Source organism: Streptomyces sp. PKU-EA00015, assembly GCF_013387495.1.
Taxonomy (GTDB): domain Bacteria; phylum Actinomycetota; class Actinomycetes; order Streptomycetales; family Streptomycetaceae; genus Streptomyces.
Window position 1 is genome coordinate 1 of record NZ_JABZEE010000054.1, and the last position, 57,671, is coordinate 57,671.

General features: G+C 72.4%; 51 protein-coding genes and 1 riboswitch (1 of these 52 running past the window's edge). Of the genes, 21 read left to right on the forward strand and 30 right to left on the reverse strand.

The features are described 5' to 3' along the window. Positions 1–197: 197 nt before the first annotated feature. The 7 genes from murD to rsmH form a co-directional block, all read right to left on the reverse strand. Positions 198–1,649 (reverse strand): UDP-N-acetylmuramoyl-L-alanine--D-glutamate ligase, encoded by a 1,452-nt coding sequence (murD, locus tag HW130_RS29300; RefSeq protein WP_177152769.1) that lies wholly within the window; start codon positions 1,647–1,649, stop codon positions 198–200. Further along, positions 1,631–2,701: a phospho-N-acetylmuramoyl-pentapeptide-transferase gene (gene mraY, locus HW130_RS29305; RefSeq protein WP_177152770.1), complete on the reverse strand. Its 1,071-nt coding sequence runs from the start codon at positions 2,699–2,701 to the stop codon at positions 1,631–1,633. The genes murD and mraY overlap by 19 nt, the downstream gene beginning before the upstream one ends. Further along, positions 2,698–4,125: a UDP-N-acetylmuramoyl-tripeptide--D-alanyl-D-alanine ligase gene (murF, locus tag HW130_RS29310; protein WP_177152771.1), complete on the reverse strand. Its 1,428-nt coding sequence runs from the start codon at positions 4,123–4,125 to the stop codon at positions 2,698–2,700. Before murF ends, mraY begins: the two co-directional genes overlap by 4 nt. A 4-nt stretch (positions 4,126–4,129) precedes the next feature. Next, the gene (locus HW130_RS29315) at positions 4,130–5,788 is read right to left on the reverse strand and encodes a UDP-N-acetylmuramoyl-L-alanyl-D-glutamate--2,6-diaminopimelate ligase (RefSeq protein ID WP_177152772.1); all 1,659 of its coding nucleotides are present in this window, start codon (positions 5,786–5,788) and stop codon (positions 4,130–4,132) included. Positions 5,789–5,803: 15 nt separating this feature from the next. Then, complete coding sequence (locus HW130_RS29320) at positions 5,804–7,759, reverse strand: penicillin-binding protein 2 (RefSeq protein ID WP_177152773.1); 1,956 nt, start codon at positions 7,757–7,759, stop codon at positions 5,804–5,806. Between the two features lie 4 nt (positions 7,760–7,763). Then, on the reverse strand, positions 7,764–8,375 hold the full coding sequence (locus tag HW130_RS29325; protein WP_256356427.1) for a septum formation initiator family protein: 612 nt from the start codon (positions 8,373–8,375) through the stop codon (positions 7,764–7,766). A gap of 71 nt (positions 8,376–8,446) precedes the next feature. Further along, positions 8,447–9,403, reverse strand: coding sequence for a 16S rRNA (cytosine(1402)-N(4))-methyltransferase RsmH (rsmH, locus tag HW130_RS29330; RefSeq protein ID WP_177152774.1), 957 nt, complete (start codon positions 9,401–9,403; stop codon positions 8,447–8,449). 282 nt (positions 9,404–9,685) lie between these two features. Between rsmH and HW130_RS29335 the strand changes: the two genes are divergently transcribed. The 4 genes from HW130_RS29335 (at position 9,686) to HW130_RS29350 (ending at position 15,356) form a co-directional block, all read left to right on the forward strand. Further along, positions 9,686–10,231: a carbonic anhydrase gene (locus HW130_RS29335; RefSeq protein ID WP_177152775.1), complete on the forward strand. Its 546-nt coding sequence runs from the start codon at positions 9,686–9,688 to the stop codon at positions 10,229–10,231. 198 nt (positions 10,232–10,429) lie between these two features. Next, entirely contained in the window at positions 10,430–11,476 is a 1,047-nt protein-coding gene (locus HW130_RS29340) for a MoxR family ATPase (RefSeq protein ID WP_177152776.1), read from the forward strand. Further along, positions 11,476–12,852, forward strand: a complete 1,377-nt coding sequence (locus HW130_RS29345) for a DUF58 domain-containing protein (RefSeq protein WP_177152777.1) — start codon at positions 11,476–11,478, stop codon at positions 12,850–12,852. Before HW130_RS29340 ends, HW130_RS29345 begins: the two co-directional genes overlap by 1 nt. Then, positions 12,849–15,356 (forward strand): transglutaminaseTgpA domain-containing protein, encoded by a 2,508-nt coding sequence (locus tag HW130_RS29350; protein ID WP_177152778.1) that lies wholly within the window; start codon positions 12,849–12,851, stop codon positions 15,354–15,356. Before HW130_RS29345 ends, HW130_RS29350 begins: the two co-directional genes overlap by 4 nt. Before the next feature lie 402 nt (positions 15,357–15,758). Here the strand turns inward: HW130_RS29350 and HW130_RS29355 are convergent, their stop codons facing one another. The 3 genes from HW130_RS29355 to HW130_RS29365 all read right to left on the reverse strand — a co-directional run bounded on the left by HW130_RS29355 (position 15,759) and on the right by HW130_RS29365 (position 17,902). Then, the gene (locus tag HW130_RS29355; RefSeq protein WP_177152779.1) at positions 15,759–16,154 is read right to left on the reverse strand and encodes a DUF3040 domain-containing protein; all 396 of its coding nucleotides are present in this window, start codon (positions 16,152–16,154) and stop codon (positions 15,759–15,761) included. A gap of 247 nt (positions 16,155–16,401) precedes the next feature. Further along, positions 16,402–17,190 carry a methyltransferase domain-containing protein gene (locus HW130_RS29360; RefSeq protein ID WP_177152780.1) on the reverse strand — a complete coding sequence of 263 codons (789 nt, stop codon included), beginning with the start codon at positions 17,188–17,190 and terminating at the stop codon, positions 16,402–16,404. Between the two features lie 100 nt (positions 17,191–17,290). Beyond that, entirely contained in the window at positions 17,291–17,902 is a 612-nt protein-coding gene (locus tag HW130_RS29365) for an SAV_6107 family HEPN domain-containing protein (RefSeq protein WP_177152781.1), read from the reverse strand. A 176-nt stretch (positions 17,903–18,078) separates the two neighbouring features. Here HW130_RS29365 and HW130_RS29370 point away from each other — a divergent pair, with 176 nt between their 5' ends. The 4 genes from HW130_RS29370 (at position 18,079) to HW130_RS29385 (ending at position 23,841) form a co-directional block, all read left to right on the forward strand. Further along, a complete protein-coding gene (locus HW130_RS29370; RefSeq protein ID WP_177152782.1) occupies positions 18,079–19,113 on the forward strand; it encodes an ATP-binding cassette domain-containing protein in 1,035 nt (344 codons plus the stop codon). After that, on the forward strand, positions 19,085–21,172 hold the full coding sequence (locus HW130_RS29375; RefSeq protein ID WP_177152783.1) for a YhgE/Pip family protein: 2,088 nt from the start codon (positions 19,085–19,087) through the stop codon (positions 21,170–21,172). Before HW130_RS29370 ends, HW130_RS29375 begins: the two co-directional genes overlap by 29 nt. A gap of 47 nt (positions 21,173–21,219) precedes the next feature. Continuing rightward, positions 21,220–21,834, forward strand: a complete 615-nt coding sequence (locus HW130_RS29380) for a TetR/AcrR family transcriptional regulator (protein WP_177152784.1) — start codon at positions 21,220–21,222, stop codon at positions 21,832–21,834. Between the two features lie 510 nt (positions 21,835–22,344). Next, positions 22,345–23,841: an NAD(P)/FAD-dependent oxidoreductase gene (locus HW130_RS29385; protein ID WP_177152785.1), complete on the forward strand. Its 1,497-nt coding sequence runs from the start codon at positions 22,345–22,347 to the stop codon at positions 23,839–23,841. Positions 23,842–23,897: 56 nt separating this feature from the next. On the opposite strand, the gene HW130_RS29390 is transcribed toward HW130_RS29385, so the two are convergent. The 6 genes from HW130_RS29390 to HW130_RS29415 form a co-directional block, all read right to left on the reverse strand. Next, entirely contained in the window at positions 23,898–24,746 is an 849-nt protein-coding gene (locus tag HW130_RS29390; protein ID WP_177152786.1) for a hypothetical protein, read from the reverse strand. Between the two features lie 51 nt (positions 24,747–24,797). Next, positions 24,798–25,715 (reverse strand): methylenetetrahydrofolate reductase [NAD(P)H], encoded by a 918-nt coding sequence (metF, locus tag HW130_RS29395; protein WP_177152787.1) that lies wholly within the window; start codon positions 25,713–25,715, stop codon positions 24,798–24,800. Positions 25,716–25,857: 142 nt separating this feature from the next. Beyond that, entirely contained in the window at positions 25,858–26,508 is a 651-nt protein-coding gene (gene thiE / locus HW130_RS29400) for a thiamine phosphate synthase (protein ID WP_177152788.1), read from the reverse strand. A gap of 134 nt (positions 26,509–26,642) precedes the next feature. Continuing rightward, the gene (locus HW130_RS29405) at positions 26,643–27,008 is read right to left on the reverse strand and encodes an Rv2175c family DNA-binding protein (RefSeq protein ID WP_177152789.1); all 366 of its coding nucleotides are present in this window, start codon (positions 27,006–27,008) and stop codon (positions 26,643–26,645) included. 44 nt (positions 27,009–27,052) lie between these two features. Further along, positions 27,053–28,291, reverse strand: a complete 1,239-nt coding sequence (locus tag HW130_RS29410) for an NAD(P)/FAD-dependent oxidoreductase (protein WP_177152790.1) — start codon at positions 28,289–28,291, stop codon at positions 27,053–27,055. A gap of 9 nt (positions 28,292–28,300) precedes the next feature. Then, positions 28,301–28,660, reverse strand: coding sequence for a hypothetical protein (locus HW130_RS29415; RefSeq protein ID WP_177152791.1), 360 nt, complete (start codon positions 28,658–28,660; stop codon positions 28,301–28,303). Positions 28,661–28,742: 82 nt separating this feature from the next. Continuing rightward, positions 28,743–28,855: riboswitch (TPP riboswitch) on the forward strand. On the opposite strand from HW130_RS29415, the gene thiO reads away from it, so the two are divergent. The 6 genes from thiO (at position 28,853) to HW130_RS29445 (ending at position 35,538) form a co-directional block, all read left to right on the forward strand. Further along, a complete protein-coding gene (gene thiO, locus HW130_RS29420; RefSeq protein ID WP_177152792.1) occupies positions 28,853–30,031 on the forward strand; it encodes a glycine oxidase ThiO in 1,179 nt (392 codons plus the stop codon). It overlaps the preceding riboswitch by 3 nt. Further along, complete coding sequence (thiS, locus tag HW130_RS29425; protein ID WP_177152793.1) at positions 30,028–30,228, forward strand: sulfur carrier protein ThiS; 201 nt, start codon at positions 30,028–30,030, stop codon at positions 30,226–30,228. Before thiO ends, thiS begins: the two co-directional genes overlap by 4 nt. A 5-nt stretch (positions 30,229–30,233) precedes the next feature. Next, positions 30,234–31,028, forward strand: coding sequence for a thiazole synthase (locus HW130_RS29430; RefSeq protein ID WP_177152794.1), 795 nt, complete (start codon positions 30,234–30,236; stop codon positions 31,026–31,028). 1,050 nt (positions 31,029–32,078) lie between these two features. Continuing rightward, the gene (gene pknB / locus HW130_RS29435) at positions 32,079–34,010 is read left to right on the forward strand and encodes a Stk1 family PASTA domain-containing Ser/Thr kinase (protein ID WP_177152795.1); all 1,932 of its coding nucleotides are present in this window, start codon (positions 32,079–32,081) and stop codon (positions 34,008–34,010) included. Between the two features lie 6 nt (positions 34,011–34,016). Then, a complete protein-coding gene (locus tag HW130_RS29440; RefSeq protein ID WP_177152796.1) occupies positions 34,017–34,865 on the forward strand; it encodes a deoxyribonuclease IV in 849 nt (282 codons plus the stop codon). A gap of 91 nt (positions 34,866–34,956) precedes the next feature. Further along, the gene (locus HW130_RS29445; RefSeq protein ID WP_177152797.1) at positions 34,957–35,538 is read left to right on the forward strand and encodes a DUF4396 domain-containing protein; all 582 of its coding nucleotides are present in this window, start codon (positions 34,957–34,959) and stop codon (positions 35,536–35,538) included. 38 nt (positions 35,539–35,576) lie between these two features. Here HW130_RS29445 and HW130_RS29450 read toward each other — a convergent pair whose 3' ends face one another. Further along, positions 35,577–36,209, reverse strand: a complete 633-nt coding sequence (locus HW130_RS29450; protein ID WP_177152798.1) for a sulfite oxidase-like oxidoreductase — start codon at positions 36,207–36,209, stop codon at positions 35,577–35,579. A 154-nt stretch (positions 36,210–36,363) separates the two neighbouring features. Here HW130_RS29450 and bfr point away from each other — a divergent pair, with 154 nt between their 5' ends. Beyond that, on the forward strand, positions 36,364–36,843 hold the full coding sequence (gene bfr / locus HW130_RS29455) for a bacterioferritin (RefSeq protein ID WP_177152799.1): 480 nt from the start codon (positions 36,364–36,366) through the stop codon (positions 36,841–36,843). Positions 36,844–36,883: 40 nt separating this feature from the next. On the opposite strand, the gene HW130_RS29460 is transcribed toward bfr, so the two are convergent. Further along, positions 36,884–37,141, reverse strand: a complete 258-nt coding sequence (locus tag HW130_RS29460) for a bacterioferritin-associated ferredoxin (protein WP_177152800.1) — start codon at positions 37,139–37,141, stop codon at positions 36,884–36,886. A gap of 165 nt (positions 37,142–37,306) precedes the next feature. After that, positions 37,307–38,653, reverse strand: coding sequence for a class II 3-deoxy-7-phosphoheptulonate synthase (locus HW130_RS29465; RefSeq protein WP_177152833.1), 1,347 nt, complete (start codon positions 38,651–38,653; stop codon positions 37,307–37,309). A gap of 234 nt (positions 38,654–38,887) precedes the next feature. Here HW130_RS29465 and HW130_RS29470 point away from each other — a divergent pair, with 234 nt between their 5' ends. From HW130_RS29470 to HW130_RS29480, 3 genes are all read left to right on the forward strand, one after another. Further along, complete coding sequence (locus tag HW130_RS29470) at positions 38,888–41,626, forward strand: N-acetylmuramoyl-L-alanine amidase (RefSeq protein WP_309140622.1); 2,739 nt, start codon at positions 38,888–38,890, stop codon at positions 41,624–41,626. A gap of 99 nt (positions 41,627–41,725) precedes the next feature. Then, positions 41,726–41,785: a trp operon leader peptide gene (locus HW130_RS37125; RefSeq protein ID WP_177152834.1), complete on the forward strand. Its 60-nt coding sequence runs from the start codon at positions 41,726–41,728 to the stop codon at positions 41,783–41,785. A gap of 97 nt (positions 41,786–41,882) precedes the next feature. Then, entirely contained in the window at positions 41,883–43,823 is a 1,941-nt protein-coding gene (locus tag HW130_RS29480; RefSeq protein WP_177152802.1) for an anthranilate synthase family protein, read from the forward strand. Between the two features lie 57 nt (positions 43,824–43,880). Here HW130_RS29480 and HW130_RS29485 read toward each other — a convergent pair whose 3' ends face one another. The 4 genes from HW130_RS29485 to HW130_RS29500 all read right to left on the reverse strand — a co-directional run bounded on the left by HW130_RS29485 (position 43,881) and on the right by HW130_RS29500 (position 47,775). Beyond that, on the reverse strand, positions 43,881–44,909 hold the full coding sequence (locus HW130_RS29485) for a 6-phosphofructokinase (protein ID WP_177152803.1): 1,029 nt from the start codon (positions 44,907–44,909) through the stop codon (positions 43,881–43,883). Between the two features lie 156 nt (positions 44,910–45,065). Next, positions 45,066–45,740, reverse strand: coding sequence for a response regulator transcription factor (locus HW130_RS29490; protein ID WP_177152804.1), 675 nt, complete (start codon positions 45,738–45,740; stop codon positions 45,066–45,068). Then, entirely contained in the window at positions 45,737–46,990 is a 1,254-nt protein-coding gene (macS, locus tag HW130_RS29495) for a MacS family sensor histidine kinase (protein WP_177152805.1), read from the reverse strand. The genes HW130_RS29490 and macS overlap by 4 nt, the downstream gene beginning before the upstream one ends. A gap of 32 nt (positions 46,991–47,022) precedes the next feature. Next, entirely contained in the window at positions 47,023–47,775 is a 753-nt protein-coding gene (locus HW130_RS29500; RefSeq protein ID WP_256356428.1) for a 1-acyl-sn-glycerol-3-phosphate acyltransferase, read from the reverse strand. Positions 47,776–47,966: 191 nt separating this feature from the next. On the opposite strand from HW130_RS29500, the gene HW130_RS29505 reads away from it, so the two are divergent. Together HW130_RS29505 and HW130_RS29510 are read left to right on the forward strand one after the other, a co-directional pair. Beyond that, entirely contained in the window at positions 47,967–48,773 is an 807-nt protein-coding gene (locus HW130_RS29505; protein WP_177152806.1) for a carboxylesterase, read from the forward strand. Next, positions 48,766–49,329, forward strand: a complete 564-nt coding sequence (locus HW130_RS29510) for a hypothetical protein (protein ID WP_177152807.1) — start codon at positions 48,766–48,768, stop codon at positions 49,327–49,329. The genes HW130_RS29505 and HW130_RS29510 overlap by 8 nt, the downstream gene beginning before the upstream one ends. 265 nt (positions 49,330–49,594) lie before the next feature. Here the strand turns inward: HW130_RS29510 and HW130_RS29515 are convergent, their stop codons facing one another. The 6 genes from HW130_RS29515 to HW130_RS29540 form a co-directional block, all read right to left on the reverse strand. After that, complete coding sequence (locus tag HW130_RS29515; RefSeq protein ID WP_177152808.1) at positions 49,595–50,356, reverse strand: endonuclease/exonuclease/phosphatase family protein; 762 nt, start codon at positions 50,354–50,356, stop codon at positions 49,595–49,597. Positions 50,357–50,424: 68 nt separating this feature from the next. Continuing rightward, positions 50,425–51,366: an ROK family glucokinase gene (locus HW130_RS29520; RefSeq protein WP_177152809.1), complete on the reverse strand. Its 942-nt coding sequence runs from the start codon at positions 51,364–51,366 to the stop codon at positions 50,425–50,427. Between the two features lie 65 nt (positions 51,367–51,431). Next, positions 51,432–51,878, reverse strand: a complete 447-nt coding sequence (locus HW130_RS29525) for a DUF5304 domain-containing protein (protein WP_177152810.1) — start codon at positions 51,876–51,878, stop codon at positions 51,432–51,434. Between the two features lie 66 nt (positions 51,879–51,944). Next, positions 51,945–53,276, reverse strand: a complete 1,332-nt coding sequence (locus tag HW130_RS29530) for an ArsA family ATPase (RefSeq protein WP_177152811.1) — start codon at positions 53,274–53,276, stop codon at positions 51,945–51,947. Beyond that, a complete protein-coding gene (locus HW130_RS29535) occupies positions 53,276–53,725 on the reverse strand; it encodes an SRPBCC family protein (protein WP_177152812.1) in 450 nt (149 codons plus the stop codon). Before HW130_RS29535 ends, HW130_RS29530 begins: the two co-directional genes overlap by 1 nt. 144 nt (positions 53,726–53,869) lie before the next feature. Beyond that, positions 53,870–54,625 carry a metallophosphoesterase gene (locus HW130_RS29540; protein WP_177152836.1) on the reverse strand — a complete coding sequence of 252 codons (756 nt, stop codon included), beginning with the start codon at positions 54,623–54,625 and terminating at the stop codon, positions 53,870–53,872. A 302-nt stretch (positions 54,626–54,927) separates the two neighbouring features. Here HW130_RS29540 and HW130_RS29545 point away from each other — a divergent pair, with 302 nt between their 5' ends. Continuing rightward, positions 54,928–56,724 carry a long-chain fatty acid--CoA ligase gene (locus HW130_RS29545; RefSeq protein WP_177152813.1) on the forward strand — a complete coding sequence of 599 codons (1,797 nt, stop codon included), beginning with the start codon at positions 54,928–54,930 and terminating at the stop codon, positions 56,722–56,724. Between the two features lie 495 nt (positions 56,725–57,219). On the opposite strand, the gene HW130_RS29550 is transcribed toward HW130_RS29545, so the two are convergent. Beyond that, positions 57,220–57,671, reverse strand: partial view of a glycosyltransferase family 4 protein gene (locus HW130_RS29550; RefSeq protein ID WP_177152814.1) — the 3' end only. It continues 691 nt past the right edge of the window; the window shows 452 of its 1,143 coding nt (coding positions 692–1,143); the start codon falls outside the window, past its right edge — the gene reads right to left on this strand; the stop codon is at positions 57,220–57,222.

The window sequence follows — 57,671 nt, forward strand, 5'->3', positions numbered from 1 at the left end:
CCGCTCCAGCGGCGCGCCCGTGGGGTGGGCGCCGGCTCCCCGACGGCCGGTCGCCGCCGAGACGCGGCCGACGGCCGCGGGGCGGGCGCCGGGAGGGCGCGGGGCGCTCCCCCGCGGGGGTACGGACCCGGTCGTGCTGGGCGGCATCGTCGCTGTCCCCTCCAGTCGTGTCCGGCGGCAGCCGGACCTGGCGGCTGTCAGCCGTGCTCGGCGGCGAGTGCGCGGACCGCTTCCGCGAAGGCCTCGCCTCGCTCGTTGTAGTTGGTGAACATGTCCATCGAGGCGCAGGCGGGGGCCAGCAGGACCGTGTCGCCGGGCCGGGCGAGCGAGGCCGCCTCCGCCACCGCCGCGGACATCGCCCCAGTGTCGGTCCGGTCGAGGTCGACGACCGGGACCTGCGGGGCGTGTCGCGCGAGGGCGTCACGGATCAGGGCACGGTCGGCGCCGATCAGTACGACACCGCGGAGGCGAGCCGCGGACCTGGCGACCAGCTCGTCGAACGTGGCGCCCTTCGCAAGTCCCCCCGCGATCCACACGATCGGCTCGTAGGCGGCCAGAGACGCTTCCGTGGCATGGGTGTTGGTGGCCTTGGAGTCGTCGACGTACGCGACGCCGGCGACGTCGGCCACGTGCTCGATGCGGTGCGCGTCGGGGCGGAAGGCCCGCAGCCCGTCGCGTACGGCCGCCGGGGCCACGCCGAAGGCGCGGGCGAGTGCCGCGGCCGCCAGCGCGTTGGCGATGTTGTGCGGCGCGGGCGGGTTGACGTCGGAGACCTCGGCGAGCTCCTGAGCCTGCTTCTGCCGGTTCTCGACGAACGCCCGGTCCACCAGAATGCCGTCGACGACGCCGAGTTGGGACGGCCCCGGCGTGCCCAGCGTGAAGCCGATGGCGCGGCAGCCCTCCTCCACGTCCGCCTCGCGCACCAGGTCCTCGGTCGCCGGGTCGGCCACGTTGTAGACGCAGGCGACCGTGTTGCCCTCGTAGATCCGGCCCTTGTCGGCGGCGTACGCCTTCATGGAGCCGTGCCAGTCGAGGTGGTCCGGCGCGAGGTTGAGGACCACGGCGGAGTGGGCGCGCAGCGAGGGCGCCCAGTGGAGCTGGTAGCTGGAGAGTTCGACGGCGAGCACGTCGTACTGCTCGTCGCCGGTCACGACGTCGATGATCGGGGTGCCGATGTTCCCGATGGCGGCGGTCCGCAGACCGGCGGCCGACAGGATGGAGGCGAGCATCCGCGTCGTGGTCGTCTTGCCGTTGGTGCCGGTGACGGCGAGCCACGGCGGCGCGTCGGGGCCGCGCAGCCGCCAGGCGATCTCGACGTCGCCGACGACGTCGACGCCCGCCTCGGCCGCCGCCTCGAAGAGCGGGCTGGAGGGTTTCCAGCCGGGCGAGGTGACCACCAGATCGGTGCCCTCGGGCAGCGGCGACCCCGCAGCGGAGCCGCTGATCGCCGCTGTGCCGAGGCGCACCATGATTCCCAGCTCGGCCAGTTCCGCGGCGCGCGCCCGGTGCGCGTCGCTGTCGCCGCCGTCCACGACGGTGACGGCCGCGCCGAGGCGGGCCAGGGCGCGGGCGGCGCTGATGCCGCTCACCCCGAGGCCGGCGACGGTGATGTTCCTGCCCTGCCACTCGCTCACTTGTCGGCTGCCCATCCGGCGTAGAAGAGGCCCAGACCCACGATGACGCACATGCCCTGGATGATCCAGAAGCGGACCACCACAAGGACTTCGGACCACCCCTTGAGTTCGAAGTGGTGCTGCAGCGGCGCCATCCGGAAGACCCGCTTGCCGGTCATCCGGAACGAGCCGACCTGGATCACCACGGACATGGTGATGAGGACGAACAGTCCGCCGAGGAGGGCGAGCAGGAACTCGGTGCGCGAGCAGATCGCGAGACCCGCGAGCGCGCCGCCGAGCGCGAGCGACCCGGTGTCGCCCATGAAGATCTTGGCGGGCGAGGTGTTCCACCACAGGAAGCCGAAGCAGGCTCCCATGAGGGCGGAGGCCACGACCGCGAGGTCGAGCGGATCTCGTACCTCGAAACAGGCGTTGGGATTGGTCAGAGTCTCCGCGTTGGCGCAGGACTCCTGGAACTGCCACAGGCCGATGAAGGTGTACGCGCCGAAGACCATCACCGACGCGCCCGTGGCGAGGCCGTCGAGGCCGTCGGTCAGGTTCACGCCGTTCGACATCGCGAGGATCATGAACAGCGCCCAGACCACGAACAGCACGGGTCCGATGGACCACCCGAAGTCGGTGATGAACGACAGCTTGGTGGAGGCCGGCGTGTTGCCGCGCTTGTCGGCGAACTGGAGGGACAGCACCGCGAAGGCGATGCCGACGATCAGCTGTCCCGCCATCTTCGCCTTGGCCCGCAGACCGAGCGACCGCTGCTTGACGATCTTGATGTAGTCGTCGAGGAAGCCGACGAGGCCCATGCCGGCCATCAGGAAGAGGACCAGGACACCCGAGAAGGTCGGGTCCTCACCGGTGATGACCTTGGCGAGCGCGTACGCGATGAGCGTCGCCATGATGAAGGAGATGCCGCCCATGGTGGGCGTGCCCTTCTTGCTGCCGTGCGTACGGGGGCCGTCGTCGCGGATGAACTGCCCGTATCCCTTGCGGGCCAGCAGCTTGATCAGCAGCGGGGTACCGATCAGGGTCAGGAAGAGACCGATGGCTCCCGCGAACAGGATCTGCCTCATCGGACGGCACCCTCACCCTCGGAGCTGCCGAAGCCCTCGAGCAGAGCCTGTGCGATCCGCTCCAGACCGACCGACCTGGAAGCCTTCACCAGCACGACGTCTCCCGGGCGCAACTCTTTGCGCAACAGGTCGACCGCCGCCTGCGCGTCGGACACGTGCACCGACTCCTCACCCCACGAACCCTCGTTGTATGCGCCCAGTTGCAACCAGGACGCTTCCCTGCCCCCGACCGCGACGAGCCTGCCGACATTGAGCCGGACGGCGAGCCGTCCGACCGCGTCGTGCTCGGCGAGCGCCTCGTCCCCGAGCTCGGCCATCTGCCCGAGCACCGCCCACGTGCGACCTCCCTTTGCCCGTGCGGCCTCGCCCATGGCGGCCAGTGCCCGAAGCGCGGCACGCATGGACTCGGGGTTCGCGTTGTAGGCGTCGTTGACGACCGTCACGCCGTCCGGACGCTCGGTGACCTCCATCCGCCAGCGGGAGAGGGTGCCCGCCTCGGAGAGCGCAAGGGCGATCTCGTCCACAGGCATGCCCAGCTCATGGGCGACGGCGGCCGCGGCGAGCGCGTTCGACACGTGGTGCTCACCGTACAGCCGCATGGTCACGTCACTGCACCCGGTGGGTGTGTGGAGCGTGAAGGAGGGCTGCCCGTGCTCCGTGAGCCGGACATTCTCGGCACGTACGGCGGCGTCGGCGGCCTCTCCGAAGAGCAGCACACGGGCCTCGGTGCGCGACGCCATGGCGCGGACCAGCGGGTCGTCGGCGTTGAGGACGGCGACGCCGTCCTTCGGCAGGGACTCGACGAGTTCGCCCTTGGCCTGGGCGATCTGCTCGCGGCCGCCGAACTCGCCGATGTGCGCGGTCCCCACGTTGAGGACGAGACCGATCCGGGGCGGGGTGAGCCCGGCGAGGTACCGGATGTGGCCGATTCCGCGCGCCCCCATCTCCAGCACGAGGTGCTGGGTCTCCTCGGTGGCGGTCAGGGCGGTGAGGGGCAGGCCGATCTCGTTGTTGAGGGAGCCCGGGGTCCAGACCGTGGGCCCCTTGCGCTGGAGCACCTGGGCGATCAGGTCCTTGGTGCTCGTCTTGCCGGCGGAGCCGGTCAGCGCGACGACGTGGGCGCCGAGCCGTTCGACGACGGCGCGGGCGAGCGCGCCGAGGGCCCTTTGGACGTCGTCCACGACGATGGCGGGCGCCTGGACCGGGCGGGTGGCGAGGACGGCCACCGCGCCCGCGTCGACGACCTGGCGCGCGTAGTCGTGTCCGTCGACGCGTTCGCCCACGAAGGCGACGAAGAGGCTGCCTGGTTCGATCTCACGGGAGTCCCGGACGACGGGGCCGGTGACCTGGACGGCCGGATCCGGTATGTCGTACGTCTGCCCGCCGACGATTTCGGCGATCTCGGCGAGGGAGAGGGCGATCACTACTTCATCCCTGACTGTTCTGGATTGCTTCGCGCAGTACCTGGCGGTCGTCGAACGGGCGGACCACTCCGGCGATGTCCTGGCCCTGCTCGTGGCCCTTGCCGGCGACGAGGACGGTGTCGCCCGGCCGGGCACGGGCGACGGCGGCCGCGATGGCCGCGGCGCGGTCGGCCTCGACCAGGACGTCGCCGCGCTCGTGGATCGGCACCTCGGCGGCGCCGGCGAGCATGGCGGCGAGGATCGCGAGGGGGTCCTCGGAGCGCGGGTTGTCGGAGGTCAGTACGGCGGTGTCGGCCAGGCGCGCGGCAGCGGCGCCCATCGGTCCGCGCTTGGTCACGTCCCGGTCGCCGCCGCAGCCGAGGACGACGTGCAGCCGGCCCTCGGTGACCTTGCGCAGGGAGCGCAGGACGGATTCGACGGCGTCCGTCTTGTGGGCGTAGTCGACGACGGCGAGGTACGGCTGGCCCGCGTCGACGCGCTCGAGCCGGCCGGGCACACCGGGGACGGCGGCGATGCCGTCGGCGGCGGTCTGGGGTTCGATTCCGGCCACGGCCAGCGTGACGATCGCGGCAAGCGTGTTGGCGACGTTGAACGGGCCGGGCAGCGGCGCCTCGGCGCGCACCCGCTCGCCCTTGGGGCCGACGGCGGTGAACGTCGAGCCGACGGCGCTGACTTCGACGTCCTCGGCGCGCCAGTCGGCGTCCGGGTGCCCCTCGGCGGAGAAGGTGGTGACCGGCACGGTCGCCTCCCCGGCCAGCCTGCGGCCGTACTCGTCGTCGAGGTTGACGACGCCTTCCCGGCTGCGGCGCGGCGTGAACAGCTGCGCCTTGGCCTGGAAGTAGTCCTCCATGCCGGAGTGGAACTCCATGTGCTCGGGGCTGAGGTTGTTGAAGACGGCGACGTCGAAGACGCAGCCGTCGACCCGGCCGAGCACGAGGGCGTGGCTGGAGACCTCCATGGCGACCGAGTCCACGCCGCGTTCCCGCATGACGGCGAACAGGGCCTGGAGGTCGGTGGCCTCCGGGGTGGTGCGCTCGGACTTGATGCGCTCGTCGCCGATGCGCATCTCGACCGTGCCGATCAGCCCGGTGGCGCGGCCGGCCGCGCGCAGGCCGCCTTCGACTAGGTAGGCCGTGGTGGTCTTGCCGGAGGTGCCGGTGATGCCGATCTGGAGCAGGCTCTCGCCGGGCCGGCCGTAGATCTCGGCGGCGAGTTCGCCCATCCGGCCGCGCGGGTTGTCGGTGACCAGGACCGGCAGTCCGGTGGCCGCGGCGCCTTCGGCGCCCGCCTCGTCGGTGAGGATCGCGGCGGCCCCGAGGTCTGCGGCCTGCGCCGCGAAGTCGGCTCCGTGGAACCGGGCGCCGGGCAGAGCCGCGTACACGTCACCGGGGCGTACCGCCCGCGAGTCGTGGGTGATGCCGGTGATCTCTCCCCGGGCCTGCGTATGCACCCCGAGCCGGGCGGCCAGGTCCCCGAGGTCTGTCGGGTGGGGCCGCGTCGGGCGGGGCGCCCCCGGCTGGTGTTTCGCGGGGTCGTCCTGCTGCGTGGTTCGGTACTGATCAGCGTGTGGCACGGCGGTGAGCGTACCGGGCCCGGGCGGCCCGGGGGAAAAAGAGGGGGCGTCCCCGGCTCGGTTCCCGGGTCGCGGGGTGATCGTTGTCACTGGTGGTTCCTCCGGTCACTCGCCGGGGTCGAAGGTCACGGGCAGTCGCGCGGGTGCCTTGCCGGTCGGTGCGACCTGCAGGGTCTTCAGCGCGAACTCCATGACCTCTTGGTAGACGGGGCCGCAGATCTGGCCTCCGAAGTAGCTGCCCCTGGTGGGGTTCTGGATGGCGCAGTAGACGGTGATCTCCGGGTCGTCGGCGGGCGCGAAACCGGCGAAGGAGGCGGTGTAGCCCTTGTAACGGCCGAGTTCGGGGTCGACGCGGTTGGCCGTTCCGGTCTTTCCGGCGACGCGGTATCCGGGGATGCGTGCCTTGGTGCCGGTGCCCTCCCGGTCGTCGACGACGGATTCGAGCATGGTGGCGAGCGTCTTCGCGGTCTTCTCGCCGACCACGCGGGTCTTCCCCGGCTCGGGCGCCGCGGTGAAGTGCCCGTCGGGACCCCTGGTGCCGCGGACGAGCGTGGGCTCGATGCGTACGCCGCCGTTGGCGATGGTCGAGTAGACAGAGGCGGCCTGCATCGCGTTGATGGACAGGCCCTGGCCGAAGGGGATCGTGTACTGCTGCGAGGTGGACCAGTCGGCGGGCTCGGCGAGGATGCCGGCGGTCTCTCCGGGGTAGCCGAGGCCGCTGGTGCTGCCGATGCCGAACTTGCGCAGGTAGGAGTGGAGCACCTGGTTGGCCTCGCGCTGGGTCTTCCCCAGCTGTCCGGTCGCGAGGATGGTGCCGATGTTGCTGGACTTCGCGAGGACGCCGTTGAGCGTGAGGTACCAGGTGGGGTGGTCGATGTCGTCCTTGAAGAGCCGGTCGCCGCGGTGCAGGCGGTTGGGGACGACGACATGGGTGCCCGGGGTGGCCTTCTTCTCCTCCAGCACGGCGGCCATGGACATGACCTTGGCGGTGGAGCCCGGCTCGTACGCGTCCTGGAGGGCGGCGTTGCCCATGGCGGCGGCGTTGGCCTGACCGAGGTCGTTCGGGTCGAAGCCGGGGGCGTTGGCCATGGCGAGGATCTCGCCGGTGCGGGTGTTCTGCACGATCACATAGCCGCGGTCCGCCCGGGACTTGCCGACCTGGTCCTCGATGGCCTTCTGGGCGGCCCACTGGATGTCCCGGTCGATCGTGAGCTCGATGTCGGAGCCGGGGACGGCGGGCACCTCGCGGGAGCCGGCGGTCGGCACGCGCCGGCCGCCTGACTGGGCGTAGGTGACCGTGCCGTTCTTGCCCGCGAGCGTCTTGTCGAGCATGGACTCGATGCCACCGCCGCCGCGTCCCTCTGCGTTGACGTAACCCAGTATCCCGGCGGCGAGATCGCCGTTCGGGTACACGCGCTTGCTGCTGGGCTCCTGGAAGACGCCCGCCAGGACATTGGCGCCGCGGCCGCCCCTGCGCTTGTCGGCGGCGGCCTTCTGTGCGTAGACGCTCTTGAGGTCCTTGATCTGGTTCCACACCTGAGGGGTCTGGCGGCGGGCCAGGACGGCGTAGCGGGACCCCGGCTTCCTGAGCTTCTCGGCCAGCGTGGCGGCGTCGGTCTGGAGGATGGGGGCGAGCAGCGCGGCCGCCTGTTCGGGCGCGTCGGGGGCCTTGCTCTCCTTCGGCGTGAACATCTTGGGGTCCGCGGTGATGTCGTGCGCGTCGACGGAGGTGGCGAGCGCGATCCCGGCCCGGTCGGTGATCTCGCCGCGCTCGGCGGCGAGTGTGTGGCTGAAATAGCGGTTCTTCTCGGCCTTGGCCGCGTAGGCGCTGGCGTCGACGGCCTGCACCTGGAGCAGCCGTACGACGAAGGCGAGCATCACGAGCGTGAGGCCCAGGCTGACCAGTCGCAGGCGGGGGCGGGGGTTGCCCAGCGTGATGGTGCGCGGGGCGGGGCGTACGCCGCGGGGCGCGGGGCGCCGGGCGGGCCGGCCGGGGGGCGGAGCGGAGGGACGCCGGGCGGGGCCCGGCACGCGCCGCCGCGGGGGCTGCTTGGAGGGCACTGCGTCACCTGCCGGTGGTCGTCGGAGTCGGCTGCGGGGACGTGCGGGACGGGCCGGTGGCGGGGTCGGTCCCCTGGGGGACGCCCTGTGGCGAGGGCGGCGCGGGGGACGACGCGGCCGGGGCCGGCACGGTCGGGGCGGAGGGGGCCGGGGACGCCGGAGGCGCGGCCGTGGGGGACGACGAGGGCGTGACGGAGGGGCCCGCCGTCCCGGGGACCTGCTGCGGTTTGGGGTCGGGCGAGGGCAGGGCGGTGGCCTTGCCGGGAACGCCGCGGACCTTGCCGTCCGGGCCGAGGAAGGCGGGGCTGCCGCCGGGGACCATGCCCAGCTCGCGGGCGCGGCGCTCGAGGGCGTCGGGGGCGGAGTAGCTGTCGACGTCGCGCTGGAGCGCCTGCTGCTGGTCGGTGAGCTCGGTGGTCTTCTTCTTCAGCTCGCTCAGCTCGAAGGAGCCCTGGCTGAGGGAGGAGTTGAGCATCAGCAGGGTGATCAGCCCGCCGGACAGGAGCAGTACGACCAGCAGGACGAAGGGGGTGCGGGCGGCGGTGCTCGGCCCCGACGGCATCAGCCGCGCGAGCCGTGCGGCCCTCCCTTTCAACTGCTTGGCCGCTGTGCTCAAGGTGTCCTCCGCATCGCTTCCGTGCCGCCGTTCACCCGCGTGTGCCGCTCAACCGCGCCTGTGGGCCCCGCTCACGCGACGTCCTCGCGGATGCGCTCCGCCGCTCTCAGACGCGCCGGCGCCGCGCGACGGTTCTGGGCGACCTCTTCGTCGGTGGGCAGCTCGGCGCCGCGGGTCAGCAGCTTCAGCCGTGGCTGGTACTCCTCCGGGACGACGGGCAGCCCGGGGGGCGCGGTGTTCGCGGCACCGGCCGCCAACACCTGCTTGACCAGCCGGTCCTCGAGCGAGTGGTACGACAGGACCGCGATGCGCCCGCCGACGCCGAGCGCGGCGACGGCTGCGGGAACGGCGCGCTCCAGCACGCTGAGCTCCCCGTTGACCTCGATGCGCAGCGCCTGGAAGGTGCGCTTGGCCGGATTGCCGCCGGTCCGCTTGGCGGCCTGCGGCAGCGCGTCGCGGATGAGCTCCACGAGCCGGGCGCTGTTGCTGAACGGCTCCTTCTCCCGCTCGCGCACGATCGCGGACACGATCCGCTTGGCCTGCTTCTCCTCGCCGTACGCGCGCAGGATCCGCACCAGCTCGCCGGCCGGGTAGGTGTTGAGCACCTCCGCGGCGCTCATCCCGGTCGTCTGGTCCATGCGCATGTCGAGCGGGGCGTCCTGGGCGTACGCGAAGCCGCGGTCGGCCTCGTCCAGCTGCATGGAGGAGACGCCGAGGTCGAAGAGGACGCCGTCGACGCGTGGGACGCCGAGACGGTCGAGGACGCCGGGCAGCTCGTCGTAGACGGCGTGGACGAGGGTGGCGCGGTCACCGAATCGGGCGAGCCGCTCGCCGGACAGCCGCAGCGCCTCCGTGTCCCGGTCCAGGGCGATCAGCCGTACCTCGGGAAACTGCGTCAGCAGGGCCTCGCTGTGTCCGCCGAGGCCGAGGGTGCAGTCGACGACGACCGCACCGGGCCTCTGCAGGGCCGGGGCCAACAGGTCCAGGCACCGCTGGAGCATCACCGGGACGTGTCGGGTCTGGCTCATGCGCCCTCTCAGGTCCGGCGCGGGCGGGTCAGGGCCGGGCCGTGCGTACGCCGCGCACGCGGGGAAGTGTGGGGAAATGTGCGGGAAGCCACCGAATGTGCTGGTGACGTCCGTGAACTGCGCGTCACTTTAGTCCACTGGTACGGCCGGTCAATCAACCGGCCAGCGCGTCGCACCTGCCCCGATGCCACGCTTGTGGGTTACCTCACAACAAGGCTCGTTGACGTTCTTTGTCCGGCCTCACAGCGGGCCCGCACCCCATGTGACCGTTACCTTCGAGCCATGTCGACTTCTGCACAGCAGTCCCCCGCCGAGGCCGTCCGCACCGGCGAAACCGTCACCGACCGCCTCGTCGAGGCGAACCAGCGCTACGCCGCCGACTTCCGCGACCCCGGAATGGACGCCCGTCCGGTCCTCCAGGTCGCGGTGGTGGCCTGCATGGACGCCCGGCTCGACCTGCACGCCGCACTCGGCCTGGAACTCGGCGACTGTCACACCATCCGCAACGCGGGCGGCGTGGTCACCGACGACGTCATCCGCTCGCTCACCATCAGCCAGCGCGCCCTCGGCACCCGCAGCGTGATACTCGTCCACCACACCGGCTGCGGTCTGGAGAGCCTCACCGAGGACTTCCGGATCGAGCTGGAGGAGGAGGTCGGCCAGCGGCCGGCATGGGCGGTCGAGTCGTTCCGCGACGTCGACCAGGACGTGCGGCAGTCGATGCAGCGGGTGCGCACGTCCCCGTTCCTGCTGCACACGGACGACGTCCGCGGCTTCGTCTTCGACGTCACGACGGGTCTGCTCAGGGAGATCGACCCTGCTGCGTGACCGGTCGGCCACCCGATAAATGGGTCAACCCCGGCATATCCCTCTCAGTTGTCCACAGGCGAGTGACACGACACGGTGACGCCAACAAGAATGCGGGTGTGACACCGTCCGGAACTTTCCGGAGACGGTGTCCGTGTTTCGGGGTGGGCCGTGCCGTGTCGTGCGCACAGGCCCTATGAACGGGCCGAGGAGGGCCGGGTGACGACCTATGACGATCGAGCGAGCCTCACGGATCTGACCACGACGGCGGAGCGTGTCCGCAGGTCGGTGGAGAGCGTGATCGAGGGCAAGCCTGAGGTCGTACGGCTTTCTCTGACAGTGCTGCTCGCCGAGGGACATCTGCTCATCGAGGATGTCCCCGGCGTGGGCAAGACGATGCTGGCCAAGGCGCTGGCGCGGTCCATCGACTGCTCGGTGCGACGCATCCAGTTCACGCCCGACCTGCTGCCCTCGGACATCACCGGTGTGTCGATCTTCGACCAGCAGCGGCGCGAGTTCGAGTTCAAGCCGGGCGCGATCTTCGCGCAGATCGTGATCGGCGACGAGATCAACCGCGCCTCGCCCAAGACCCAGTCCGCGCTGCTGGAGTCCATGGAGGAGCGCCAGGTCACCATCGACGGGCACAGCTACGAGCTGCCCGACCCGTTCATGGTGGTCGCCACGCAGAACCCGGTGGAGATGGAGGGCACGTATCCGCTGCCGGAGGCCCAGCGCGACCGCTTCATGGCGCGCGTGTCCATCGGGTACCCGAGCGCGGCCGCCGAGCTGCAGATGCTCGACGTGCACGGCGGCGTGTCGCCGCTGGACGACCTCCAGCCGGTGGCGCACGCCCACGACATCGTGAAGCTGATCGAGGCCGTGCGCGCGGTGCATGTCGCCGAGTCCGTCCGCAGGTACGCGGTGGACCTCGTCGCGGCGACCCGCAGCCACCCCGACCTGAGACTGGGCGCGTCCCCGCGCGCCACGCTGCACCTGCTGCGCGCCGCCAAGGCGTCCGCCGCTCTCAGCGGCCGGGAGTACGCCCTGCCGGACGACGTCCAGGCGCTGGCCGTGCAGGTGCTGGCCCACCGACTGCTGCCCACCGCCCAGGCCCAGCTCAACCGGCGCACCGCCGAGCAGGTGGTCCTGGACATCGTGCAGCGCACCCCCGTGCCCACGACCGGCAGCGCCGACGGCGCCTACGTGACGGGCCCGGCGGGTCAGCCGCCGCTGTACGGGCAGCAGCCCGGCGCCCGGCGGCTGTGATGTCCGCCGCACGGCCCGCCGCTCCCCCGGGCCCGGAGGGCGAGGACAAGGACAAGGGCGGAGTACGGGCCGCGCTCGGCGGGCTCACCACGCGCGGCCGCTCCTTCCTCGCCGCCGGAGTGGCCGCCGCGGCCTGCGCGTACGTGCTGGGCCAGAGCGATCTGCTGCGGGTCGGGCTGCTCCTGGCCTCCCTCCCGCTGATCTGCGTCGCCGTGCTCTACCGCACCCGCTACCGGGTCGCGGCGAGCCGCCGGCTGTCCCCCTCACGGGTGCCGGCCGGCGCGGAGGCGCGCGTGCATCTGCGCATGGACAACGTCTCGCGGATGCCGACGGGTCTGCTGATGCTCCAGGACCACGTGCCGTACGTGCTCGGCCCCCGGCCCCGGTTCGTGCTGGACCGGGTCGAGGCGGGCGGCCGCCGCGAGGTGTCCTACCGCGTGCGGTCCGACCTGCGGGGCCGCTATCCACTCGGCCCGCTCCAGCTGCGCCTGAGCGACCCCTTCGGCATGTGCGAACTGACGCGTTCCTTCAGCGCGTTCGACACGCTCACCGTCATCCCGCGCACCGAGGTGCTGCCCGCCGTGCGGCTGGCCGGCGAGGCGTCCGGCTACGGCGACGGCCGCCAGCGCACCCTGGCGCTGGCCGGTGACGACGACATCATCCCGCGCGCCTACCGCTACGGGGACGACCTGCGCCGGGTCCACTGGCGCTCGACCGCGCGCTACGGCGAGCTGATGGTCCGGCGCGAGGAGCAGCCGCAGCGCGCCAGGTGCACGGTCCTGCTGGACACCCGCCGGATCGCCTACCAGGGCGCGGGCCCGGATTCTGCCTTCGAGTGGGCTGTCTCGTCAGCCGCGTCCGCGCTGGTGCACCTCATGGAGCGCGGCTTCGCGGTCCGGCTGCTGACGGACACGGGCAGCTCGGTGCCGGGCGCAGGAGCCGACGGCTTCGCCGGCTCCCACGAGTCCGTGGACTCCGCCGGTCTGATGCTCGACACGCTCGCGGTCGTCGACCACTCCGACGGGGCGGGCCTGTCCCGCGCGATCGACGCCCTGCGCGGCGGCGACGGCGGAGGCGACGAAGGACTGCTCGTCGCCTTCTTCGGCGACCTCGACGAGGAACAGGCGGCGCTCGCCGCCCGGATGCGGCAGCGCAGCGGCGCCGCGGTCGCCTTCGTCCTGGACGCAGGGACGTGGGTGACCGGCGGCGCGGTGACGGGTGCGGTCGACGAGCGGCTGCGGCAGCTGCGCGAGGCGGGCTGGACGGCGCTGCCCGTGCGACCGGGCACAGCGCTGACCGATCTGTGGCAGCAGGCGGGACGGGAGCGCACCCAGGCTCCCGGTGGTACGAACGGGTTCTCGGGGGGTTGGTCATGAGCGGTCGGGCGCGGCTCGCCCTGTGCTCCTACGCCGCCACGCTGATGGCGGCGGGAGCGCTGCTGCCGCTGGTCGATCCGGCCGGCTGGATGCTGCAGGCGGCGTTCCTGCTGGCGCTGCAGAGCGGCGTCGGCGCGCTGGCCCGGCGGGTGCCGCTGGCCGGAGCGCTGACGATCGGCGTGCAGGCGCTGGTCACCCTGCTGGCGCTCACCGTGGTGTTCGTCCGCGAGGCGGCGATCCTCTGGCTGCTTCCGGGCCCGGAGGCGTTCGCCCGGTTCGGCGACCTGTTCGCCGCGGGCTACGACGACGTGAGCCGGTATGCGATCCCCGCGCCGGCCACCGACGGCATCCGGCTGATGCTCGTCGGCGGGGTGCTGGTGATCGGTCTCGCGGTCGACGCGCTGGCCGTCACGTACCGCAGCGCGGCCCCGGCCGGTCTGCCGCTGCTCGCGCTCTACACGGTCGCGGCGGGTCTGTCCGACGGCGGTGCGGGCTGGCTCTGGTTCCTGCTGGGGGCCTCCGGCTATCTGCTGCTCCTGCTGGCCGAGGGCCGCGACAGGCTCTCCCAGTGGGGACGTGTGTTCGGCGGACCCCCGCCGAACCGGGCGCGGCCGGGCGGCCCGTTCGAGTCCGGCGGGGCGGCCCACGCCCCGGTCCGCACCGGCCGGCGCATCGGCGTGGTCGCCCTGGGCGTGGCCCTCGTCGTACCGGCCGCGCTGCCCGCTCTGGACGGCGGCCTGTTCGACGGGACGGGCAGCGGACCGGGCCGGGGCGGGAGCGGGGGTGGCACGATCTCCGCGGTCAACCCGCTGGTCTCGCTTCAGAACAGCCTCAACCAGCCGCAGGACCGCGAGGTCCTGCGCTACCGCACCAACGCGCCCGACACCCAGGGCATGTACCTGCGCATCGTCGCCCTCGACCGCTTCGACGGCACCGCGTGGCGCTCCTCCGAGCGCAAGGTGCAGGGCGTGCCGGATCGGCTGCCGGAGCCGGACGGGCTGAGTCCGGCGGTCGGTGTCACCGAGATCAAGACGAACCTGTCGGCCGCGGGTTCGTACAAGCAGAGCTGGCTGCCGATGCCCTACCCGGCGACGAAGGTGGCCATCGGCGGGCGCTGGCGTTACGAGCCGGCCGGGCGGACCCTGGTCGGCGACCGCGGCCAGACGACGGGCGGCGTGCAGTACTCGGTGAACAGCCTGGTCATACGTCCCACCCGGGAGCAGCTCGCGCAGGCGATGGCGCCGCCGTCGGAGCTGAAGCGCGAGTACACCCAGGTGCCCGACGTCCTTCCGGAGTCGGTCGAGGAGACCGCGCTGCGAGTGACCAGGGGCTCCGCCAACGACTTCGAGCGGGCGACGAAGCTTCAGGAGTGGTTCGCCGAGGACGGCGGCTTCACGTACAACACGCAGGTCCGCTCGGGCACCGGCGTCGCCGCGATCAGCCGCTTCCTGAAGCAGAAGAAGGGTTTCTGCGTCCACTTCTCGTTCTCGATGGCCGCGATGGCCCGGACGCTGGGCATCCCGGCGCGGGTCGCGGTGGGCTTCACGCCGGGCAGCCCGCAGTCCGACGGCACGATGTCGGTCGGTCTGCGCGACGCGCACGCCTGGCCCGAGCTGTACTTCGAGGGCGTGGGCTGGACCAGGTTCGAGCCGACCCCGACCCGCGGCTCGGTGCCGGAGTACGCGCAGGAGCAGGCGCCGTCGGGCGGTGCCTCCGACCCGGCGCGGCCGGAGGCCGGCGACACGGCCGAGCCGTCGGCGCAGCCGGTCGCCCCGGACGCCTGCCCGGAGCACGAGCGCCGCCTCGGCGAGTGCGGGGCGGCCGCGCCGCGCGACATCGAGCAGGAGACGGACGCGGGCTTCCCGTGGCAGGCCGTGCTCTTCACCGGCCTGGGCGTGGTCGCGGTGCTGGTCCTGCTTCTGCTGCCGCTGCTGTGGCGGATCACCACGCGGACGCGGCGGCTGAGCGCGGTGGGCCAGGTGCCGCCGAAGTCGGGCGCGAAGTCGGGGCGGAAGGGCTCCGGGGCCGTCGATCCCGTCGGTGACGGTGCTCCGGCTCCCGCAGGCGCCGGTTCCGTGGCGCCGGTGGACGATCCGGCCGGGACGCTGGCGGTCTGGCAGGAGATCACGGACACGGCCTGGGACCTCGGCATCCTGCCCGACGAGTCGCAGACGCCGCGGAAGGCCGCGGCCCGCATCGTCCGGCTGGGCAAGCTGACGGATGAGCCGGCGGCGGCGATGCACCGCACGGCCCGGGCGCTCGAACAGGTCCTGTACGCCCCGGTTCCGCGCCCTGCCACGGGGCTGGCGGACGACGCCCACCTCATCCGGGCCGGCCTGCGGGAGGGCGTGAACCGGCGGACCCGGCTGCGGGCGCTGCTGCTGCCCCGGTCGTCGGTACGCGTGATCTGGGCGCTGTCGTCCCGCTGGGAGTCCCTGCGTCCCCGCTTCACCCTCCCCGACTGGCTGACGCGCTTCCCCCGCCCGACGCGCCAACGGGGCTGAGCCGTCGCCTCCCGGACGAGACGGAGGCCTGGGCCCTGGATTCGTTGGCGCCCACGCCCTCCCGCAGGCCTCGGCTCAGGCCGGGGGCCGGCGCGGGCTTCGGCCCCGCAAGGGCCAGGCCGGGCGGGGCGTCGACTCAGTCCGGGCCTCTGGCCCCCGCCGGCCTGCCGGCCACGCAGGGATGCTGCCGTACAGAAGCCCGCTGAATCCGGGGTGGAACGGCCCAACGCGGCCGGGGCCCGTGCGCACCACGCCGCAGCGGCGTTCGGGCGGCAGGTCCCCGAAGGCGGCGCACATGCCAGGGGCGGCCGGCCCGGCGCGGAACACGATGCACGCACGGTTGAGGGGCGACGCTCTACGCGTCGCCCCTCAACCCTGCGTGTCGGTCCGGCAGCCGCCGGATCACTGGCCCTGTTGCTCGTCCCGGCGGCGCTGCCACCGCTGTTCGATCCTGTCCATCATCGACCTTCGCGGGTGGGACTGCCGGCGCCCGGCCGAACCTCCGGGAGCCTGCTGCTCGCCCGGCTTCGGCGCCTTGCGCCACCCGGTGACCGCGAGAACCGCGCAGCCGAGCATCACGAGGAAGCCCACGACGCTGACCCAGATCTGCTGCGCGACCATTCCGGCCATGAGGAGCGCGATACCCACCAGGAAGCCTGCGACTGCCTGGTAGACCCGTCGCCGGGTGTACGTACGCAGCCCGCTTCCCTCGAGCGCTGTAGCGAACTTGGGATCTTCGGCGTACAGCGCTCGCTCCATCTGCTCGAGCATTCGCTGCTCGTGCTCCGAGAGCGGCACGGAGTCCTCCTCGTCGTCGGTCGCGGGGGCGACCGGTATGCGGCCCTTTCAGGATAGGCAGGGATTCGCCCCCGTGAAACCCGCCCTCTCACCAAACCAGTCCGGGCCGCCATGCCCGATCGAAGTTACTGAGGCGTTGATTCCCCAACCTCCGATCCGTCATGCCGGACGGTGTCCCCCGATCATACGGGGCGAAGCCCACGATCGGGGGGTCTAAGCCGTAGTCCATCTGCGGCTGCGCCGCTGATCAGCCGTGCTTCTCTCCCAGGACGTGCAGCTGGGTGGCCACGGAATGGAAGGCGGCGAGTTCGGCGGCCGCCTCCTCCAGCTTCAGGAGCGCTTCCAGGGCCCCGGGCTCCGTGTCGACCAGGACGCCCGGGACCAGGTCGGCGAAGATCCGCACGCCGTGGACGGCGGAGACCTCCGCTCCGGCACCGGCGACCAGCTCGGTGAGCTGGTCGGCGGTGAACCGGCGCGGCACCGGGTCGCCCGCACCCCAGCGCCCGTCGGGGTCGCTCAGCGCCTGGCGCGCCTCGGTGAAGTGACCGGCCAGCGCCCGGGCCAGGACCGCCCCGCCGAGCCCGGCGGCGAGCAGGCTGATCGCACCACCCGGACGCAGGGCGTCCACGGCGTTGCGCACGCCCTCGGCCGGGTCGTCCACGTACTCCAGGACGCCGTGGCACAGCACGGCGTCGAAGCTGCCGCGCTCGACCACGTCGAACACGCCGTGGACGTCTCCCTGGACGCCGCGTACCCGGTCCGCAACCCCGGCCTCGGCCGCCCTGCGCTCCAGGGCGAACAGCGCGTTCGGGCTGGGATCGACGACGGTGACGCGGTGGCCGAGGCGGGCGAGGGGCACCGCGAACTTACCGGTGCCGCCACCGGTGTCGAGGACGTCCAGGGAGTCCGTACCGACCGCCTTGACCCGGCGGTCGATGGCGTCCCTGAGGACTTCCCACACCACGGCGGTGCGGAGCGAGGCGCGGGAGGGTCGCGGTGGGGTCTCCCCACCGGAGGCAGGGGAAGGGTCCGGCACGGCAGTTGACTCCTCGGGCGATGTGCTGGTGAGACGCCGTCCACCCTATTGCCTCCACCGGTCCGGCAGCGCTCCGTCCCGACTCACGGCTCCTCCCGGCTCATGTCTCTTCCCGGCTCATGGCTCCTCCCTCCCGACCGGTGCCGTCGGTACCGCCGGTCGCACCGGGCCGCTGCGCCGCCTGTGACCGCTGATGCGGGTGCTCCGCCCTCGGCTGGGGCAGCACCGGCTGCAGCACCAGCAGCCGCTCGACGAGGCGCAGGAACATCGCGGCGTCGCGCAGCAGGTCGTCGGCGTCACGGGCGCTCGCCGCGCCCCGTATCCCCGCCTCGGCCCGGGCCCGGCGCTCCGCCCCCGAGGCGAAGAGCAGGCTCCACTCCGCCAGCTCGGGCGCTATCTCGGGCAGGACCTCCCAGGCGCTGCGGATGCGCTGCCGGCGGCGGGGGTTGGTCTCCGGCCGGCCACGGGCGGCGAGCACGGCGGCGGCGGTGCGCAGCGCGGCGAGATGGGCTGTGGCATAGCGCTCGTTCGGCACGTCCAGGACGGCGGCCTCCTCGAGACCTGCGCGCGCCTGGGCGAGCAGATCGAGGGCGGCGGGCGGCGCCGAGGCCCGTCGCAGGACGGGGTGGACGTCGTGGGCGGAACCGGTCAGTGAGGGGGCAGGGCCGGTGGCGCGGCGCCGGGACGCGGCAGCTGCGGAGTGGCTGGCCATGACGAGCCTCCTGTCGTCGTGTGACGGCACTGTGGCCGTATGTGTCCATCGTGAGGGTCCCCACTGACAATCGGCGTGACCTGGGACTTTGCCTCGATCACAGGTTCGCGGTAACTTCTGTACTGACCAGTCAGTTCAAAGAATGGGCGGCAGTGGGCGAACAGGGGGTGGGGGCCGTGGAGAGCCCGCACGGGGCGGCGGTGGCCGTCGACGGGTTCGGACTCAAGGGGCCGCGCGGCTGGGCCTTCCGCGCGGTCGGCATCGAGGCCGCGCCCGGGTCGCTCGTCGTGATCGAAGGCCCGTCCGGGTCGGGGCGCACGTGCCTGCTGCTCGCGCTCACCGGCCGGATGCGCCCCACCGAGGGCCGTGCCGAGGTCGGCGGGCTGGAGCTGCCGCGCAGGATGGCCGCCGTGCGGCGGATCAGCGCGCTCGGACCCGTGCAGGGGGTCAGCGATCTCGATCCCGCGCTGACCGTCGCCGAGCACATCCGTGAGCGTGCTCTGCTGCAGCGCCGCTTCGACGGCTCGCTGCGCGCGCTGCTGCGTCCGCGCGCCGAGCGGGCCGCCGAGGCGCGCGGCCGTGTCGACCGCGCCCTGGAAATGGCGGGGCTGGATCTGGCCGCGCTCCCCAAGCAGGAGCGGACGGCCGTGCGCGACCTGGAACGGCTGGAGGAGCTGCGCCTGTCCGTCGCGCTCGCGCTGATCGGCCGCCCTCGGCTGCTCGCCGTCGACGACATGGACCTGAAGCTCTCGGACGCCGACCGCGCGGAGGCGTGGGCGCTGCTGCGTTCGGTCGCCGGTGGCGGCACCACGGTGCTGGCGGTGTGCAGTCAGGCCCCCCAGGACGCGACCGTCGTCCGCACGACCCCGGCGCAGGCCGGGGACGGGTCGGGCGCAGCGGGGTCCCCGGCCGAGAAGCCCTCGCCCACGCCCGTCACCACCCGCGCGGCCGCTGCCGACGGCTCCGCCGAGGCCGCAGCGGACACGCCGGGCGCCGACGCGTCGCCGGCCGCCGACGGAGACGCACAGGCCCACGCCGGCGAGCCGTCCGACCGGGCCCAGGCCGGCGACGCCGGCGAGCCCGCCGAGGCCACTCACGCAGACGAGGACCGGACGGCCACTCACGCCGCCGAGGCCATGCCTCGCGGCGATCACGAGGACACGACCGAGGAGGGGGCGGCCGATGCGCTCGCCGAAACTGGCCGCGCTTGAGCTGAGGCGCTTCGGCAGGGGAAAGCTGCCGCGCGCCGCTCTCGTCGCCGTACTGCTGCTGCCGCTGCTGTACGGAGCGCTGTACCTGTGGTCCTTCTGGGACCCGTACAGCCGTCTCGACAAGATCCCCGTCGCCCTCGTCAACGACGACAGGGGCGCAACCGCCGGCGGCAAGAAGGTCCGTGCCGGTGACGAGATAACGGAGGGCCTGCGCGACAGCAAGGTCTTCGAGTGGCACGAGGTGAGCGACGCCGCGGCCCGCAAGGGCGTCGAGGACGGCACGTACTACCTCTCGCTCACCATGCCCGAGGACTTCAGCCGGCGGATCGCCTCCAGCTCGGGCGACTCCCCCGAGACGGGCGCGCTCCGGGTCCGTACGAACGACGCCAACAACTACATCGTCGGGCAGATCTCCCGCACGGTGTTCTCCGAGGTCCGCACGGCCGCGTCGACGAACACCTCGCGCGGCTTCCTGGACCGCATCTTCATCTCGTTCTCCGACATCCACGACGCCACCGCCGAGGCGGCCAAGGGCGCCGACAAGCTGAAGGACGGTGTCGGCAAGGCGAAGAAGGGCTCGAAGGACCTCGCCGACGGCCTCGATGACGCGAAGGCCGGCAGCGGGAAGCTCGCCGGAGGCATCACCAGACTGGACAAGGGCGCCGGCGAGCTGGAGACCGGTTCCCGGCAGGTGGCGGCGGGCACCCAGCAGCTGGCCGACAAGGTCAACGGCATCGCCGCCGACGTCCGTCCGTACCTCAAGGACAACGGCAGGACGATCGGCGACACCGCCCGCCTCGTGGCGGACTCCTCCCGCGCGGTGCGCCACAACCTGGACATCCTCGCGAAGCGCGCCCCGGCCACGGCCCGGCTGGCCCACGAGTCGGCCGACGAGCTGAGCGAGATGTACCGCACGCGCTGCGAGGAGAACCCGCTCCCCGACCCCAGCTTCTGCCCCGCCCTGAAGCGCGCCGAGGTCACCGCGGCCGACGTGGCGGCGATCGCCGACGACGTGAACGCGCTCGTCGCCGACAACAACGGCGACCTGAAGGCGATGACCGGTCACCTCAAGAAGCTCGAGAAGCAGGCGGACGACCTCGCCGCCCGCTCCCCGGGGCTGGACGAGGACCTGGAGTACGCCGTCGGCAAGATCAACGAGCTCAACAAGGGCGCGCACAAGGTGGCCCGCGGAGCGGACCGGCTGCACACCGGCCTCACCAGCGCGAAGACCGGTTCCACGGATCTCGACGCGGGCGTCGGCCGGCTCAAGAAGGGCGCGGGCGAACTGGACGGCGGGCTGTTCCGGCTGTCCGGAGGTTCCAAGGATCTGGCGGGCGGGCTGCACGACGGCGTCGGCAGGATTCCGGACTACGACGAGAAGGACCGCGACCGGCGAACGGAGGTCATGGCCGACCCGGTCCAGCTGGCCGCCCAGTCGCTGCACAAGGCGCCCAACTACGGCACCGGCTTCGCGCCCTACTTCATCCCCCTGTCCCTCTGGGTGGGGTCGATGGTCGCGTACATGATCATCCAGCCGCTGAACCGGCGGGCCCTCGCCGCGGGCGCCTCCGCCTGGCGGATCGCGCTGGCCGGCTGGCTGCCGGTGGCCGCCATCGGTCTGCTCCAGGTCGCCGCCCTGATGTCCGTACTGCACTGGGGAATCGGGCTGCGTGCCGCGCGGGCAGCGGGCACCGTCGCCTTCCTGGCACTGGTCACCTGCTGCTTCGCCGCGATCATCCAGTGGCTCAACGCCCGCTTCGGCGCGGCGGGCCGGATCCTCGTCCTCGCGGTGCTGATGCTCCAGCTGACCAGCGCGGGCGGCACCTACCCGGTCCAGACGAGCCCGGCGTTCTTCGGCGCCATCCACCCCTTCCTGCCCATGACTCACGTCGTGGAGGCGCTGCGCCGGCTCATCACGGGCGGCGGGCTCGGCCCGGTCTGGCAGGCGAGCGTCGTGCTCGCCGCCTTCACGGCGGGCGCCCTCGCGCTCACCGCGGTCTCCGCTCGGCGCAAGCAGGTGTGGACACTGGACCGGCTGCACCCGGAGCTGAGTCTGTGACGGCGGTGCGACCTGTGACAGCGGTCCGACCTGTGACAATCGACGCCATGGACAGCACGAGCACCAGACGCCGGGCGACGCGTGCCAAGCTCTACGAGGCCGCCGTGACCCTCATCGCCGAACAGGGGTTCTCCGCCACCACGGTGGACGAGATCGCCGAGCGCGCCGGGGTCGCCAAGGGCACGGTGTACTACAACTTCAAGAGCAAGACCGAGCTCTTCGAGGAGCTGCTCCGCTTCGGTGTCGGCCTGCTGACCACCTCGCTTCAGCGGGCGGCGGACGAGACGGCCGAGCGCGGCGGCACCAAGGTCGAGGCACTGGACGCGATGATCAGGGCCGGTCTGGTGTTCATCGACCGCTACCCGGCCTTCACTCAGCTGTACGTGGCCGAGCTGTGGCGCACCAACCGGGCCTGGCAGTCCACACTGCTCGTCGTCCGGCAGGAGGCGGTGGCCGTCGTGGAGAAGGTGCTGCGGGAGGGCGTCGAGGCGGGCGAGCTGAGCGAGGAGATCGACGTCCCGCTCACGGCCGCCGCTCTGGTCGGGATGGTGCTGGTGGCGGCGCTCGACTGGCAGGCGTTCCAGCGGGAGCGGTCGCTCGACGACGTGCACGGGGCGCTGTCGCTGCTGCTGCACGGACGGGTGAGCGGCCGACGCGACTGAGCGCGGGGGCCCGGGCCGGTTGTTCCGGCCCGGGCCCCCGCGTACGTCCCCCGTGTCCCCCGTTCCTCCCCCGGTTCCCCTGTCCCCCGCTCCCCCCGTGGTCCGGAGAGCCCGTCCCCCGTCGTTCCCCCGTGGTCGTGGGCTCTCCGGCGTTCTCCCCGTTCCGGCAGGGGTGCCGCGCCGTTCCGAAGCCCCGTGTCGTCGGTGCCGGCGCCGCGCCCCTCCCGTGGTCCCCACTCTTCCGTCCGCGCAGGTGGGAGCCCATCCGCGCGGGTACTCATCTCAGCACCTAAGTACGGATACTCAGCCCTGTGTGCTCATCCCCACCCCACACCGCCTCGGCCTGGTCACGATCACGTCCGTGTCCGTACTCCCCCTCGTCCTCACCAGCGGCTGGACCGGCAGGATCAGTGCCGGGCATCGTCACGGTGGCGGAAGCGCAGGGCGGCCGCGGGCGTGGTCCACAGGCCACGGGAATGAGTGTCGGCGGCGGTCGATAAAGTCGGCCGCATGGCACGAATTGCGGTGATCGGCGCCGGCATGGGCGCGATGGCGGCTGCCGCCCGGCTGGCCACGGCCGGCCACCGGGTGACGGTGTACGAGCGGTCGGCGACCCACGGAGGTTCGGTGGGCCGCCTCGAGCGCGACGGCTTCGCCTTCGACACCGGGCCCGGTCTGCTCCACCTGCCCGCCGTGTGGCGCGATCTGTTCGTCAAGACGGGCAAGGAGCCGCTGGAGCGGTGCGTCGAGCTGGTCCAGGTCGATCCGGCGAGCCGGCACGTCTTCCCCGACGGCACGGACGTGTCGTTGCCGAACGCCTCGCGGTCCGGCATCGTCTCCGCGCTCGACGCGGCCCTGGGGTCCGGTGCGGGTGAGCGCTGGGGCGAGTTCCTCGGGCGGGCCCGCGAGACATGGGAGCGTTCGCGGCGGCCGCTGCTCGAGGAGCCGCTGCCCGCCGACCGCTCGCCCCTCGCCCGGGACCCCTATCCGGCACTGCGCCGCGGCCTGTTCCGGCGTCCGGCCCGCACGCTCGGCGAGATCGGCGAGCGGGAGCTGCGCGATCCGCGCCTGGCGGCTCTGCTGGGCAGCCATGCGGTGGCGTACGGGCTGGACCCGCGCACCGCGCCGGCGTCGGCCGCCGTCCTGCCGTACATGGAGCAGACCTTCGGCTCGTGGTACGTGATGGGCGGCCTGCGCGCGCTCGCCGACGCGGTGTACGAGCGGTGCCTGGCCCGGAAGGTGGAGTTCGTCTTCGGGGCGGCGGTGACCGGCGTGCTGGAGAAGGACGGCCGGGCGGCGGGCCTGGAGCTCGCTTCCGGCGGCCCCGGCGAGGCGGACGTGGTGGTCTGCGGCGCTCTGCTGCCGTCCCTGTTCGAGGGGCACATCGGGCAGCCGAGCCGCCGGGAGGAGTGGCCGCACCGGCAGCCACGGGTGCGGACCGGGCGGGTGAGCGTGCATCTGGCCCTGCGGGGCGGCCGGGAGGCCGCTGCCGTGCACCGCACCGTCGTGCACGCGCCGGACCCGGCGGCCGAGTGGGACGCGATCGCCGCCGGGCGCACTGCCCCCCACCCGACGGTGACGGTCCTGCGGCCCGACGACCCGCAGCTGCGGCCGGACGGCGACCACGAGAGCGTCACGCTGGTCTCCACCGTGCCGAACGGCCTGCACGGCGGGCAGACCTGGGCGGAGGCCGCCGAGCAGGCCGCCGACCGGATGGTGGAGGCGGCCGGGACCGCGGTGCCGGACCTGCGCGAGCGGATCCTGTGGCGCGAGGTGCGCAGCCCCGAGGACACCCGGCACGCCACGGGCACGGACCGGGTCCCGGCCCCGGCTCTCGCGGGCGCGTCCGGCGCCTTCCTGCCCGCGGCGAACGCCGGGGACCTGCCGGGCCTGTACGTCGCCGGGGGCTGGGCGCACCCGGGCGGCGGGCTGGCGCATGCGGGGATGTCGGGGGCGCTGGTGGCCGGGCTGATCGTGGAGGGCGCGGGATTCCGCGGCTCGCAGTGAGCGCGGAGCGTGCGACAGGGCCGGAGTGACCGCCGGCCCGTGGCAGCACGGGCGACTCAGTAGCGGTACTGCTGCTCGTTGCGGCCGGATCCCGCGTCGTAGCCGTACGGCGACGGCTGTTCCTGAGGCATCGGGGGGATCTGCTGGTCGCCGTCGCGCTGCTGGGGGACCCAGACCCCGCCCGGCGGCGTTTCGCCGTACTGCTGCGCGTACGGGTCGGCGTAGGGCTGCTGCGCGCCGTAGGCGTCGTAGCCGCCGTAGGAGGCCGCGTACTGCTGTGCGCCGGCGTACGGGTCGGAGTAGGCCGGGTACTGCTGGCCGGATCCGTAGTCGTAGTGGCTGCCGTCGGCGGGCTGCTGGGGCAGACCGTGGTCGCCGTATGCGTCGTACGCGCCGTAGCCGGTGGGGGCGACGCCGTACGGGGCGTAGGGCTGATGCAGTTCCTGTTCCTGCTGCCGTGCCGCGTAGGCCTCTTCGGTGTAGATGCCGTACTGACCGGTTTCGTCGGGCAGCGGCTGGGGCTCGTAGACCTCGGGCCCCTCGGGGGCGTGCGGCGGCTCGGAGGACTCGTAGGAGAGGTCCGAGACCTCCAGCGTCGGCTCGCGTTCGGCCCCCGCCGGGGCGGACCTGCGGCGCCTGCTCACCCCCGGACTGCCGCCCAGCGCCCAGCCCGTGGAGAAGCCGCGCCGGAAGGAGAGGGTGACGTACGTCTGGCCGACGGCGAAGGCGGCCGCACCGAGCGCGATCACCACGACGGAGGGCAGCAGCACGCCCACGACGACGCCGAGGAACCCTGCGAAGGCCAGGACACGCCAGCGCAGTCGCGCCTTGTACTGCAGCAGCACCTCACCGAGCAGCCACAGCGCGACGATGCCGAACGCGATGTAGAGGACCGTCCAGCCCATGCCCGCCCCTCTCCTGCGGCCGCCGCCCGTGGTTGTGGCGGGTGTGGCCGGTCACGACTGCGGGTGCAGTCCGAGATTCTCGTGGATCTCGAGCGTCGCCGTGGAGTTGTTGAGCGTGATGAAGTGCAGTCCCGGGACACCCTCGGACAGCAGCCGTGCGCAGAACTCCGTCGCGAACTCGATGCCAGTGGAGCGTACAGCGGCCGGATCGTCCTTGACCGAGAGGATCCGGTCCCGGAGTGATTCGGGGAAGGCGGCGGTGCTCAGCTGTGGGAGCCGCTCCAGCATCTTCACGCTGGTCACGGGCATGACCTCGGGGATGATCGGGGTCTCGCAGCCCGCCGCGGCGAGGCGGTCGCGGAGCCGGAAATAGTTTTCGGGCTCGAAGAACATCTGTGTGATGGCGTAGTCGGCGCCCGCGCGGCACTTGTCGACGAAGTGCCGGATGTCCGTGTCCCAGTCGGGGGAACGCGGGTGCATCTCCGGGAAGGCCGCGACGCCGACGCAGAAGTCGCCGGACTCCTTGATGAGCCGGACCAGCTCGGCGGCGTATGTCACGCCCTCGGGATGCTTGCCCCACTCGCCCATCGGGTCGCCGGGCGGGTCGCCGCGCAGCGCGAGGATGTTGCGGATGCCCGCGTCGGCGAACTGGCCGACCATGTTGCGCAGTTCGGCGACGGAGTGGCCGACGGCGGTGAGGTGGGCGACGGGGGTGAGGGTGGAGTCGGCGGCGATCTTCTGCGTCGCCTTCACGGTGCCGGCGCGGGTGGAGCCGCCGGCGCCGTAGGTGACGGAGACGAAGTCGGGCGCGACCGCCTCGACCCTGCGCAGCGAGTTCCAGAGGTTCTTCTCGCCCTTGTCCGTCTTGGGCGAGAGGAACTCGAAGGAGTACGTCGTCTCGCCTGTCGCGAGCATGTCGCGCACGGTGCGTGCGCGATCCGTCCTGGTGGAAGCAGTGCCGAGGGCCATACGGGCAGGTTAGCCAGGCCCAGGGGGTCACCCAACCAGATCAGGGGATTTTGTCGCCTTTTGTCCGTCTCGTGTCCACACTCTGGACACTCGTGAGACACCTCGGCGGTGCCGACGGCCTCCGCAGCCCGAGCCCGCCCGGTCAGGCGCTGCGCTCCCTGATCCGCTTCGCCAGACCGGCGGCCGCCGCGGCAGGATCGTCGGCCTCCGTGATCGCCCGTACGACCACGACCCTGCGCGCCCCCGCGTCCAGCACCTCGTCGAGGTTCGACGCGTCGATGCCGCCGATCGCGAACCAGGGCCGGTCGCTCCTGAGCGAGGCCGCGTAGCGCACGAGACCGAGGCCCGGGGCGAAGCGGCCGGGCTTGGTGGGGGTGGGCCAGCAGGGGCCGGTGCAGAAGTAGTCGACGCCGGGCTCGGCGGCGGCCGCGTCCACCTCGGCCTCGGCGTGCGTCGAGCGGCCGATGAGCACCCGGTCGCCGAGGATCGCCCGCGCGGCGGGGACGGGCAGGTCGCCCTGGCCCAGGTGCAGCACGTCCGACCCGATGGCGTGGGCCACGTCCGCCCGGTCGTTGACCGCGAGGAGCTTGCCGTGGCGCCGGCAGGCGTCGGCGAAGACCTGGAGGTGCTCCAGCTCCTCGCCCGCCTCCATGCCCTTGTCGCGCAGCTGGACGATGTCGACGCCGCCGGCGAGCACGGCGTCCAGGAACTCCGCCAGGTCGCCCTGGCGCTTCCGGGCGTCCGTGCACAGATACAGGCGGGCGTCGCCGAGCAGTTCGCGAGCCGTGGACATGGTGCTTCCCCCCGCTGGATGGGTGTTGAGCGGCGCGCGGGTGCGGGCGGGGCCGTGCGGCTCCCGCCCGCACCGCGCGCTCCGATGGTTCGGGACGAGGCCGTCCTGTCAGGACGGGGACGTCGGGACGGACGTCAGACGGCGAGCGCCTGAGCCCGGCGCTTCACCTCCGTGCCGCGATTCTCGCTCAGGGCCTGCGCCGGGGTCCCCGGCAGGGTCGGGTCGGGAGTGAACAGCCACTCCAGCATTTCTTCGTCGGTGAAGCCGTCGTCCCGCAGCAGCGTCAGGGTCCCGGAGAGGCCCTTGACCACCTTGTTGCCGTCGATGAAGGCGGCAGGCACCTGCAGTGTCCTGTTCTCACCACGGCGGACGGCGATCAGCTGGCCCTCCTTGACCAGCTGCCGCACACGCGTCACCTCGACATCGAGCATTTCCGCGATGTCGGGCAGGTGGAGCCAGGCGGGGACGAGAGCATCAATTTTTGCGTCAATCTCGGTCACAGGAACAAGCCTGCCATCTTGGACTGACAGCCGGTAGCCGATGCCTACGCGGTCGCCGCCTTCAGGGGGACGGACGGATCGGCGGCCCGGCCCGGGTCCAGCCGCGCGCCCGACGCCACGAGCCTGCGGCCCTGTGCCAGGTCACGCGGCCTGTCGACGGCGAGCAGCGCGACCAGCACGCCCTCGCGCAGCCACAGCACCGACCAGTCGGCGTCCACGGCCGGGTCACCGCGCCACAGCAGCGTGTCGCCCGCCGGGTGGTGCCCCGCGTACTGCACGAAACGCCCGAACTGCTCCGACCAGAAGTACGGCACCGGGTCGTACACCTGCGGCTCCGGGGCGGCTCCGAGGATGTTGGCCGCGACCGTGCGCGGACCCTGCAGGGCGTTGTCCCAGTGGTGGACGAGCAGCCGGGTGCCGTAGCGGCCCGAGGGGTAGGAGGCGCAGTCCCCCACGGCGTACACGTCGGGCGCGGAGGTGCGCAGATGCCGGTCGGCGACGACTGCGCCGTCCGGGCCCAGCTCGATGCCGCTGCCGACGAGGGCGGCGGTCGCGGGCCTGGCGCCGATGCCGACGACGACGGCGCCGGCCGCGATCCTGCGCCCCGATCCGGCCAGCACCACCGTGCCCGGCTCGACAGCGGCCACCCACTCGCCGGTGAGCAGCTCGGCACCCGCCTCGGCGTACCAGCGGGCCATGGGCGCCGCGACCTCGGCGGGCAGGGACCCGGCCAGCGGACGGTCGGCCGCCTCGACGACGGTCACCGCGCAGCCCGCCCCGCGCGCGGCGGTCGCGAACTCCGCGCCGATCCAGCCGGCCCCGACCACCACGATGTCGTGCTGCCGGGCGAGCACGGGCCGCAGCCGGTCCGCGTCGTCGAGCGTGCGCAGCAGATGGACGCCCGGGACGCCCGCGGCCCCGGGCAGGGCGACGGGTTCGGCGCCGGTGGCGAGGACGAGGACGTCGTACGGGACGGGTCCGGCGGCGGTGTCGACCTCGTGCGACCCGGGGCGTACGCCGGTCACCTCACAGCCGAGTCTCAGGTCGACGCCGAGCGCGTCGAAGTCGATGTCGAACGCGGAACCCTCCGCCGTGCCGAGGAGGATCGCCTTGGAGAGCGGCGGCCGGTCGTACGGCTGGTGCGGTTCGGCGCCGATGAGGGTGACCGGTCCGGTGAAGCCCTGTTCGCGCAGGGCGACCGCGGTCTGCACCCCGGCCATGCCCGCGCCGACCACGACGACCCGTCGCCCGTCCCCGGCCTGCTCGTGCGTGTGCTCGCTCACCGGGCCAGCTTAAGCTTCTGACGAATCATCAGGCAGCAGTTGCTCGACGACGCTGGTCCCGCTGCCCTCCTGCGACTCCCACTCCCAGGTCTCCTCCAGGCGCACCCGCCCGTCGGGGAGTTCGACGACGGTGGACAGGCAGTGGCCGCTGGACGTCCCGCCGTCCGTCTTCAACTGGACATAACGGAAGTCCAGCCGGTCCCCCTCGCGCGTGCCCACGAGGTGGCCTCGCACCACGTCGCCGCCCTGGTACTCGGCCCAGATCCGCCCCTGCTCCTCGTGGTAGAGGAACCGGGTGCGCGTGCCGACCTGACCCGGGGCCTGGTCGGCCACCGGCGCGAGCACCAGTCCGTCGAGCGATACCGCCACTGCGTCCACCTCCTGCGCACCCGCGCCGGGTGACGGCGGCTCCCTTACTGCGCGCCTGGGCGTGGGGTTAGGGTGGCCACCGTAAGGCACTCGCGGGAGCCCGGACGCACCGGGCTGAGAGGGAGGCTGGCCGGCCTCCGACCGTACGAACCTGATCCGGGTCATGCCGGCGAAGGGAGGGGCTGGACGCCCATGTCTCGTACACCAGACGCACCCGACGTCCTCGTCGTCGGGGGCGGGATCATCGGCCTGGCCACGGCCTGGCGCGCGGCGCAGCGCGGGCTGCGCGTGGCCGTCGCCGATCCGGAGCCCGGCGGCGGGGCCGCGCGGGTCGCGGCGGGCATGCTGGCCGCCGTCACCGAACTCCACTACGGCGAGCAGACGCTGCTCGGCCTGAACCTCGAATCGGCCCGGCGCTACCCGGCGTTCGCCGCCGAGCTGGAGGCGGCGAGCGGGCGGTCGGTGGGCTACCGCGCGTGCGGCACCCTCGCCGTCGCCCTCGACGCCGACGACCGCGCGCACCTGCGCGAACTGCACGCCCTGCAACGCCGTTCGGACCTGGAGTCGGAGTGGCTGACCGGTCGCGAGTGCCGCCGCCTGGAGCCCATGCTCGCGCCGGGGGTCCGCGGCGGTCTGCGCGTCGACGGGGACCACCAGGTGGATCCGCGGCGGCTCGCCACAGCGCTGGTCGTCGCCTGCGAGCGCGCCGGTGTCGAATTCCGCCGCGCCTGGGCGGAGAGGCTGCTCGTCGTGCACGACCGCGCCGCGGGTGCGGTCCTGGACGACGGAACGGAAGCCGCCGCCGGCCAGGTGGTGCTGGCGGGCGGCAGCCTGAGCGGCCGCCTCGGCGGGGTGCCGGACGACGTCCTGCCTCCCGTGCGGCCGGTGAAGGGCCAGGTCCTGCGGCTGAAGGTACCCGGCTCGTACGCGCCGTTCCTGTCCCGCACGGTGCGCGCGGTGGTGCGCGGCAGCCACGTCTACCTGGTGCCGCGCGAGAACGGCGAGCTCGTGGTCGGCGCGACCACCGAGGAGCTGGGCTGGGACACGACCGTCACCGCCGGCGGCGTGTACGAACTGCTGCGGGACGCGCACGAGCTGGTGCCCGGCATCACCGAACTGCCGCTGACCGAGACGCGCTCCGGGCTGCGGCCCGGCTCCCCCGACAACGCTCCGATGCTCGGATTCACCGAGCTGCCGGGGCTGTTGCTCGCGACCGGCCACTACCGCAACGGCGTGCTGCTCACGCCCGTGACCGGCGACGTGCTCGCCGACGCGCTCACCAGCGGGCGGCTGCCGGACCTCGCCGGCCCGTTCAGCCCCCGCCGGTTCGCCCCCGTCGGCGCACGCGTACGACAGGAGCAGCCCGCATGAACGTCTCCGTCAACGGCGAGACCCGCGAGCTCGCCGACCGCACCACCCTGGACACCGTGGTGGCGGCCCTCACGGCGGCCCCCTCGGGTGTGGCCGCCGCCGTCAACGAGACCGTCGTCCCGCGCAGCCAGTGGGCGGGCACCCGGCTCGGCGACGGCGACCGTGTCGAGATCCTCACCGCCGTGCAGGGAGGCTGAGCGCCGTGGCCGACGACCGTCTCACCATCGGCGGCACCACCCTCACCTCGCGACTGATCATGGGTACGGGCGGGGCGCCGAGCCTCGACGTCCTGGAACGCTCGCTGATCGCGAGCGGCACGGAACTCACCACGGTCGCGATGCGGCGTCTCGACCCGACGGTGCAGGGCTCCGTCCTGTCCGTCCTGACCAGGCTGGGCATCCGGGTCCTGCCGAACACGGCCGGCTGTTTCACCGCCGGCGAGGCGGTTCTGACGGCGCGGCTCGCGCGGGAGGCGCTGGGCACGGACTGGATCAAGCTGGAGGTCGTCGCGGACGAGCGCACGCTGCTGCCGGACGGCGTGGAACTGCTGGAGGCGGCCGAGACGCTGGTCGACGACGGTTTCACGGTCCTGCCCTACACCAATGACGACCCGGTGCTGGCGCGGAAGCTGGAGGACGTGGGCTGCGCGGCGATCATGCCGCTGGGCTCGCCGATCGGGTCCGGGCTCGGCATCCGCAACCCGCACAACTTCCAGCTGATCATCGAGCAGGCGGGCGTCCCGGTGATCCTGGACGCGGGCGCGGGCACGGCGTCGGACGCGGCGCTGGCGATGGAGCTGGGCTGTGCGGCGGTGATGCTGGCGTCGGCGGTGACGCGGGCGCAGGAGCCGGTGCTCATGGCGGAGGCGATGCGGCACGCGGTGGAGGCGGGCCGCCTGGCGCACCGGGCGGGCCGCATTCCCCGCCGCCACTTCGCGGAGGCGTCGTCGCCGACGGAGGGCCGGGCGTCCCTGGACCCGGAACGCCCGGCGTTCTGAGTCCGGCGGGGTTCGGGGGTGCCGCCTTCTCGGGTCCGTCCCGGCCCTGCGCCTCGGACGCCGACGGGGGCGTGGTCCGCTGCGCGGGCATGTTCCCCACCCCGCCCCTTCCCGAACCGGGGCCCCGCCCCGGACCCCGCGCCTCAAGCGCCGGCGAGGCTGGATTTCGCCGCGCGGAGCCAGCCCGTCCAGGATGCAGGACGGGGTAGCCCACGGCCGCAGGCCGCAGGGTCTCCGGCTCCGCCCCGCCCGTCCCGAACCGGTGCTCCGCCCGGGCCCCGCGCCTCAGGCCTCGGCGAGGCTGGATTTCGCCGCGCGAAGCCAGCCCGTCCAGGTGTACTCCCCCGGCCGCCAGGCCGCACGGGCATGAGGGCTGCCCCATGCAGGACGGGGTAGCCCACGGCCGCAGGCCGCAGGGTCTCCGGCTCCGCCCCGCCCGTCCCGAACCGGTGCTCCGCCCGGGCCCCGCGCCTCAGGCCTCGGCGAGGCTGGATTTCGCCGCGCGAAGCCAGCCCGTCCAGGTGTACTCCCCCGGCCGCCAGGCCGCACGGGCATGAGGGCTGCCCCATGCAGGACGGGGTAGCCCACGGCCGCAGGCCGCAGGGTCTCCGGCTCCGCCCCGCCCGTCCCGAACCGGTGCTCCGCCCGGGCCCCGCGCCTCAGGCCTCGGCGAGGCTGGATTTCGCCGCGCGAAGCCAGCCCGTCCGGGCGCACTCCCCGGCCGCCAGGCCGCAGGCCGCAGGTGGAGTTGCGGGCACGGTCGTCGACCGTCCGGGGCCGGCTTGGCCGGTCGGGGGCCTCCTGGCCTCGATACAGGGCAGGGGTACCCCCACGGGCCCCAGGCCGTAGGGCAGAGCGAGGGCACGGCCGCAGGCGTGTGGGGGCCTCGGGCCTGCCCGCAGTTCGGGATGGGATGCCGCCCGCGGCCGCCAGGCCGTAGGGGAGGCCGGGTGGGGAAAGCCCCGGCAGGTTCACGACAACCGTCACAGGTGCGCTGCAAGCGGTTCCGGGGCGGACAGGGCGAACGGTCCCGCCTCGTAGAATCGCCGGGTGGACACGACCCTTTCAGACCCCCTCGTCGGGCAGGTGCTCGACGGCCGCTATCGCGTCGACGCGCGTATCGCCGTCGGCGGCATGGCCACGGTCTACCGGGCCGTCGACACCCGGCTCGACCGGGTCCTCGCGCTCAAGGTGATGCACCCCGAGCTCGCCACCGACGCGACGTTCGTGGAGCGGTTCATCCGCGAGGCCAAGTCCGTGGCCCGGCTGGCGCACCCCAATGTCGTCGGGGTCTTCGACCAGGGAGCCGAGGGCGCGTACGTCTATCTGGCGATGGAGTACGTCGCCGGCTGCACCCTGCGCGACGTCCTGCGCGAGCGCGGCGCGCTCCAGCCGCGGGCCGCGCTCGACATCCTGGAGCCCGTGCTCGCCGCGCTCGGCGCCGCGCACCGGGCCGGTTTCGTGCACAGGGACATGAAGCCCGAGAACGTCCTGATAGGGGACGACGGCCGGGTCAAGGTCGCCGACTTCGGACTGGTCCGCGCGGTCGGCTCGGTCACGAACACCTCCGGCACCGTGCTGGGCACCGTCTCGTATCTCGCGCCCGAGCAGATCGAGTACGGCACCGCCGACACCCGCGCCGACGTGTACGCGTGCGGTGTCGTGCTGTACGAGATGCTCACGGGCGGCAAGCCGCACTCCGGCGACACCCCTGCCCAGGTGCTCTACCAGCACCTGAACGAGGACGTCCCCGCTCCCTCCGCCCTCGTGCCTGGCCTCGCCGTCGAGCTCGACGACCTCGTGGCGAGTGCGACCGCCCGCAACCCCGACATCCGGCCGCACGACGCTGTCGCGCTGCTGGCGCAGGCCCGTCAGGCGCGTGCCGCGCTCGGTGACGAGCAGCTGGACGCGGTGCCGCCACAGGCCCGCGGCGAGGGCGCCCCCGCGGACGCCGCCCCGGACGACGCGCCTACGGACGTGATCCTCCGCGCGCTGCCCCGCGGGGAGCCCGAGGTCCACCACACCGCGCGGCTGACCATGCCGCCGCCCTCCTCACGGCCGCCCGAGAGGCCCGGTCCCGCCCGGGGCCCGCTCGCCCGCCGCGGCGTGCTCGCCCTGGTGGTCGCGGTCGTCGCGTTCCTCGGCATCGGCGCGGGCGTCTGGTACATCAACTCCGGCCAGTTCACCCGTGTCCCGGCGGTGATCGGCAAGACGGAGAAGGACGCCCGCCGACAGCTCGACCGGGCCGGTCTCGAAGCGGGCAAGGTCCGCCACGACTTCAGTGAGACGGTTCCCCGCGGCTCGGTGATCAACAGCGATCCCGCCGCGGGCGAGCGCATCCGCGGCAACGGCTCGGTCACGCTGATCGTCTCGCGCGGCCCGAAGATCGTGAAGGTGCCGGAGGTCGCCGGCAGGCCGCTCGCCGAGGCGGAGCGCGAGCTGCGCAGGGTGGGCCTGGCGCCGGGCATGGTGACCCGGGAGTTCGACGACACCGTCGCCCAGGGCTCGGTGATCAGCACCGATCCGGAGCCGGGCAGCAGCCGCAGCCCGGACAGCGCGGTGTCGCTCGTGGTCAGCAAGGGCGCGCCGATCGACGTCCCGGACGTCACCGGGGACTTCGTGGAGGACGCCACCGCCGAGCTCGAAGAGGCCGGCCTGAAGGTGAAGGTGGCCGCCAGGCGGATCAACTCGCCCCACGAGGCCGGTGCGGTCGCGCGGCAGTCCGCCGCCGAGGGCACTCGGCTCGCCGCCGGTGACACGGTCACGCTCACGGTGTCCAAGGGACCGCGGATGATCGAGGTCCCGGACGTGGTGGGCGACAGCATCGACGACGCCACCGCGGACCTGGAGGCGGCGGGCTTCGTGGTGGACGTGGAGAAGAGCTTCCCGTTCCTCGGCGAGACGGTCGAGAGCCAGTCGGTGGCGGGCGGCGACGAGGCCCCTGAGGGCAGCACGGTCACCATCAAGATCAAGGGACTTTGAGTGCTCATGCGCAACCCCGTCGGCGGCCACGTCCCCGTGGCCGGCGGCCTGGCCACGACCGGCCTGGCCTACGCGCGGGAACTGGAGGCGGAGGCCGTGCAGGTCTTCGTGGCCAATCCGCGGGGCTGGGCCACGCCCGGCGGGAATCCCGCGCAGGACGAGAAGTTCCGCGCGGAGTGCGCTGACGACGGGCTCTCGGCCTGGGTGCACGCCCCGTATCTGATCAATTTCGGCTCGCACACCGAGGCCACCGTCGAACAGTCGGTGATCTCGCTGCGTCACTCGCTGCGCCGGGCTCGTCAGATCGGCGCTCCGGGCGTGGTCGTGCACACGGGTTCGGCGACCGGAGGCCGCAGCCGCGAGGTGGCCCTGGCGCAGGTGCGGGAGCGGATGCTGCCGCTGCTGGACGAGCTGACGCACGAGGACGACCCGTATCTGCTGCTGGAGTCCACGGCGGGCCAGGGCTCGTCGCTGTGCTACCTGGCCTCGGACTTCGGACCCTACTTCGAGGCGCTCGACGCACACCCCAGGCTCGGGATCTGCCTGGACACCTGCCACATCTTCGCGGCGGGGCATGATCTGGCAGCTCCGCAGGGTGTGGCGCGGACGCTGGACGAGCTCGTGGCAACGGTCGGGGAGGGCCGGCTGAAGCTGATCCACGCCAACGATTCCAAGGATGTGGTGGGGGCACACAAGGACCGTCACGCGAACATTGGCGCGGGACACATCGGCGAGGAGCCGTTCCGCGAGCTCATGGCCCATCCGGCCACCGACGGTGTGCCGCTGATCATCGAGACACCCGGCGGCAAGGAGGGGCACGCGGCGGACGTGGCGCTGCTGAAGAAACTTCGCTGACGGCTTTCGGCGAGCCGTTGAGGAATACCCCTGGGGGGTATACGGTTGTTGCTGTCGGCAGGAACCGCTACCTGACGTTGGGGGCATCGCCATGCAGCACGAGACGCACGCGCACCACACCGGGCACGACCACGCGGCCCACGACCAGGCCGCCCAGGACTCACACGGCGGCCACCAGGACCACACCGCCCAGCAGGGGCACGACCAGTCCGCTCACGCACACCACGGCGGTGGCAAGGTCAGCTGGTCCATGGCGGCCAAGGCCACGCTGCACTGCCTCACGGGGTGCGCCATCGGCGAGGTCCTCGGCATGATCATCGGTACGTCCCTGGGCTGGGGGAACGCCCCCACCATGGCGCTGGCCATCGCCCTGGCCTTCTTCTTCGGCTACTCGCTCACCCTGTGGGCCGTCGTGCGCGCGGGTGTGGGCCTGAAGACCGCGATCGGTGTGGCCCTGGCCGCCGACACGCTGTCCATCACCGTCATGGAGATCGTCGACAACGGCGTCCTGCTGCTGGTGCCCGGCGCGATGGACGCCCACCTGGCGGACGGACTGTTCTGGGGCGCGCTCGCCTTCGCGTTCCTGATCGCCTTCCTGGTCACGACCCCCGTGAACAAGTGGATGATCGGCCGCGGAAAGGGCCACGCGGTGGTCCACCAGTACCACCACTGACGCCGCCGTCCCGCGGCGTCCGGGACGGCCAGGAGCCCTCAGAACTCGGGGCCGTCTCCCGGTTCCTCCTGGTAGGAGTAGCGCTGCTCCTTCCAGGGGTCGCCGACGTTGTGATAGCCGCGCTCCTCCCAGAAGCCGCGGCGGTCGGCGGTCATGTACTCCACGCCACGGACCCATTTGGGCCCCTTCCAGGCGTACAGGTGCGGCACGACGAGCCGCAGCGGGAATCCGTGTTCGGCGGTGAGGAGCTCACCGTCCTTGTGCGTGGCGAAGATCGTGCGTTCCGCGACGAAGTCGGACAGCCGCAGATTCGCGCTGAAGCCGTACTCGGCCCAGACCATGACATGGGTGACGGCGGGCGCCGGCGGGGCGAGCTCCACGATCGTACGGGCGGACACACCCCCCCATTCGGCCGCCAGCATGCTGAACTTCGTCACGCAGTGCAGATCGCCCACGACGGTGCAGAAGGGCAGCGCCGAGAACTCCTCGTGGTTCCAGCAGCGCTTGTCGCCGTCCGCGGTGGCGCCGAAGACCCTGAACTCCCAGCGGTCCGGCTTGAACTTGGGGACGGGGCCGTAGTGGGTGACCGGCCAGCCGCGCTGCAGTCGCTGTCCCGGCGGAAGCTCGGACTCCTCTGGTGCGCGGTATTCCCGGCTCTCCGGCTGACCCATGCCTCCAATGGTGACAGACCGGGAGGGGTGGTCATGACCAGGTCTGGGCGGATTCGGGCAACTCCTACTAAGGAGGCACTTACTGGACGACCCCTTGCCGCGATGCGAGGATGCGCGCACCTGCCCAGTCATACGCGCGGAAGGAGCCTCTGCGATGCAGGGCGACCCCGAGGTCATCGAGTTTCTCAACGAGCAGCTGACTGCCGAATTGACCGCGATCAACCAGTACTTCCTGCACGCGAAGATGCAGGAGAACTTCGGCTGGACGAAGCTCGCCAAGTACACCCGGGCCGAGTCCTTCGACGAGATGAAGCACGCCGAGGTCCTCACCGACCGCATCCTCTTCCTGGAGGGCCTGCCGAATTACCAGCGCCTGTTCCACGTACGGATCGGGCAGTCGGTCACCGAGATGTTCCAGGCCGACCGGCAGATCGAGGTCGAGGCGATCGACCGCCTGAGGCGGGGCATCGAGGTCATGCGCACCAAGGGCGACATCACCTCGGCGAACATCTTCGAGTCGATCCTCGCGGACGAGGAGCACCACATCGACTACCTCGACACCCAGCTGGAGCTGGTCGAGAAGCTCGGTGAGGCGCTCTACATCGCCCAGCTGATCGAGCAGCCGGACAGCTGAGGACGGCGTCCGCGCACACCCGCGCGCGGGCCCGGCAGACTCAGGCGGCCTCGTCGAGAGCGGGACGGGTCCCGGACGTCGGATCGGCGGCCAGCACGGCGGCGCTGCTGCCGTTCTCCAGCAGTTCGCGGCGGGGGCACGCCCCACGGCCGAGGAGCCCTTGTATCCGGCGCACGCACGAACCGCAGTCCGTTCCGGCCTTGGACACGGACGCTATCTGGCGGGGGGTGCAGGCACCGGCTTCCGCGTGTTCCTTGACCTGCTTCTCCGTGATGCCGAAGCACGAGCAGACGTACACGCGGTTCACCTCCCGGGGATCGAACGGGATCGATAAGGGGCGCCGTCCCGATTGATCGGTGAGGCTAACCTAACCTTACCCGTCGCCCGCGGGTCGCAAAAGCCCGGGATACGACCGTGGGGCGCGGATCACATCGATCCGCGCCCCACCGTCGTCGAGCCGTCACTACTGGTCGCGGTACATCTCCGCCACCAGGAACGCCAGGTCCAGGGACTGGCTGCGGTTGAGCCGCGGGTCGCACGCCGTCTCGTAGCGCTGGTGCAGGTCGTCGACGAAGATCTCGTCGCCGCCGCCCACGCACTCGGTGACGTCGTCGCCGGTGAGCTCGACGTGGATGCCGCCCGGGTGGGTGCCGAGCGCCTTGTGGACCTCGAAGAAGCCCTTGACCTCGTCGAGCACGTCGTCGAAGCGCCGGGTCTTGTGACCGGACGCCGCCTCGAAGGTGTTGCCGTGCATCGGGTCGGTCACCCAGGCCACGGTCGCGCCCGACGCGGTGACCTTCTCGACCAGCTCGGGAAGCTTGTCGCGGACCTTGTCGGCGCCCATGCGGACGATGAACGTCAGCCGGCCGGGCTCGCGCTCCGGGTCCAGGCGGTCGACGTACGTCAGCGCCTCGTCGACCGTCGTCGTGGGGCCGAGCTTGATGCCGATCGGGTTGCGGATCCTCGACGCGAACTCGATGTGCGCCCCGTCCAGCTGGCGGGTGCGCTCACCGATCCAGACCATGTGGCCCGAGGTGTCGTACAGGTGCCCGGTCCGGGAGTCGACCCTGGTCAGCGCCGACTCGTAGTCCAGCAGCAGCGCCTCGTGGGAGGCGTAGAACTCGACCGTGCGGAATTCCGCCGGGTCGGTGCCACAGGCCTTCATGAAGTTCAGCGCGTTGTCGATCTCGCGGGCGAGCTGCTCGTAGCGCTGGCCCGACGGCGACGACTTCACGAAGTCCTGGTTCCAGGCGTGCACCTGGCGCAGGTCGGCGTAGCCGCCGGTGGTGAAGGCGCGCACCAGGTTCAGCGTCGACGCGGACGCCTGGTACATGCGCTTGAGCCGCTCCGGGTCCGGGATCCGGGCCGCCTCGGTGAAGTCGAAGCCGTTGACGGAGTCGCCCCGGTAGGTGGGCAGGGTGACACCGTCGCGGGTCTCGGTCGGCTTCGAGCGCGGCTTGGAGTACTGGCCGGCGATCCGGCCGACCTTGACGACCGGAACGGAGGCGGCGTACGTCAGCACGGCGCCCATCTGGAGCAGGGTCTTGAGCTTGTTGCGGATGTGGTCGGCGGACACGGCGTCGAAGGCCTCGGCGCAGTCGCCGCCCTGGAGCAGGAACGCCTCGCCCTTGGCGACAGCTCCCATCCGGGCGCGCAGCTGGTCGCACTCGCCCGCGAAGACGAGCGGCGGATACGACTCGAGGTCCGCGATCACATCGCGCAGAGCCTCGGCATCGGGGTACTCGGGCTGCTGCGCCGCGGGCAGGTTTCGCCAGGTGTTGCCACCGGTAGCGGTGGTCTTAGCGTTCACGGTCACGTCGTCAACAGTACGGGGTCGAGAGCGCTGTCCATGTCGCCGCTCAGCAGATGAGACGCCCCGGGGCCCATCGTTGTCATGCCCTGGTGTTAGCCTCAGGCGCTTGCGACCGGGCGGGGAGCCGCGGTCGCCATCACTTCGGAGCCTGCAGGGGTGGGCCTTGATCAGGGGTGGGGCGTGAATCCGAGACATCGGAGAAACCGTAAGAAACGATCGATCCTGTACGGAGTGGCCGCCGCCGTCGTGGCGTCGGCCGTCGCCGGCACGGTCGCCGTCGCGTCGCCGGATCTGCTGGGCGGGGACGGCGACACGGCGGCGGTGGCGCCGGGGGCTCGGCTCCAGGCGGAGTTCGCACAGGCCGCCGAGGAGTTCGACGTTCCGCAGAGCGTGCTGATGGCGGTCTCGTACCGGCAGACGCGCTGGGAGTCGCACCGCGGCGAGCCGAGCGTCACCGGCGCGTACAACGTCATGGGGCTCACCAGTGTCCAGCCGGAGGACGTGGAGCAGCACGAGGCCAAGGAGCGCCTGGCGCACCTGAACGCGAGCGGCAACCCGGAGATCGAGAAGACCTTCGACGCCGAGAAGGCGCTGGCGGCCCTGCCGAAGGAGACGGTCGACACCGACGACCCCCGTCTGCACACGCTGGACGAGGCCGCCGAGCTGATCGACAGCTCCGAGGAGTCCGTGAAGGCGGACGCCGGGACAAGCATCCGCGCGGGCGCCGCGCTGCTCGCCGAGTACCAGCAGGAGGCCACGGGCGACCTGCCCGAAGAGGCCGACGAGTGGTACGCGGCTGTGGCGCGCTACAGCCAGTCGCCCGACAAGAAGGGCGCCGACCTGTTCGCGAAGCGCGTCTTCGAGTCGATCCGCCAGGGTGAGCAGAGGCTCACGACGGACGGCCAGCAGGTCACCCTGCCCGCCGACCCGACCGTGAACCCGGTCAAGCCGTCGAAACTGCCGCTGGCGACGACCGTGAGCACGACGGCGACTCCGACGCCCGAGTGCCCGGCCGGCCTGAACTGCAACTACATCCCTGCCGAGGTCCCGAGCACCGGCCAGCGCAACTACACGCTGGCGAGCCGCCCGGCGAACGGCTTCGACGTCCGCCGGATCGTCGTCCACGACACCGAGGGCAGCTACGCCGGCACCATCAGCGCCTTCCAGAGCTCCACGGCCCGGGGCAGTGCGCACTACCTGATCCGCGCCTCCGACGGTCTGGTCACCCAGATGGTCGAGAACAAGAACGTCGCCTGGCACGCGGGCAACTGGACCGCGAACATGCACGACATCGGCATCGAGCACGAGGGCTACGCCATCAAGGCGGGCAGCTGGTACACGGAGCCCCAGTACGAGTCCTCCGCGGCCCTGGTGAAGTTCCTGGCGGCCAAGTACGGCGTCCCGATCGACCGTGAGCACATCATCGGCCACGACGAGGTGCCGGGACAGCTGGACGCCAAGGTCGCCGGCATGCACTGGGACGCCGGTCCGTACTGGGACTGGAACCACTACATGTCGCTGATGGGCGCGCCCACCGGTGCCGGCGGCGCGGGCGGACCGCTCAAGGCCGGCCAGCTGGTGCGTGTCGTGCCGCCGTTCACCACGGCGAACCAGCCCACGCTGACCTACGGCGGCGCGACCAAGCCGGTCGACCCCCGTCCGTCGAACTTCCTCTACCTCTACACGTCGCCGTCCACGTCGTCGGCCACGATCACCGACCCCTACTTCCCCTCGTACCTGTGGTCCGAAGGACCGAACTGGGGGAACAAGGTCGTCGCCGGCGGCACCTACGTCGTCGCCGAGGCGCAGAGGGACTGGACCGCGATCTGGTACGCCGGAAAGAAGGCGTGGTTCCGCAACCCCGGCGGCCAGTACACGGCGCCTGTCACCGGTGGAACGCTCGTGAAGCCCATCACCGGAGCCAAGCTGTACGGGCGGTCCTTCCCGGAGGCGTCGGCCTACACCGGCACCGGTCAGGCGGCCCCCACGGACAACCCGGACTACCTGTCGAAGTACACGGTCGCGACCGGTCAGGCCTACGCGAAGGCCGGCGACGCGGTCCTCGGTGACGACTACTTCGGTTCCTCGCAGGTCCGGGTCGTCGGCAAGACGGACGTCTACATCCCGATCCGCTACAACCACCGCCTGGCCTGGGTGAAGTCGACCCAGGTCACCGAGGCCACGCCCACCGCTCCCGACGCCGGCGCCACCCGGCGCAACGTCCTCGCGCGTGACTCCGGTGGAAACCTGTACCAGTACCAGGGCACCGGCAGCGCCTCGGCGCCGTTCTACGCCCGGTACCGCGTGGGCGGTGGCTGGCAGCAGTTCAACGCCCTCACCAACCTCGACACCCTGCGTGCCGACGGGACCGGCGACATGGTGGCCCGCGACTCCTCCGGCACGCTCTGGTACTACCGGGGCAGCGGCAACAAGAACGCTCCGTTCCTGACGAAGCTCAAGGTCGGGACGGGCTGGGGGCAGTTCAACCTGCTCGTCGGCACCGGTGACCTGACCGGTGACGGCAAGGCCGACATGATCGCCCGTCAGAGCTCGACCGGCAGCCTGTACCTGTACCGGGGCACGGGCGACCCGGCGGTTCCGTTCCTGACGAAGCTCAAGGTCGGCGACGGCTGGGGCAAGTTCAACACCCTGGTCGGCACGGGCGACCTGAACGCCGACGGCAAGAAGGACATCGTCGCGCGCGACGGCGCCGGTGCGCTGTACCTGTACAAGGGCACGGGCAGCGCGACGGTCCCGTTCGCCGCACGGACGAAGATCGGCGACGGCTGGGGACGGTTCAACACCCTCGCGGGCACCGGGGACCTCACCGGTGACGGCAAGGCCGACATGATCGCCCGCGAGTCGGCGGGCGCCCTGTACCTGTACAAGGGCACCGGCGACCCGGCCGCCCCGTTCGCCGCGCGGACGAAGATCGGCGACGGCTGGCAGATCTACAACCTGCTGATCTGACCCGTACGGCATCCGCAGGCACCCCGCCCGCGGCGCGGCGGCCGTCCTCATCGTGGGACGTGCCGCGGCGCCGCGGGCGGATGCGTTAGGGTCGGCGTCATGTTCGCGCAGCAGATCCAGAACTGGTGGTGGACCGCACATCGGCGGCCCACCTCCTGATCGCGCGCAGCACCGGATCGAGAAGGCCGCCCGAGGGGCGGCCTTCGGCGTTTGCGGACCAGCGGCCGTTCCTCTCCCACCCGGAAGGAACCCTCGCATGACCGACAGCCTCATCAGCCGGCTCCTGGACGACGACTGCCCGCCGTTCGCCCTGCTGCACCGCCGTACTCCCGGCCGTGACCACGGCACCGTCGAGGTGCTGATCGGGGACGTCCACGACGTCGAACGCCTCGCCGCTCTCCCCGGGGGCGAGCGCCCCGCACTCGCGCTGGTCCCCTTCCGGCAGATCGCGGAGCGCGGCTTCGACGTACGCGACGACGGGACTCCGCTCACCGTGCTGGTCGCCGACGAGAGCCACGAGCTCGCGCTGGACGAAGTCCTCGCGCAGCTCCCGGCGCACTCCGTACGCGTCGAGGGCGGGGCGTTCGACGTCGGCGACGAGGAGTACGCGGACATCGTGCGCCGGGTGATCGAGGACGAGATCGGGCAGGGCGAGGGCGCGAACTTCGTGATCCGCCGCACCTACACCGGACGGATCCCCGGCTTCTCGCGCGCCGACGCCCTGGCCCTGTTCCGGCGTCTGCTGGCCGGTGAGCGGGGCGCGTACTGGACCTTCGTCGTCCACACGGGCACCCGGACCCTGGTGGGCGCGAGCCCCGAGGTGCATGTGCGGATGACCGGCGAGGGGGGCGAGCGCGAAGCGCTCTCGTGTGAGGGTGGTGGTGGGAGACGGGCGGGCGGGACGGTCGTGATGAATCCGATCAGCGGCACGTTCCGGTATCCGCCCGAGGGCCCGAGCGCCGAGGCGCTGCTCGGCTTCCTCGACGACCGCAAGGAGCGCGAGGAGCTGTCCATGGTCGTCGACGAGGAGCTGAAGATGATGTGCACCGTCGGCGACATGGGCGGTGTCGTCGTGGGGCCGCGGCTCAAGGAGATGGCTCATCTCGCGCACACCGAGTACGAGTTGCGGGGGCGTTCGTCCCTCGATGTGCGCGAGGTGCTGAAGGAGACGATGTTCGCGGCGACGGTCACGGGTTCGCCGGTGCAGAACGCGTGCCGGGTCATCGAGCGCCACGAAGTGGGCGGCCGAGGGTACTACGCGGGCGCGCTGGCGCTGATCGGCCGGGACGGGACGGGCGCGCAGACCCTCGACTCGCCGATCCTGATCCGCACCGCCGACATCGACCCGGGAGGAGCTCTGCGGGTCCCGGTCGGGGCCACGCTCGTGCGGCACTCGGACCCGCTGGGCGAGGTGGCCGAGACGCACGCCAAGGCGGCGGCCGTGCTGGCCGCCCTGGGGGCGGTGCCGGGGCGCGCCGAGGAGCCGGCCGCGCGGCCCCGGCTCGCAGACGACCCGCGCGTACGGGCGGCCCTGGACGCCCGGCGGGCGGACCTGGCGCCGTTCTGGCTGCGGATGCAGGAGCCGTCCGGGCGGCTGTCCGGCCATGCCCTGGTCGTCGACGGCGAGGACACGTTCACGTCGATGCTGGCGCACCTGCTGCGTTCCTCGGGCCTGGAGGTGTCGGTGCGCCGGTACGACGAGCCGGGCCTGCGGGAGCGGGTGCTCGGTCACCGGGGGCCGGTGGTGCTGGGGCCGGGCCCCGGTGATCCCGCCGACGCGGGCGACCCGAAGATGCGGCTGATGCGGCAGCTCGCCGCCGATCTGCTGCGCGGGCACCGGGAGGGCCTGCTGGGGGTGTGCCTCGGGCACGAGCTGATCGCGGCCGAGCTGGGTCTGGACATCGTCCGCAAGGACGAGCCGTACCAGGGCGCTCAGGAGCGGATCGACTTCTTCGGACGGGAGGAGACGGTCGGCTTCTACAACAGCTTCACCGCCCGCTGCGACGAGGCGGGCGCGGCGGCCCTGCTCGCGGACCGCGGGGTGGAGGTCGCCAGGGACGCGGCGACGGGGGACGTGCACGCCCTGCGGGCACCGCGGTTCGCGTCGGTGCAGTTCCACCCGGAGTCGGTGCTGACGCTCGACGGTGCCTCCCTCGTGACCGAACTGCTCTCGGCGGTCCCGGCCCGCCTGGCCTGAGCGGCCGGCGGCGCCGCGGGGACGTGCCCGTCCTCGCGGCGCCGGTCCGGTCGGGGCTCAGCCGAAGAAGACGCCGACCTCCTCGTAGAGGGCCGGGTCGACCGTCTTGAGCTTGGCGGTCGCCTCGGCGATCGGCACCCGCACGATGTCGGTGCCGCGCAGCGCGACCATCTTTCCGTAGTCGCCGTCCCGCACCGCGTCGATGGCGTGCAGCCCGAACCGGGTGGCGAGCCAGCGGTCGAAGGCGCTCGGCGTGCCGCCGCGCTGGACGTGGCCGAGGACCGTGGTGCGGGCCTCCTTGCCCGTACGGCGCTCGATCTCCTTCGCCAGCCACTCCCCCACACCGGAGAGCCGGACGTGGCCGAAGGAGTCGAGGGAGCCGTCCTTGAGGACCGCGTCGCCGTCCTTGGGCATGGCTCCCTCGGCGACGACCACGATGGGGGCGTAGCTGGCCCGGAAGCGCGAGGTGACCCAGGCGCAGACCTGGTCGACGTCGAAGCGCTGCTCGGGGATGAGGATGACGTTCGCCCCGCCCGCGAGACCGGAGTGCAGGGCGATCCAGCCTGCGTGCCGTCCCATCACCTCGACCACCAGGACGCGCATGTGGGACTCGGCCGTGGTGTGCAGCCGGTCGATGGCCTCGGTGGCGATGCCGACGGCCGTGTCGAACCCGAAGGTGTAGTCGGTGGCGGACAGGTCGTTGTCGATGGTCTTGGGCACGCCGACGCACTTGACGCCGTACTCCTCGTACAGCCGGGCCGCGACGCCGAGCGTGTCCTCGCCGCCGATCGCGACGAGCGCGTCGACCTCCTGCTTGGCGAGGTTCTCCTTGATGCGGCGGATGCCGGTCTCTTCCTTGAGCGGGTTGGTGCGCGAAGAGCCGAGGATGGTGCCGCCGCGGGGCAGGATGCCCCGGACGGAGGGGATGTCGAGCGGGACGTGGTCGCCGTCGAGCGGTCCGCGCCAGCCGTCGCGGTAGCCGACGAACTCGTACGCGTACTCCTGGACGCCCTTGCGGACGAGGCCGCGGATGACCGCGTTGAGGCCGGGGCAGTCGCCGCCCCCGGTCAGTACTCCGACACGCATGGAACTTCCCTTCGCCTGGGATGGGACCTAGGACCGTCACGCTAATGGTGATCCAGGTCACTCAGGGATGGGGCGAACGGTCAATTCCTCTGCTTCTCGGGGAGGTTGAGGGCGGGCATTCACTCGTACGGGTAGCACGGCGGGGCTGACGGTGACTCAGGCGTCGTCGAGACCGGCCTCGATCGCGTACCGCACGAGCTCCACGCGGTTGTGCAGCTGCAGCTTGCCGAGGGTGTTCTGCACGTGGTTCTGCACGGTGCGGTGCGAGATGACGAGGCGTTCGGCGATCTGCTTGTACGACAGCCCCTTGGCGACCAGCCTGAGCACCTCGGTCTCCCGGTCGGTCAGCTGCGGGGCCTTCGGGGCGTCGGCGCCCGGTGAGGGGGCGGGGTCGGAGGCGAGGCGGCGGTACTCGCCGAGGACGAGACCGGCGAGGCCCGGTGTGAAGACGGGGTCGCCCGCGGCGGTGCGGCCCACGGCGTCCGTCAGCTCCTCGGTGCTCGCCGACTTCAGCAGGTAGCCGGTGGCACCGGACTTGACCGCCTCGAGGACGTCGGCGTGCTCTCCGCTCGCGGACAGCACCAGCACCCGCAGCCCGGGCAGGGCCGCGACGAGCTCCTTGCACACCTGGACGCCGGGCAGCTCGGGCAGGTTGAGGTCGAGGACGAGGACGTCGGGAGCGGCTGCCTTGGCGCGGCGCACGGCCTGCGCGCCGTCCCCGGCCGTGGCGACCACGTCGAACCCGGCCGCCGCCAGATCGCGCGCGACCGCGTCCCGCCACATCGGATGGTCGTCGACGACCATCACCTTGATCGGCTGTTCTCCGGTCATTTCTCCGCCTTCCCCCGTGGGACTCTCAACTCGACTTCCGTGCCCTGCCCCGGGACCGAGACCAGCTCGGCCGTGCCGCCCAGGTCCCGCAGCCGGCCGCGGATGGACAGGGCCACTCCCATCCGCCCCTCCCCCTCGGCCTGCGCGAGCCTGCCCTCCGGGATGCCGGGGCCGTCGTCCCGGACCGTGACGATGACCTCGTCCGGCCAGTCCTCGACCAGGATCCACGCCTGGGCGTCCGCGCCGGCGTGCCGGCGCACATTGTCCAGAGCTGCGCCGGCGGCGGCCGCGACCTCCGCCGCCGCACGGGCGGGAAGGAGCACCGGGGCGCCCGGCTCCGAGAGCGTCACGCGCGAGCTCACGAAGGAAGCGAGCAGCGTCCGCACGTCGCACGGCTCGTCCGGGTCCTCGGGGAGGCGGCCGGCCAGGGCGGTGCGGGCGCCGCCACCGGCCGGCGCCGCGTCGTCCGCGGCACCGGCGCTGCCCTTCGACGGGACACCGTCCGCCACGGAACGCGGCGGCGGGAGCAGCCCGCCCGCGACCAGGCTGCGCAGGGCGACCTCCTGCTCGCCCGCCATCCGGCCCAGCTCGGCGGCCTCGCCGCCGAGCGCGGTGCCGCGCCGCTGCACCATCGCCAGCACCTGGAGCACGCTGTCATGGATGTCGCGTGCCAGCCGCTCGCGCTCGCGGGTCGCGGCCTCGATCTCCAGGGCGCGGGCGAGGGTGCGCTCGGAGGCGCGGGCGACCTCGACGACGTAGCCGATGGCGATGGAGGCGACCCAGACGAGCAGCACGTTGTGGAAGGTGTCCCGGCTGGGCTGGCCGCGCTCGATGATGTTGGCCACGGCGACCAGCGAGGAGGCGAAACCGGCCCAGCGCCAGCCGCCCTTGATGGCGAAGGCGAGCACGGAGCCCGCCGTCCATATCGACGGCAGCGTGGGGCCGTCCTGCGTCTGCGCCTGGGCGTCGGCCAGCGGGGTGAGCAGGATGCCGGTCAGCGCGACGGTGAGATCCGCGATCAGGAATCCACGCGTGCAGCGCGCCGCGTTCGACACCTTGGGCAGCGTGGCGAGGGTCCAGACGACCATCACGGCGAGGAAGCCGACCGCGACGGCGGGGCGCTCGAACTTGTCCGGCCGGAACACGAACAGCAGCACCGCGTAGACCATCGTCAGGACGCGGTAGCCGGCCAGCGCACGCCACAGCGGCAGCTCGACCGACATCCGTACGACGCGCTCGCGCCTGGCCATCTCCCCCACCCCTGAAGCCGTGTACCGGTCGGCTAGGCCGCCGGACGCTGCGCCTTCTTCGCCTTCTCCGCCTCGGCCCTGGCGGCCTTCTCTGCCTTCTCCGCGTCGGCGATCTGCCGCTTGGCGGCCGCCGCGTAGATGTCGACGTACTCCTGGCCGGACAGCTTCATGATCTCGTACATGACCTCGTCGGTCACCGAGCGCAGGATGAAGCGGTCGCCCTCCATGCCGTAATACCGGCTGAAGTCCAGCGGCCTGCCGATCCGGATGCCCGGGCGCATCAGCTTGGGGACGATCTTGCCGGGCGGCTGGATCTTCTCCGTGTCGATCATCGCGACGGGGATCACGGGCGCGCCGGTCGCCAGCGCCACGCGCGCGAGCCCGCCCGGCTTGCCGCGGTAGAGCCGGCCGTCCGGGGAGCGGGTGCCCTCCGGGTAGATGCCGAACAGACCGCCGGACTCGATGACGTCGATCCCGGCCTTGATCGCCGCCTCGCCCGCGCCGCGGGCGCCGGAGCGGTCGACGGGGAGCTGGCCCACGCCCTTGAAGAAGGCGGCGGTCAGCCTGCCCTTGACGCCGGGGGAGGTGAAGTACTCCGCCTTGGCGATGAAGGTGACCTTGCGGTCGAGCACGGCGGGGAGGAAGAACGAGTCCGAGAAGGACAGGTGGTTGCTCGCGAGGATCGCGGGGCCCTCGGCCGGAATGTTCTCCAGGCCCTCCACCCAGGGCCTGAAGGCGAGCTTCAGCGATCCCCCGATGGAGAACTTCATGGCACCGTAGATCAACTCGAAATCCTCCCGTGTGTTCTCGAACAGACCTTAACCCCTGGTGACCTCCCGTCCCCCGTTCCGGTGCCGCTCGCGCGGTGACGGCCCTGGTCGGTGTCGGTCCGGTCGCGTACCGTGAAGTACACCTGCGGGCCTCACACGCGCCCCTCGTCCAACTCACGTGCACACCTCACGAACAGGAGACCCCGGTGCCGGTCCTTCCTGGAGCCGAGCCTTTCCGCCATGAAGGCGGCGAGGTCGGCGTCCTTCTCTGTCATGGATTCACCGGTTGCCCGCAGTCGCTGCGCCCCTGGGCCGAGTACCTGGCGGAGCGCGGACTCACGGTGTCCCTGCCGCTGCTGCCGGGACACGGCACACGCTGGCAGGACATGCAGGTGACCGGCTGGCAGGACTGGTACGCGGAGGTGGACCGCGAGCTGCGCTCCCTGCTGGAGCGGTGCGGCCGCGTCTTCGTCTTCGGCCTCTCCATGGGCGGCGCGCTCACCCTGCGCCTGGCCGCCAAGCACGGGGACGCGGTCCGCGGCATCGCGCTTGTGAACCCGGCGAACAAGGTGCACGGCGCGATGGCGTCGCTGCTGCCCGTGGTGCGCCACCTCGTGCCGTCCACGAAGGGCCTGACCAGCGACATCGCCAAGCCGGGCGTGCAGGAGCTGGGGTACGACCGGGTGCCGATGCACGCCGCGCACTCGGTGCGGCAGTTCTTCCGGCTCGTGGACGGCGAGCTGCCGCAGGTCACCCAGCCGATGCTGCTGATGCACAGCCCCGACGACCATGTGGTTCCGGCCGCGGACTCGGCGCGGATCCTCAGCCGCGTCTCCTCGACGGACGTCACGGAGATCCTGCTGGAACAGAGCTACCACGTGGCGACGTTGGACCATGACGCGGAGCGGATCTTCGAGGAGAGTTACGCGTTCATCGGCCGGCTCGCTCCGGAGGCCGGGACCACGGGGTCCCCCGCGACGGAGTCCCTGGGAGGGAGCACGACCGGTGGCTGAGCAGCACGATGCGGACCGCGAGCCGCAGCCGATAGACGAGGAGGCCGCGTGGGCGGCCATCGTCGCGGGGTACGGCGAGGAGCCGGCGGACCCGCCGGGCGCCAAGCCCTTCAAGTCCGTCGAGGATCTGGCGGGCCTGGAGAGCGGGGTGAACGAGTCGCCGTCGTCACGGCCCCCGGAGGACCCTGCCGACGACAAGCCCGCGCTGGGCAGCTCGGTCACGTTCGCGCCGGGGGTCGGGGGCGGCGGCCCCCGCGACTACCAGGCCGCCGAGCCGAGCGACGACGACTTCGACGAGAGCGACGAAGGCCACTTCGTCCCGCCGGAGCCGCCGCCGCTTCCGGAGGCGGACGTCACGGCGAAGTTCGCGTGGCTGGCGGTGGTGGGCGGCCCGGTGCTGATGCTCGTCGCGGTCCTGCTGCAGTGGGACATGACGTGGTGGCTGACGACGCTGTGCATCGGAGGCTTTCTGGGCGGGTTCGCGACGCTGGTGGCGCGGATGTCGTCGGGCGACGACGACGACCAGGACGACCCGGGGCGGGGCGCGGTGGTGTGACGGGGGGCGTTGTGGCCTGGCGGCCGCGCGGTACCCCGTCCCGTAACGGGCTCCGCCCGGACCCGGTACCGCGCTGCGCGCGGTGAGGCGCTCGGAGGCCCGGGGCTCGGCCCGGCGGCCGTGGGCCTGGGCGGGTGCGCGGCGCCTGCGGCGGGCTTGTTCCCCACCCCGCCCTCCCCCTACGGCCTGGCGGCCGTAGGGGGAGGGCGGGGTGGGGAAACGGCCGCAGGCAGCACGCGCACGCCAGGGCACCGCACCCTGGGACCTACGACGCCGGCACCCGCAGGGCCGCCAGGACCGGGAGGTGGTCCGAGGCCGCTCGGAGGTCCGGGTCCGTCACGCCGGGAAGGCCCCGGGGGACGCCGCAGCCCAGCACCTCCACCCCCCGCGTCGCGAAGATCGCGTCGATCCGCTGGTGCGGATCCGCCGGCGTCGAGGTGTGTTCGTCGCCCCAGGGGCGCACCGCCCAGCAGTCCTGCAGCGAGCCGGCGAGGCGGCCGAAGCTCCGGCCGCCGGGGCTTTCGTTGATGTCGCCCGCGGCGACCGCGTGCGGCGTGCCCATCGCGGCCAGCCGATCCAGCAGCATCCCCGCCTGGGCGTAGCGCTCGTCCGTCTGCAGGCTCAGATGGCAGCTGACCACCCCCAGCCGGGCCCCCGCGAACCGGACGACCGCCGTGGCGAAGCCGCGCCGGTGCAGGCCCGGGGTCAGCGGCAGCAGGACGTCCTCGGTGCGTTCCACGGTCGCCCGCAGCGAGCACAGCAGCAGCGGCCCGGCGGCCGTCGCGCCACCGGACAGCATCACCAGATCCGTCCTGGCGGCGAGCCGCGCCGCGTGCTTGCGCCAGCGGAAGAAGCGCGGGGCCTCCTGGACGAGGACGAGGTCCGGCTCGCAGGCCCGGATGACCCGGGCCAGTGCCTCCTCGTCGTCGCGCATCGACCGGATGTTGTAGCTCAGCACCCGGATCACGGCCGAACCGTCCGGTTCGGTACGGGAGTTGGGAAGGGCGGGCAGCATGCTGATGGCCATGTGGCTCAAGATACGACGGTGCCCGCCGCAATCCCACGAGGACGCGACGGGCACATGGCCGTACGGGCTCAGCCCTGGCGGGCCAGGTCGGCCGCGCCCACCAGGCCCGCCTTGCCGCCCAGTTGGGCGGCGAGGACCTGGGCGTGCGGACGCCACTGGCCGCCGATGAGCCAGCGGCGGAAGGACTTGCGGATCGGGTCGAGCACCAGGTCGCCCTCGTCCGACACACCGCCGCCGACGATGAAGGCCGACGGGTCGAACAGCGAGGCCAGGTCGGCCAGACCCGCGCCCGCCCAGCGCGCCAGCTCACGGAAGGAGTCGACGGCGACCGGGCAGCCCTGCCGCGCGGCCTGGCTGATGTGCTTGCCCTCGATGCCCGCGATCGTGCCGTCGCCGAGACCGAGCAGGACGGTCGCGTTCTCCGGGGTGGCATTGGCGCGCTGCTTCGCGTAGCGCACGAGGGCGCGGCCCGACGCGTACTGCTCCCAGCAGCCCTGGCTGCCGCAGCCGCACAGCAGACCGTCGGGGACGACGCGGATGTGGCCGAACTCCGCGGCGACGCCGAAGCGCCCGCGGCGCAGCTTGTTGCCGATGATGATGCCGCCGCCGAGGCCGGTGCCGAGGGTGATGCAGATGACGTCCTCGTGGCCCTGGCCGGCGCCGAAGCGGTACTCGCCCCAGGCCGCCGCGTTGGCGTCGTTCTCGACGACGACGGGGAGGCCGACGCGCTGTTCGACCTTGTCCTTCAGCGGTTCGTGGCGCCAGTCGATGTTGGGCGCGAACAGGACGGTGGCGCGCTTGTCGTCGACGTATCCGGCCGCACCGATGCCGACGGCCTCGATGTCGTGCCCCTGGCCGGCTCCCGCGACGGCCGCGCAGATCGCGTCCACGATGCCCTCGGGAGTCGACGGGGTGGGCACGGTGTGCGTCTCGAGAATGGCGCCCTCTTCGTCGACCACGCCCGCCGCGATCTTCGTGCCGCCGATGTCGACGCCGATGGTGAGTCCCATGTGTCCCTCAGTATTCGGTCGAGCCCCGCTACGGCCAACCGTACCCGAGGGCGGGCACACGCTGGTCAGTCCAGGTCGATGTGCTCGCTCGGCCCGGGCCCGTCGTCGCGCGGGTCGTCGGTGTCCTTGGCGGTGTGGGAGCGCTGGGTCCAGCGGCGCTCCTGGTTCTCCACGGCGGAGCGGTAGGCGGCAAGGAGCTCGCCCCCGGCGGCCGCGAGATGGTCGAAGACCTGCGGGTTTCGCTCGATGACGGGCTCGACGGCGGCCTTCGCCTGGTTCACGAACTGCTGCACGGCGTTCTGTGCGGCCATGCCGGGCAGCGACGTCTGGAAGGCGGTGACCTTGTCGGCGACGACGTCGAAGAGTTTGCGGAGTTCCTCGGCCGCGGAACCGGGCGGCGCCCCGTACTGCGCGCTGCGACGGGCCTGCTCGGCCTTGAGGTCCTCCTCGCACGCCGTTGCCCAGGCGTCTGCGTCGGCGTCGGTCTGGGGACGCTCGGTGGCATCGCTCATGGCGTACTCCTGCGGCAGGGCTGAGGGGTTCGTGTACTCGACGTTACCCGAACGGCGGTACCGCGTTCACCGTGCGCGCGGCCACAGGGCGGGGTCCGGCGTGAACCGCACGCTCAGCGTGTCGTCCTTGAGTCCCGCGCCCGCGACCGTGCAGCGGCGCAGCGCGGACGGCAGCGGGAGGATCCGGCGGAACGGTCCGACGGTGATCAGGAGTTCATCCCCCCGGCGTACGAGGGTGAGCTGCTCCTTGACGGCGCCGGGCAGGCCGAGGTGCCAGACCAGCGTGCCGTCGCCGTCGGGCTCCGGCTCAGTCGGGATCTCGCCGTCCCGGTCGTGCCGGACGGTGTCGGTGTCCGCGAGCGGGGTGATCCACTCCTGCCGGCGCCCCCGCCCCGGGCCCGGCCGGGGTCCCTCCAGGTCCCCGTGCGGGGCCGCCACCAGTCCGTCGAGGTCGTAGCCCTCCGGGTCCTCGGCGAACGCGTGCGCGAAGGAGCAGCGGTTCGCCTCCTTCTGCAGTCGTGCGAGGTCGTCGAGGCCGCGGGGGTCCCGGCCCAGGTGCGGCAGCAGGCAGACCGAGCCGGCCGGTATCCAGGTGGCCACCCATTCCTGCCGGCACCGCTCCTGCTGGGCGGCGAGCGAGGCCACGAACGGATCCTCGGAGCCTTCGGGGACGCAGCGGTTGGCCACGACCGTCTCGACACGGTGGCCGAACAGGCCCAGTCCGGCGCGGGCGGCGCGCAGGGCGTCCGCGGCCGCGGGGCCCGGCTCGGCGACGAGGGTGAGGGCGGTGCTCCCGGACTCGATCACGGACTGGACGCCGGCCAGTTCCGTGTCCCAGCGCTCGGCGGTCTCGTACAGCCACTGTGCGGGCATGGGCACGCCGGCGAGCTGGGCGAGCATGGGGCGCAGCGCGCGGGCGGCCTGCCGTTCGGCGGGCAGCAGGCGGCGCAGGTAGCGGCGCAGCTGCTCGGGCAGGGCGAGCAGCGCGATGGTCTCGCGCAGCGGCGGCATGTCGACGACGAGGACGTCCCAGTCGCCACGGGAGGCGACGGTCAGGGCCCGCAGCAGTGCGAACTGGTCGCTGCCGGGAAGTTCGGTGAGCTCCTCGTCCTCGAGCCGTGCCGCTCCGAGCAGGTCGAGTCCGGCCGAGGCGCGCTCCTGGAGGTCGAGGAACTCGGCGCGGAAGTCGGCGCCGGCGTCGACGAGGCCGGCCCACAGTCCGTCGGCGATCCGCGCCGGACGGGCGGGCGTGCCGGTGACCGGGACGCCGAGGACGGCGTCCGCCTCCGCGGACAGCAGGAGCGTGCGGCGGCCCGTCGCGGCCGCGGCGAGGGCCGTGGCCGCCGCGACGGTGGTGCGGCCCGCGCCGCCGAGCCCGGTGACGAGGACCCGGCGCATCAGGCTCCCGCGCCGCTCTCGACGCGCTTCTTCAGGCCGGCCAGGGCCCGGTCGATGATGACCTTCTCGGCCTTGCGCTTGATCATGCCGAGCATGGGGATCTTGACGTCGACGGTGAGCTGGTAGGTGACCTCGGTGCGGTCGCCGCCGCCGACGGGGGCGAGGCTGTACGAGCCGTCGATGGAGCGCAGCATCTGCGACTTCACCAGGGTCCAGCTGACCTCGTTCTCGCCGTGCCAGGTGTACGCCAGAGTGTGGTCGTCCTTGATCGCGCCCGCGTCGAGGACCAGGCGGACCTGCTCGGCACGGCCGTCGGCGTCGGTCGCGAGCACCTCGGCCTCCTTCACCTCGCCGGTCCACTCGGGGTAGCGCGCGAAGTCGGAGATCACGCCCATGACATCGGCCGGCGCCGCATCGATCGTGATGCTCGAGCTGGTGTGTTCCGCCATCGCTGCGGCTCCTCAACAGTGCGGTGATGACCGGGGTGGTGTGGTGGTGAGCAGGCTATCGCGAGCGGAACGCCCGGCGGCGCCGGGCCCGGCCGACGGCGCCGGTCATGCCGCGCGGTGCGGGCGCACCGGCTCGCCGGCCGCTCACCAGGTCAGCGACCAGGGCCGGCCGGTGGACGCGAAGTGCCCGACGTTCACGCACTCGGTCGCGCCGATCCGCATCCGGCGGGCGAGCGGCTGGTGGACGTGGCCGAAGAGCGCGTAGCGGGGCCGGGTGCGCCTGATCGCCGCGAGCAGGGCCCGGCTGCCGCGTTCGAAGCGGCGGGCGACGGTGTCGTACGTCAGCTCGGGGACGTCGGGCGGGATGTGGGAGCAGAGGACGTCCACCTCGCCGAGGGCCTCGACCTTGGCGGCGTAGTCCTCGTCGGAGATCTCGTACGGGGTGCGCATCGGGGAGCGCAGTCCCCCGCCGACGAAGCCGAAGACGCGGCCACCGATCTCGACCCGCTCGCCGTCGAGGACGATGGTGCCTGGCCGGGCGAACTCCGGCCACAGAGCGGGGATGTCGACATTTCCGTACGTGGCGTACGTCGGCGTGGGGAAGGCCGCGAAGATGTCGGCGTACTGGCGGCGCACCGCGGACTCGATGGCGCTCTCGCGGTCGACGCCGAGCTCGGCCCAGAGCCTGCGGCCCAGGTCGCGGGCCTCGTCGAAGCGGCGGGCGGTGCGCAGTTCGACGATGAGGTCGGCGTTCTCGACGCCGAAGAGGTCGGGGAAGATGCCGCGCGAGTGGTCGGCGTAGTCGAGGAAGAGCACGAGATCGCCGAGGCAGAGGAGGGCGTCGGCTCCGTCTCCCGCGATGGCGAGATCTTCGGCATTGCCGTGCACGTCGCTGACCACGTTGATTCGCATGCCTCGCATGGCGGTCACCCTAGAGCGCCCTGTGGGACGCGGGTAGAGGGGGGCGGAGCTGTGGTTGCTTTCAGGGCATGGGCGAAGTGGAATAGTCTGCCCGGTGTCCAGCCATTGACGTGTGACGCAGGGAACATTGGCCGGGAACCCCTATCGGGAACTGCGTACTGATGGGTAACGTCCGGGCAGTCCAGTCGTGCTCGCCCCCCACGAGCACCTGCCCGATCTTGGACCGCAACCGGTGCATCACACAGAGCCGTGGCACCGGCGCCCGATGAGGAGCAGCAGTCTTGCGCGAGTTCAGCCTTCCGGCCCTGTACGAGGTCCCCACGGACGGCAATCTGACGGATCTCATCCGCCGCAATGCCGCGCAGCACCCCGATGTCGCGGTCATGGGCCGCAAGGTCGCAGGTACGTGGACGGACGTCACCGCCACCCGGTTCCTGGCCGAGGTGGTGGCCGCCGCCAAGGGCCTGATCGCCGCCGGCATCCGGCCCGGCGACCGCGTGGCGCTGATGTCCCGCACCCGGTACGAGTGGGTGCAGCTGGACTTCGCGATCTGGAGTGCGGGCGCGGTCACCGTGCCCGTGTACGAGACCAGCTCGCCCGAGCAGGTCCAGTGGATCCTCGGCGACTCCGGTGCGGTCGCGGTCGTCGTCGAGAGCGACGCGCACGCCGCCGCCGTCGAGTCGGTACGGGGATCGCTGCCGGAGCTGCGGCACGTCTGGCAGATCGAGAAGGGCGCGGTCGACGAGCTGACCGCGGCCGGCGCGGACGTCTCCGACGACCTGGTCGTGGAGCGCAGCGCGACCGCGAAGGCGGACGACCCGGCGACCATCGTCTACACCTCGGGCACCACCGGCCGCCCCAAGGGCTGTGTGCTCACGCACCGCGCGTTCTTCGCGGAGTGCGGCAACGTGGTGGAGCGCCTGAAACCGCTGTTCCGTACGGGTGAGTGCTCGGTGCTGCTGTTCCTGCCCGCAGCGCACGTCTTCGGCCGGCTGGTCGAGGTGGCCTCCGTGATGGCTCCGATCAAGCTCGGCTGCGTGCCGGACATCAAGAACCTCACCGACGAACTGGCCTCCTTCCGGCCGACGCTGATCCTCGGCGTGCCGCGCGTGTTCGAGAAGGTGTACAACTCGGCGCGCGCCAAGGCGCAGGCCGACGGCAAGGGCAAGATCTTCGACAAGGCGTCGCAGACGGCGATCGCGTACAGCCGCGCGCTGGCGACGCCCTCGGGCCCCTCGATCGGCCTGCGGATCAAGCACAAGGTCTTCGACAAGCTCGTCTTCAGCAAGCTGCGCGCGGTGCTGGGCGGCCGCGGCGAGTACGCGATCTCCGGCGGCGCGCCGCTGGGCGAGCGGCTCGGACACTTCTTCCGCGGCATCGGCTTCACGGTGCTCGAGGGCTACGGCCTGACCGAGTCGTGCGCGGCGACCGCGTTCAACCCGTGGGACCGGCAGAAGATCGGCACGGTGGGTCAGCCACTGCCCGGTTCCGTGGTCCGGATCGCGGACGACGGCGAGGTGCTGCTGCACGGCGAGCACGTCTTCTCGGGCTACTGGAACAACGAGGCGGCCACGGCGGAGGCGCTGGCGGACGGCTGGTTCCACACGGGCGACATCGGCACCCTCGACGAGGACGGCTACCTCGCGATCACGGGCCGCAAGAAGGAGATCCTGGTCACCGCGGGCGGCAAGAACGTCGCCCCGGCGGTGATAGAGGACCGTATCCGCGGGCACGCGCTGGTCGCGGAGTGCATGGTCGTCGGCGACGGCCGTCCGTTCGTGGGCGCGCTTGTCACGATCGACGAGGAGTTCCTGGCCCGCTGGGCCGCCGACCACGGCAAGCCGGCCGGTTCGACGGCGGCTTCGCTGCGGGACGACACGGACCTGCTGGCGGAGCTCCAGAGGGCGGTGGACGACGGCAACGCGGCGGTGTCGAAGGCGGAGTCGGTACGGAAGTTCCGCGTGCTGGCCACGCAGTTCACGGAGGAGGCGGGGCACATCACGCCGTCGCTGAAGCTGAAGCGGAATGTGGTGGCGAAGGACTTCGCGGACGAAATCGAAGCGATCTACGCCTCCTGACCGGGGGCGCCTTGCCCCCGGGCCCCCCGCCCGGGGGCGCGCTTGTCGGGGCTCCGCCCCGGGCCCCGCGCCTCGAACCCCCTACGGCCTGGCGGCCGTGGGAAGTGCCCCCAACGGGCTGAATTGCCCGGCGCGCCATTGGGGCTCCGCGCCTGACCACGCGCCTCAGACAGCGGCGAGGTTGGGTTTGCCGGCGCAGCCGTTGCGTATCCGACGCCCCGCTTCGCGCGTCAATCACCTTGTGCGGCCCGATCGTTGGGGCTCCACCCCAAGCCCCGCGCCACGCCCCCCTACGGCCTGGCGGCCGTGGGTGTGGGCTCCGCCCGGCGAAGCCAAGGGGAGTGCCAGAGCGGGGCCGGTTGGGGCCTGCGCAGCCCGCAGTGCTGGGCAGCGGGGCCGTGGGGGAGATCGAGGACGCCGCGCCGAGCCGGTACGGGTCCGGGCGGAGCCCGGGTCGGGACGGGGCGGGGTAGGGGAAAGCGAACCGCCCGCGCCTCAGAGCAGCGCCCTCAGCCTCTCCGCCAGCAGGTCCCAGCGCCACCGCTCCTCCACCCACGCACGGCCCCGCTCCCCCATCCGCCTCCGCAGCTCCGCGTCGTCGAGCAGCGTCGCGATCCGATCCGCCGCGTCCTCGGGTGAGCCGCCGCGCACCACCCAGCCCGTCTCGCCGTCGAGGACCGCGTCCGGCGCGCCGCCGGAGTCCCCGGCCACCACCGGCAGACCGGTCGCCGACGCCTCCAGGTAGACGATCCCGAGACCCTCCACGTCGAGCCCGCCCCTGCGCGTACGGCACGGCATGGCGAACACGTCGCCCGCCCCGTAGTGCGCCGGCAGTTCCGACCACGGCACGGCGCCGGTGAAGCGCACCGAGCCGGCGGCCCCCGTCTCGGCGGCCAGCTTGCGAAGGTCCTTCTCGTACGGGCCGCCGCCCACGATCAGCAGCACCG

Bases quoted from the DNA above. Each gene is read 5' to 3' on its own strand.
- murD (WP_177152769.1), bottom strand. From the start codon at position 1,649: ATGGGCAGCCGACAAGTGAGCGAGTGGCAGGGCAGGAACATCACCGTC.
- mraY (WP_177152770.1), bottom strand. From the start codon at position 2,701: ATGAGGCAGATCCTGTTCGCGGGAGCCATCGGTCTCTTCCTGACCCTG.
- rsmH (WP_177152774.1), bottom strand. From the start codon at position 9,403: ATGAGCCAGACCCGACACGTCCCGGTGATGCTCCAGCGGTGCCTGGAC.
- HW130_RS29335 (WP_177152775.1), top strand. From the start codon at position 9,686: ATGTCGACTTCTGCACAGCAGTCCCCCGCCGAGGCCGTCCGCACCGGC.
- HW130_RS29345 (WP_177152777.1), top strand. From the start codon at position 11,476: ATGTCCGCCGCACGGCCCGCCGCTCCCCCGGGCCCGGAGGGCGAGGAC.
- HW130_RS29350 (WP_177152778.1), top strand. From the start codon at position 12,849: ATGAGCGGTCGGGCGCGGCTCGCCCTGTGCTCCTACGCCGCCACGCTG.
- HW130_RS29365 (WP_177152781.1), bottom strand. From the start codon at position 17,902: ATGGCCAGCCACTCCGCAGCTGCCGCGTCCCGGCGCCGCGCCACCGGC.
- HW130_RS29375 (WP_177152783.1), top strand. From the start codon at position 19,085: ATGCGCTCGCCGAAACTGGCCGCGCTTGAGCTGAGGCGCTTCGGCAGG.
- HW130_RS29380 (WP_177152784.1), top strand. From the start codon at position 21,220: ATGGACAGCACGAGCACCAGACGCCGGGCGACGCGTGCCAAGCTCTAC.
- HW130_RS29385 (WP_177152785.1), top strand. From the start codon at position 22,345: ATGGCACGAATTGCGGTGATCGGCGCCGGCATGGGCGCGATGGCGGCT.
- HW130_RS29390 (WP_177152786.1), bottom strand. From the start codon at position 24,746: ATGGGCTGGACGGTCCTCTACATCGCGTTCGGCATCGTCGCGCTGTGG.
- metF (WP_177152787.1), bottom strand. From the start codon at position 25,715: ATGGCCCTCGGCACTGCTTCCACCAGGACGGATCGCGCACGCACCGTG.
- thiE (WP_177152788.1), bottom strand. From the start codon at position 26,508: ATGTCCACGGCTCGCGAACTGCTCGGCGACGCCCGCCTGTATCTGTGC.
- thiO (WP_177152792.1), top strand. From the start codon at position 28,853: ATGTCTCGTACACCAGACGCACCCGACGTCCTCGTCGTCGGGGGCGGG.
- thiS (WP_177152793.1), top strand. From the start codon at position 30,028: ATGAACGTCTCCGTCAACGGCGAGACCCGCGAGCTCGCCGACCGCACC.
- HW130_RS29440 (WP_177152796.1), top strand. From the start codon at position 34,017: ATGCGCAACCCCGTCGGCGGCCACGTCCCCGTGGCCGGCGGCCTGGCC.
- HW130_RS29445 (WP_177152797.1), top strand. From the start codon at position 34,957: ATGCAGCACGAGACGCACGCGCACCACACCGGGCACGACCACGCGGCC.
- HW130_RS29450 (WP_177152798.1), bottom strand. From the start codon at position 36,209: ATGGGTCAGCCGGAGAGCCGGGAATACCGCGCACCAGAGGAGTCCGAG.
- bfr (WP_177152799.1), top strand. From the start codon at position 36,364: ATGCAGGGCGACCCCGAGGTCATCGAGTTTCTCAACGAGCAGCTGACT.
- HW130_RS29480 (WP_177152802.1), top strand. From the start codon at position 41,883: ATGACCGACAGCCTCATCAGCCGGCTCCTGGACGACGACTGCCCGCCG.
- HW130_RS29485 (WP_177152803.1), bottom strand. From the start codon at position 44,909: ATGCGTGTCGGAGTACTGACCGGGGGCGGCGACTGCCCCGGCCTCAAC.
- HW130_RS29490 (WP_177152804.1), bottom strand. From the start codon at position 45,740: ATGACCGGAGAACAGCCGATCAAGGTGATGGTCGTCGACGACCATCCG.
- macS (WP_177152805.1), bottom strand. From the start codon at position 46,990: ATGGCCAGGCGCGAGCGCGTCGTACGGATGTCGGTCGAGCTGCCGCTG.
- HW130_RS29515 (WP_177152808.1), bottom strand. From the start codon at position 50,356: ATGGCCATCAGCATGCTGCCCGCCCTTCCCAACTCCCGTACCGAACCG.
- HW130_RS29520 (WP_177152809.1), bottom strand. From the start codon at position 51,366: ATGGGACTCACCATCGGCGTCGACATCGGCGGCACGAAGATCGCGGCG.
- HW130_RS29525 (WP_177152810.1), bottom strand. From the start codon at position 51,878: ATGAGCGATGCCACCGAGCGTCCCCAGACCGACGCCGACGCAGACGCC.
- HW130_RS29530 (WP_177152811.1), bottom strand. From the start codon at position 53,276: ATGCGCCGGGTCCTCGTCACCGGGCTCGGCGGCGCGGGCCGCACCACC.
- HW130_RS29535 (WP_177152812.1), bottom strand. From the start codon at position 53,725: ATGGCGGAACACACCAGCTCGAGCATCACGATCGATGCGGCGCCGGCC.